Here is a 54,189-nt window from a genome sequence, read left to right as displayed (position 1 = left end):
CGCGCCCAATGCGCCCTCGGCGGCGCAGCGCGGCCCATGGGTTTCGGGCGTGTCGATGTCGGCGATCCGATATTTTGCGCCCTTGAACCAAAATGTGTCGCCATCAACGACGCAATCGACCCCGCCGCCGCCATGACAAAAGCCGAACTGCGCCGAAAGCGTGTCGGGGGTCTGGCTTTGCCCGGCTACCGGGGTGGTCGGTAACGCTGTCCGGTCGATCCACTGCGGTCCGTACCAACCCAGCAGCAGCCCCAAGCATATGATATAGATGAAAGATGGCCCGCTGATGGCGCTGCTGCGCCGTTTGCTGCGTCCATATGCTTGTCTTGCCATCGGGCGAGCGTAGGTGGCCAACAGCAAATGACAGGTTAAAGCGCGACCATCTTCGCGCCGATCTGGCGCGATTTGACCGGGATCAAGGACAGGGCGCGCGCCAACGTCATGCTGGAAGGGTTATCCGAAATGGAGCCATTTCCCATGAACGCCGCTGCGCCGCCCAGTCCCTATGCCCGTATCGGCGGCGAACCGGCAGTTCGCGCCATCGTCACGCACTTCTACGACCTGTTGGAACAGGAGCCGCGTTATGCGGACCTGCGCACCGTTCACGCGGCGGACCTCGGTCCGGTGCGGCACGGCCTGACCCGCTTCCTGACTGGCTGGCTCGGTGGCCCGCGCGACTGGTTCGAGCGCGGGCCGTGCATCATGTCGTTGCATCGCGCCTTTCCGATCACGCCCACGCTGGCCGATCAATGGGCGATGGCGATGACCTGCGCCATCGCAGCGCAGGAGGATATAGATCCCGCCATTGCCGATTCGATGAGCCAAGCGCTGGGCCACATGGCGCGGGGCATGATCAATTTCGGGCTGGACGACAGCGCCGCCGCCTGACGACTTACTCGTCGTCTTCGGTCACCCCGAACGCATCATCCTCATCATCCATTTGCGGCTCCCCAGCAAAGGCATCCATGTCGATCCGGCCCGACCGGTTCATCTCGTTCATTCGCTCCACCAAGTCGGGCACATCGTCAGGGATGATCTGCGCCGGATTGGCGTGGCCGCCCCGCTCGCTATCCTCCGACGGCTCGGTCGCGCGCGCTTGCGCATCGGCGGCAACATCCTGCGCCTGCGTACCCGCATCGGCCTGTTCGCTATTATCTTCCGTGTCGGGGGTAGGGCGGTCCATGGCCGGTCTCCTTATAGGGATTGATCGCTCCTCAACGGTCGGCATCGCGGCGCGTTCCCCGGAAAGCACTGGACAGCGCCGGACCAAAAGGCCAAAGGCCCAAGCGATCCTTTTCGCACTGCAACAGGAATCCTCATGCCTCGCCAGCTCATTTCATCCGGCTCGCCCTTCGAGGCGCAGGTCGGCTATTCGCGTGCCGTTGTCCAGGGCGACTGGTGTTTCGTGGCCGGAACCACCGGCACGGACCCCGAAACCAAGAGGATGCCCGACAGCGTGGTCGATCAGGCCGCCAATGCGCTCAAGGTCATTGGCAAGGCGCTGGACGACGCGGGCTTTTCGTTCGCTGACGTCGTGCGCGTCACTTATTATATCACCGACCCGGCTTATTGGGACGATCTGGGCCAGGCAACCGCGCCGGTCTTCGGCACCATCCGTCCCGCCGCCAGTTGCATAGTCACCGGCCTCATAAAGCCGGAGATGAAGATCGAAATCGAAGTCACCGCCTTCAAAGGATAAGTCGCCATGATCACCATGTACGGCATCAAAAATTGCGACACCATTAAGAAGGCCCGTAACTGGCTGGACAATGAGCGCGTCCCCTACAGCTTCCACGACTATAAGGTTTCGGGCGTGGATAAGGCCAAACTGGAGGAATGGGTCATGGAACATGGCTGGGAAACCGTCTTCAACCGTTCCGGCACCAGCTTCCGCGCGCTCGATGCAGGCGACAAGGCGCATATCGATGCGGACAAGGCGATCCTATTGATGATCACCAACCCCTCGCTGATCAAGCGGCCGATCCTCGACACCGGCAAGGGCACGATCATCGGCTTCAAGGCCACGACATACGAAAACGCGCTGCAAGGCGTTTCGGCTTGAGGGGCGGGGATGTGGTGCGGATCGGCTTGTTGCTGCTGATGAGCCTCATCCCCCTTTCCGCAGCGCGGGCCGATCCGCTGATCATCGCCCATCGCGGTGCCAGCGGGGAACGCCCCGAACATACGCTCGCCAGCTATGAGCGGGCGATCGACCAGGGCGCGGATTATATCGAGCCGGACCTGGTGCTGACCAAGGACGGCGTTCTGGTCGCCCGGCACGAAAATGAGATTGGCGGCACCACCGATGTCGCCGACCATCCCGAATTTGCCGATCGCAAGACCAGCAAGACGATCGACGGCATCGAAATGTCGGGCTGGTTCACCGAGGATTTCACCCTCGCCGAACTGCGCACGTTGCGCGCCCGCGAGCGGTTGCCGGACCTGCGCACTGCCAACAAGCGATTCGACGGCCTTTATCCGGTCCCGACCTTCGAAGAGATAGTGCAACTGGTGCGCGCCAAGGAGGCCGAGAGCAGCCGCCGTATCGGCCTGTATCCCGAAACCAAGCATCCGAGTTACTTCGCCGGGCTGGGCCTGCCGCACCAGGCGCCGTTGCTCGATCTGCTGAGCCGCTATGGCTATCAGACCGAGGCCGATCCCGTCTTCATCCAGTCGTTCGAGGTCGGTAATCTCAAAGCGATCCGCGCCACCTCGCGCCTGCGCCTCATCCAGTTGGTCGATGCGGAGGGCGGCCCTGCCGACCTGCTCGGCACCAGCTATGCCGATATGCTCACCGTTCAGGGGCTGACCGATATTGCGGCCTACGCCGATGGGATCGGGCCGTCCGCGGCGCTCGTCATCGCGCCCGAAGGGGCGACGGCGCTGGTCGGCCGCGCGCACGATGCGGGCTTGCAGGTCCATGTCTGGACGATGCGGATGGAAAACAGCTTTCTGCCGCCGCAATATCAGCGGCTCGACGATCCGCAGGGGCTGGGCGATTTCGCCGGCTATGTTCGCGCCATCGCCGCTACCGGGGTAGACGGCCTGTTCAGCGACTTTCCGGGTCAGGCGCGGGCAGCACTGACGCCCGCGCGTTGAGCGGGTTGTAAAATCGGTCGAGGGGGCGAATAACGACACTATGTTGTCCCAGAAGACCCGTTACGCCATCCGCGCGCTGCAACATCTTGCCGATCGCTACCGCCAAGGCCCGGTGCCGCTTAGCGAGATTTCGACGCGCCAGAATATTCCGGCAAAATTCCTGACCGTCATCCTCTCCGAATTGTCGCGCGAGGGGCTGGTCGCGACCCAGCGCGGGCGCGACGGGGGCTATTGGCTGGCGCTGGCACCTGTCGACATCAGCTATGGTGACATCGTACGGATAACGCGCGGATCGTTGGCGCTCACCCCCTGCGCCAGCCGATTTGCACATGAAAGCTGCACCAACTGCCTGCCCGAATCGGAATGCCGCCTGCACCGTGTCATGCTGCGCGTTCGCGATGAAACCGCCAAGGTGCTCGACAGCATCAGCCTGGCCGAGCCATTCGCAGCGCTGGACGAGGCGGTCTAGCCTTGCGCCCGCCGCGTCGCTTCGCCACATCGGGGGCATGACGACACCTCCGCTCAAAGCCATGCTGATCCCGGTCACCCCGCTTCAGCAAAATTGTACCCTCTTCTGGTGTACCCAGACCATGCGGGGGGCCTTCGTCGATCCGGGCGGCGACCTGCCGGTGCTGAAACGGGCGGCGGCGGAGCAGGGGGTCGCGATCGAAAAACTGCTCGTCACCCATGGTCATATCGACCATTGCGGGCAGGCGGGGGTTTTGGCCCGCGACCTTGGCGTGCCGATCGAAGGGCCGCATGAGGAGGACCGCTTCTGGATCGAGCGCTTGGCCGAAGACGGCAAACGCTGGGGCGTACCGGGCGAGAGCTTCGAGCCTGATCGCTGGCTGCAGGATGAGGACCAGGTGACCGTCGGCAACCTGACCTTCGACGTCATCCATTGCCCCGGTCATACACCGGGCCATGTCGTGTTCCATCATGCGCCGAGCAAACTCGCCATCGTCGGTGACGTGCTGTTCCAGGGATCGATCGGCCGCACCGACTTCCCCCGTGGCAATCATCAGGATCTGATCGATGCGATCACTGGCAAGCTCTGGCCACTGGGTGGCGACACGGCCTTCGTCCCCGGCCACGGCGCGATGAGCAATTTCGCCCATGAGCGCCGCACCAACCCCTTTGTCGCCGATTCGGTACTGGCGGGCTAGCGTCTACACCTGTGCCGCCAGTGCGGGCGGCACAGGCAGTTCGCGCGTGGCGGTGTAGGCGATCGTCAACGCCGTGATCGCGAGGCTCACCATCACCAGCCAAGTGATCAGAGCGCCGGCGGCCCGCCAGATGGTTGGCTTGTCCGCATCCATGCCAAAGCCATGCGACACGCGAGCCAGTACATAAACCAGCGCCGCGATGGATAGCCACAAGGAGCCACCCACGGCCAACTCTACGAGCGCGAACAGGATCAGCACGATCGGCGTATATTCGATGAAATTGGCCTGCGCCCGCATCCGCCGCGCCAGCAGCCCGCTGCCGCCATCGCCATGCAGCACCTTGTCCTTGGCGCGCAGCCGGACGCAGCGAATCGCCAGCCACAGGTTGAGCAGCGCGCAGGCCGCGGCAAAGGTCAGCGTGATCGGCAAAGCCATGAAAATTCCCCCGTTGCGGTAGGGCTTCAGTCTAAGGCGCGGGGCGCGATCGGCAAGGAAGGACTTGCACCCCGAACAAAAACCGCTATAGGCGCAGGGCTTCGCGATCACCCGGGCCGCATGGGTCTGCGGCGCCTTGTGGCGTCCGCGTCTCCATCGGAAACCGGCCAGTCGCACAACCAGATAATTTACGGAACAAGGTGCCGACATGGCTGTCCCCAAAAGGAAAACGTCCCCCTCCAAGCGCGGTATGCGCCGTAGCCACGATTCGCTGCGCGTCGAAGCATTTCAGGAATGCTCCAACTGTGGCGAACTCAAGCGCCCGCACAATCTGTGCGGTGCCTGTGGCCACTATAACGGTCGCGAAATCGTCGCCGTCGGGGCGTAAGCCAGTCTCGATCTCCGCAAAGGGGTGATCAGCGTGTCCAGGCAACCGCGAATCGCAATTGACGCGATGGGCGGGGATGAGGGCGTGTCTGTGATGATGGCGGGCGTTGCGCTTGCCCGTCACCGGCACGACGGACTCCTTTTCACCCTGTTCGGTGACGAAGCGCGGATCAAATCCGCGCTCGACAAGCACCCCAATTTGCGGGCTGCGTCGGATGTCGTCCACGCTCCTTCGGTGGTCGATGGGGCAGACAAGCCCGGCGTTGCCATCCGCAAGAAGGACAGCTCGATGAGCATGGCCATTGCGGCCGTGAAATCGGGTCAGGCCGGTGCTGCGGTATCGGCGGGCAATACCGGCGCGCTGATGGCGATGGCGAAAGTGGCGCTGCGGACCATGCCCGGCGTCGATCGCCCTGCGCTGGCCGCGATGCTGCCGACGCTGGGCGACAATGACGTCATCATGCTCGACTTGGGCGCCAACACCGAATGCGACGCCCGCAATCTCGTCCAGTTCGCCGTGATGGGCGCGGCCTATTCGCGTATTGCCTTCGACCTTGAACGGCCGCGCGTGCGTCTGCTCAATATCGGAACCGAGGATCTCAAGGGCACGGACGAAATTCGCGACGCGGCCGCCATATTGCGCGCCGCCGACACCTTGCCGCTTCAGTTCGATGGCTTTACCGAGGGCGACAAGATCAGCCGCGGTGATACCGACGTGATCGTGTGCGACGGCTTTTCGGGCAATGTCGCGCTCAAGACCGCGGAGGGCACCGCCCGTTTCGTCACCGACGTTCTGCGCAAGGCGTTCACCAGTTCGATCCGCTCGAAGATCGGCTTCCTGATCTCCAAGCCTGCCATGCATCTGCTCAAACATCATCTCGACCCCAATAACCATAATGGCGCGGTCTTTCTGGGCCTCAACGGCGTTGTCGTGAAAAGCCATGGTAGCGCCGATGCCAAGGGCGTGGCCAACGCGGTCCATGTCGCCGCGCGCTTGCTGGAAGAAGACATCACCCGTCGCATCGCTGCCGATATGGCGGGCATTGCGGACCTGTCGGCCGCCGCCGCCAAGCTGGAGCTGCCCGTCAAGTGATCCGTCGGTCAATATTGCTGGGCACCGGCTCGGCCCTGCCTGTTCGCGCGGTCAGCAATGCCGAACTGGCGCAGACTGTCGATACTAGCGACGAATGGATCGTCGAGCGCACCGGCATCCGCAATCGCCATATTGCCGGAGAGGGCGAAACGACATCGACGCTGGCGACCGACGCTGCCCGTGCCGCACTCGATGCAGCCGGTGTCGCGGCGCGGGATATCGACCTCATCATCCTGGCGACGGCGACCCCCGACCAGACTTTTCCTGCCAGCGCGACCACAGTCCAGGCCGCGCTCGGCATCGACGATTGCGTTGCTTTTGACGTTGCCGCCGTCTGTTCGGGCTTTCTCTATGCCATGACCGTGGCGGACAGCATGATCCGCTCTGGTGCCGCGAACCGCGCGCTGGTGATCGGCGCGGAAACCTTCAGCCGCATCCTCGACTGGGAGGATCGCGCCACCTGCGTTCTGTTCGGCGATGGCGCGGGTGCGGTGGTGCTGGGCGCGGAGGAAAGCGCCGATGGCGCGCGCGGTATCCTGGCGTCGAAACTCCATGCCGATGGCCGCCACAATCAGCTTCTCTATGTCGACGGCGGCCCGTCAACGACGCAGACCGTGGGCAAGCTGCGGATGCGTGGGCAGGAGGTGTTCCGCCATGCTGTCGTCAACCTCGCCTCGGTCCTCAATGAAGTCATGGCGATGGCGGGCCTGACCAATGCCGACATCGACTGGCTGGTCCCGCACCAGGCAAATGCCCGCATCCTCGACGCCACGGCGCGCAAATTGAAGCTGTCGCCTGACCGGGTGGTGGTGACCGTCGACCGCCACGCCAATACTTCCGCCGCGTCGGTTCCGCTGGCGCTCGACCTCGCGGTGCGCGACGGGCGGATAAAGCCGGGCGAACTCATCGTCCTGGAAGCGATGGGCGGCGGCTTCACCTGGGGTGCCTGCGTCATTCGCCTGTGACGTAACGGCAGGCAAAGCTTGCACATTTGCCGAAAATCGGTCAATTTGACGCTCTGTCATCGGGGAGCGACGGGTTATGAGCGGCACGGGTACATTGACGCGCGCGGATCTGGCGGAAAGCCTCAACCGCCATGTCGGCTTGTCGCGGGCGGAAGCCGCTGCGCTGGTCGAATCGATCCTCGACCATATGTCGGTCGCGCTGGAGCGCGGCGAGAATGTGAAAATCTCCAGCTTCGGTACTTTCGTCCTGCGCGACAAGACGCAGCGCATGGGTCGCAACCCCAAGACCGGGGTCGAGGTGCCGATCCAGCCGCGCCGGGTACTGACGTTCCGCGCCAGCCAGACGATGCGCGACCGGGTCGCCTGATCCCCATCCTGGCCCACTGGCTTTTTCTTCTTTCTCCGACATTTACCATGGTTGACGCGCGCCCGGCTGTGGGTGCAACATCGCTGTCATGAAAAAGGTGGAGGGGGCATTTCTGACCATCGGCGAACTGGCCGGTGAACTGGGTTTGGCCCAGCATATTTTGCGCTATTGGGAAACGCGGTTTCCGCAGTTGCGACCACTGCAGCGCTCCGGCAATCGGCGCTATTATCGCCCCGCCGACGTCGATCTCGCCCGCCGCATCCACCATCTGCTGAATGTGGAGGGCTTCACCGTTAAGGGTGCGCAAAAGGCACTGGAAGACGGCAATGGGGCTGCTCCTCCGGTTTCGCCGCAGCAGGCCGAAGAACACCTGCTCACGCGCCTGGAAACTATCCGTGCCACGCTGGCACGCGCGATCGCTCTATAGCGTCCGCGCATAGATGAGGTCGCGGAACGGCACGTCCCCGACCATGAAGGTCAATTCGCCGATCTCGCCAAAGCCATGCCGCGCATAAAAGCGTCGCGCGCGGTCATTTTGCGGATAGACGGCGAGCAGCAACCTGCGCGCGCCGCGCCGCCGCGCTTCTTCGACCACCAGCGCCATGATCCTATCGCCATGTCCGCCACCCTGCCAGCCATGCAGCAGGTAGATGCGCTTCAATTCCACGTCACGCGCCGGGTCGGTCGCGATCGGCAGATCGGGCGGGGTGATCATCGCATAGCCCACCACCGCGCCCAGCGGGGTTTCGCCGATCAGCACGGTTTGCGCCGGATCGGCGAGCGCTGATGCATAATAGGCCTCGCCATGCGCGGTGCGGATATGGGCGGTCAGCGCCGCACCCGGATGATCATGGGCAAAGCTGGTGAGGAAGGTCGCCCCGCCTAATATGGAGAGGGCAGGGGCGTCGCGTGCCTCCGTCCGGCGCCACGTGATCGGCGTCACCGCGAACTTGGCCCCAATGCGGGGTCGAGGTCGCGCGGTCGGGTGAAGCTGGCTAGTGTTGCGACACCTTCTTTTGCCTGCGACCAGCGGTCGATGGCGAGGTCAAGCACTGCTATGCTGGCGGTCGGGAACTTCGCCTCCACATTCTCGCGCAAGTCATTGTTGCCATCATCAGGAACCAGATCGAGGATCAACTCCTCCAGCCCCGGATTATGCCCGGCGATCAACACGCTGTCGGCCTTGTCAGGCAAATCGCGCACGACGTCGAACAGGATGGGGGAGGAAGCGAGGTAGATGCGCCGGTCCCAATGCGCGTCGAGTATCTGGCCATAGCCTGTGAAGAAGACGTCCAGCGTCTCCACCACCCGCACGGCGGGCGAGGCCACCAGCATGTCGAACTGCATGGCGCGGCGCGCGGCGAACTGGCCCATCAATATGGCAGCCTTCTCGCCCCGGCGGTTCAACGGCCGGTCGAAATCGCGAGCCACCGGATCGTCCCAGTCCGACTTGGCGTGGCGCAACAGGGTCAGCCGTTTCATTCTGTCTCCTGGGGGGGCATGCCGGATTCGGCCCCCTGATGCCCCAAAGCGGCGGCTTCGCCAAGCGTTTGCGCGCGCGCACTGGCGTTGACTGCCAGGATCGCTTCGTCCAGCATCAGGCGACGGATCGGCGTTCCCGGCGGGAAGGCGCTCAATAACCGGCTCGGCATAGCGGCCGACAGGATCACGAAACTGCCCCTGTCCTCGGCCCGGCGGATCAGCCGCCCGAACGCCTGCGCCAGCCGCGCGCGGATCAGCCGGTCGTCATAGGCATTGCCGCCCCCTGCCAGTCGCCGCGCCGCGTGCAGCACTGTAGGCTTGGACCAGGGCACCCCCTCCATCACCACCAGCCGCAGCGAATGGCCCGGTACGTCCACGCCGTCGCGCAAGGCATCGGTGCCGAGCAGCGAGGCGCGCGGATCGTCGCGGAAGATATCGACCAGGGTGCCGGTGTCGATCGGATCGACATGCTGCGCATAAAGCGGCAGGCCTGCGCGTGCCAGCCGGTCGGCAATGCGCGCATGGACACCGCGCAGCCGCCGGATCGCAGTGAACAGCCCCAGCGTGCCGCCGCCCGCCGCCTCGATCAACCGGCCATAGGCACCGGACAAGGCGGCGATGTCGCCACGCTTGATGTCGGTGACGATCAGGACTTCGGCTCGCCCCGGATAGTCGAAGGGGCTGGGTGCCTCGAACCGTTCGGCGCCATGGGGCAGGTGGACCGCGCCGCTGCGTCCCTCCGCATTGCTCCATTCGCCGCCGCCTTTCAGCGTCGCGCTGGTGACGATCACGCCCTGCGCGGGTTTGAGCACGGCTTCGGCAAGCGGACGGCTGGGGTCGAGCCAGTGGCGATGGATGCCGATGTCGAATTCGCGCCCCTCGATCCGGTCGACCGCCAGCCAGTCGACATAGTCGGGGTCCGCCGGGCCGCCGATCCGCGTCAAAAGCGCCAGCCAGGCTGCGATCAGGTCGCGCCGCCAGCCGAGCGACGCCACCGCGCCCTCGATCCGCGCCCGCGCCGCGCTGTCCAGCCAGTCGGGCGCATCCTCTATCACCGCTTCCAGCCGTCGCCCCAGCCGCACCAATGGCTTGATGAGCGCGTCGAGCGCCAGCGCCGCTTCCTGTGCCGCCTCGACCAATGCGCCATCCGGTTCGGCCAGTTCGGTTTCCATGCCATAGCCCGCGTCGGCCTCGCCCGTATCGGCGGCGCGGGCGTAGACGGTGGCGCGCACCGCGGTCAGCAAGGCTTCCAGCGCCCCGAACGGTTCGCCTGCGACAACGCGCTTGAGCCATTCATCGGCGGGCAGCGCCTGCGCCGCATCGATCGACGCGCGGATCGCTTGTCCGCCTTCCTCGTCATAGCTGGCAAGATCGGACAGGCGCGCCGCCAGCCCGCGCCGCCGCCCGCGTGATCCACCTTCCGGTCCCATGATCCAGCGGCGCAGCTCGATCGCTTCCTGCCCCGACAGCGCGACCGAAAAGGTCGAATCGGCGGCATCGAACAGATGATGGCCTTCGTCGAAGATGATCCGCTGTGGTCGCTGGCCGGTTTCCCGCCCGCGTGCGGCGTTGATCATGACCAGTGCATGATTGGCGATGACGATGTCGGCGTCCGCGCTGGCCCGCGACGACCGCTCGATGAAGCATTTGCGATAATGGGGGCAGCCGGCATAGATGCACTCGCCCCGTCGGTCGGTCAGCGCGGTGGATCCATTGCGCCGGAACAGCGTCGGCAACCAGCCGGGCAAGTCGCCGCCCACCATGTCGCCATCCTTGCTGAACGCGGCCCAGCGCGCGACCAGTTGCGCCAATATGGCCGCGCGCCCCGTAAAGCCGCCCTGCAACGCATCCTCCAGATTGAGCAGGCAGAGATAATTTTCCCGCCCCTTGCGCACCACCACGCGCTTGGCGGCTACGGCCGGGTCGGGAAAGAGCCGCAGCGATTCGCGATCGAGCTGGCGTTGTAGCGCTTTGGTATAGGTCGACACCCACACTGTCCCCTGCGCCTGTCCCGCCCAGAGCGAGGCGGGGGCGAGATAGCCCAGCGTCTTGCCGATGCCGGTGCCCGCTTCGGCCAGCAGCATATTGGGCTGGTCGCGATGGCGGCGCGGCAGGAAGGCGGCGCTGGCGGCGGCGGCATAGGCGCGCTGGCCGGGACGCGGCTCGGCCCCTTCGCCGGTTAGCGCATCGAGCCGGGCCAGCACCTGCCCTTCATCCAGCGCGATCGTGCGCGGGGCGGGGCGGGGCTGCGCCTCCTCCCATTCGGGCAATTTGGAAAAGAGCCAGCGTTCGGCTTCCTTGGGTTTGGCGATGCGCGGGGCGACCAGCGGCGCCCAGGTCCAGCGCAGCCGGTGCAGCGATTGCGCCGCGGTCCAGCCGCCCTCGCGCTCGGTCCACTCGGCCGATCCCAGCCGGTCGAGCATCACCTGTGCCGCGTGTTGCAGCAGGCCGGGAATGTCGCCTTCGCTTGCCGGAACCGACAGATTGAGCGCGGCCGCCAGCCCTTTGGGCGTGGGCACCAGAAATCGGGCGGGGTGGAGAAAAGCCCATAATTCCAGTAGGTCGAGGCCGTTCAATTCGGGATAGCCGAGCCGCTGGCCGGTCAGGGAGGCGTTGAGGAGCAGCACCGGGGTCTCAGCCGCGCGGGCGATCGCCCGTCCCTTGGCAAGCCCTTGCGTGTGGCCGCCATCGCGCAACCAGATGCCGCCATGGCTGGCGTGAAGGGCGGGAAGGTCGGCGGGGTCGATCACCTGCCCGGCTTAGGCGAACAGGAACAAAAGGAAAACCTGTTTTGGTCGGCTTTCAGCCGGTGCGGCGGCCAAATCCGCCACCGCTCATCGCCATGGGTTGCATTCGGGGTTGGAAGGTGACGGGCGCGCGGCGTGCGGCCTTGGCAATGGCCAGTTTCTCGAACAGCGGCCCTTCGGTCAATTCATAGAGAAAGCGAATGCCCATACGATCCTCTTCAGACCAGCGCACGGTCCCAAAGACACTATAGCCATCCAGGTCGATCTGGCATTGCGACTTGGGCGGCAGCGTACAGCCTGTGACTTGGGCGCCACCTTCGCTCAGGTCGACAATCACACCTTGCAGGCTATCCAGCACCGTCGTCACGACGATGGGAATCTCGACAGAGATGCGCTCCCGGCTGCGCTGAATCTGCATTTCGCCTCCAATCACGCAGAACAGTATCGCTATTCAAGGTTAATGAAAGCCAAAGACGACCCAAAGCTAACAGTCCTTGTCAGCAAAAGCCGTTCCCTTTCGCGAGGTGGGACGGTAGAGGCTCGGATATGACCGTATCCGACACGCTCCGTACCGCCGCGCAGGCGGCCAAGGCCTGGCCCTATGAAGAAGCGCGCAAGCTGCTGAAACGCTATCCGCCCCACGGACCCGACGGCGGCGTCCCGGTGAAGGGGCATATTCTGTTCGAAACCGGCTATGGTCCATCGGGTCTGCCGCATATCGGCACGTTCAACGAGGTGCTGCGCACGACCATGGTGCGCAACGCCTGGCATGCGCTGTCGGATGTACCGACCCGGCTGATTGCGTTCAGTGACGACATGGACGGCTTGCGCAAGGTGCCCGACAATGTCCCCAACCAGGCGATGCTGACGGAACATCTGGGCAAGCCGCTGACGCAGGTGCCCGATCCATTCGAGAAATTCGAAAGTTTCGCGCATCACAACAATGCGATGCTGCGCGAATTTCTGGACCGTTTCGGATTCGATTATGAGTTTGTGTCCGCCACCGACCGCTATCAGGCGGGCGCGTTTGACGACGCGCTCAAAAATGTCCTGCACCATTATCAGGACATCATGGACATCATGCTGCCGACCCTACGCAAGGAACGGCAGGCGACTTATTCGCCTGTTTTGCCGATCAGCCCCAAAAGCGGTATCGTCCTGCAAGTGCCGGTAGAGGTCATTGACGCCGATGCAGGCCTTATCCGTTTCGAGGATGAGGGCGAGATGATCGAGCAGTCCATTCTGTCAGGCGCGGCCAAGCTGCAATGGAAGGTCGATTGGGCCATGCGCTGGGTCGCACTGGGTGTCGATTATGAGATGGCGGGCAAGGATCTGATCGACTCGGTCACGCAATCCTCCAAAATCTGCCGCGCGCTGGGTGCCCGTCCGCCCGAAGGGTTTAACTATGAGATGTTTCTCGATGAAAAAGGCGAGAAAATCTCCAAGTCGAAGGGCAATGGTCTCAGCCTTGAACAATGGCTGACCTATGGTCCGCAGGAAAGTCTGGCCTTTTACGCCTATCGTGAGCCCAAGAAGGCGAAGCAACTGCACATGGGCGTTATCCCCAGAGCCGTTGATGAATATTGGCAGTTCCGCAGCAATTATGCGAATCAACCAATTGAACAACGATTGGGCAATCCGGTTCACCATGTCCATGATGGCAAGCTGCCGGACGGCACGCTGCCGGTAACCTTTGGCCTGTTGCTCAATCTGGTCGGTGTGATGGGGGATGCCAGCCGCGATCAGGTCTGGGCTTATCTTAAAAATTACGTGGCCGACGCTAATGCGGAAGCCTACCCCGAACTCGATGCGCTGATCGGGCACGCCCTCGCCTATCATCGCGATTTCGTGGCTCCGACGCTGCATCGCCGGGCACCTGATGCCAATGAGGCCGGGGCGCTGCGACGGCTGGATGCCGAACTTGCCGCCCTGCCCGAAAGTGCGTCGGCGGAGGACATTCAAAATATTGTCTATGCCATTGGGAAGGATGAGACTTTTGGCTTTGCCGAACTGCGCGATTGGTTCAGGGCGCTCTATCAGACATTGCTTGGCGCGGATCAGGGGCCGCGTATGGGCAGCTTTATCGCACTCTATGGCATCGCCAATAGCCGAGCGTTAATTGCCGAAGCGCTTGCAGCCTGACAGTGCGGGCAGGCGGGAACATTTGCCTGAATTGGTCGTTTGCCGGTCAGTCCACCCCCCTTTCGGACTGATGGAACGCTTTGCGGACCATCGGCCGCGCCTACCCGGCAACGGGTGGCGCGGCCAAGGGGATGCTGACGAGAAAGACCCCCGACGGCTGGCGTCGAGGGTCTTCTTCATTCGGTCAGTGTCTTACCAGAAGAAGCCGCGATGCACCTGGATCACGCGACCAGTGCGCACGTTCACGAGCAGCACATCGTTATAGTGCCGTACCCAACGCTGGTTCATGCCCGGACGGGGCAGGCGATAGCGATAGGGATCGCTGATATAATAGCGAGAACTGTAATAAGTGGGGCGAAGCTGCGCGCCCACATTCCATTGATTGTAGCGGAACGGTGCTTGCCAATTGCCCGCGCGATAAACATTGCGGTTGTTGCGGCGGTAGTCGCGCCAATCCTCGCGCACTTCGCGCCGGGCTTCGCGCACGTCGCGTCGTTCGGCCCGTACATCACGCGGACTGCCATAGCGTTGCGCCTGGCGCAGGTCACGCTGTTCTTGACGCAAGTCGCGCTGGCTTTGGCGGACTTCGCGGGCGGACTGCGCCGATGCAACGCTCGGCGCAACCGTTGCAGCCAATAGGCCAAGAATGATCAGTTTACGCATATCTCGTCTCCAATTTGTCTGGCGGCTCAACCGGATGGGGAAGGTTCGGTTCCGCTGCCAACACACAGAGATATGCCGCTGCGCGGCTGAACGATGCGAGAATAGACCTGTCAGTTTTCAGTCATTTATGTCGCAAAATGTAATGTCGGATCATCTTTGCCAGCGATGCTCGCGAAACCATTTCGTGACCACATATTTGGTGCCCGACTCGACTGGGCGTGCGGCATGGAGGCTCATCACATTGGGTGCTCCCGTGCGGTCCATATTGTCCCACGCCAGCAACATGCCTTCGACGGGCGGGACCATGAATTCACAATGTGGAAAATGCGTCTCGCCCCCAATATCGACTTCCGACAGATAGATCATCGCAGTCCAACTGCGCTGGCCGCCGCTCTTGCGCATACGCTGCCAATAATCGGCGTTGACCGGGAAATAGTCGCAATGGACCTTATATTCCTGTCCAACGGTATAGCGCTGGCCTTGCAGGGTTTCGCCATGATCGGCAGGCAGGCCCGTCAATCCGCAGATCCGATCGGTCACTGTGCGCACTAGATCGTCCAACGGATCAAGGTTGCAGCTATGGCTCGTGCGATAATCCGCATTTGCGCTGCCTGAAAATAATGTCGATGGTTTTGCGCCAGCATCAATCATGGCGCGAAGGGCGGCACATTCCTCGCGGCTCAAGAACGCCTGTCGTCCGAAAATGTCGATCCGGTCGCTGTCGATCCGGCTGACCATCGGGTTGCGCTCCAATCTGGCGCGCACATCAGCGCCGATTTGCGCGCGCGCAGGGGAAGCAACGCCGCCATCATTCAATATATCCGTCATACCTGACTCCTGCCACAGAGTGAAGGCGCATGAAAAGACCCCGGCGCGTCACCGCACCGGGGTCAGTCGTTCCTGAAGGCCACTCCAGGAAGTCCGCTTACGTCACCAGAAGAAACCGTTGATCACATCCACAACATATCCGTCGCGAATATCTACCAGCAAGGCGTCATCATAATAGCGTATCCAGCGCAGCGTGCCATAAGCAGGGGGCAGGCGATAAGCATAGGGATCGTTCAGCCAGAAATTATTGGCATAGAGCAGGCTGGACAGGGTTATTCCCACTGAAAAGCGCCGATAGCCATAATCCCATCCGCGCGGCGCATAGTAACGGCCCATACGGAACTGGTTGGCGTTGCGGTTGCGATAGCTGTTCCAGTCATAGCGCCGATCCTGTCGCCAGCCATTGTCCCAGCGCCGCTGGTCGTTCCAGCGGGTGCGATCGTCGTAACGGCGGCCGTTATTCCAGTTGCTATTGCCAACGCCGCCGACCCAGCCGCGATTATTGTTCCAACGCTGATCGTTGCGCGGATCGCCCCGCCCGTCCTGACGGTCATCGCGCCGCTGGTCACGCCGATCATTCCGCCAGTCCTGTTGTCCGTCGCGGCGGTCATTCCGGGCATCCCGCGGCGCATAGCGCCTATCCTGCCAGCCTCCACGCTGCTCCGGCGTAGATATGACCCGGTCATTGAGATTCCGATCAGGCGCGGTGCGCATCCGGGGATCGGGACGCGGCTGATCGCGCCGTTGTTGGTCCCTCTGCGCCGGATCGGGGCGGATGATGTCGCGGCTTGGCTGTTGAACCCGCGGTCCGGCGTCGGGCCGTGCCGGGCGCATCGCGTTGCCACGCATATCGCCACCGGCACGATCAGGTCGTTGCATCCGCTCGCTGCGGTTGCCGCGCTCGCGCGGTTCGCTTTGGGCGTAAGCAGGCGCGATGCCGCTCAACAATGTCGCACTCATCAACCCTGCCAGCATCATCTTCCTGAACATCGTTCTGACTTTCGTTCTACGGGCGTAGAGTACGCCCTGATGTTCTCTGATTAGGATATTCTCCGTGTCACAAGTCTGAACCCGTTCGTCAGCCATTTGAAAGAATCGATCATCGGCAAATGTTTACGATCATTCATCTTGTAATCACGATATTCATCTTGCGCCTTCCCGGCGATAAACAGGGTATCGCCTCAAAAGCTGATCCAGATCAGTGCATGGGATTTCAACTCCCTCTAGGACCGCTGCGTGAAGAAATCCCCCCATGTCGGCCGAATCCGTCAGGCCTTGCGCGACGCAACGACGGAAGACCATCAACAGGTAGATATGTTGTTCGCTGGTCACGCGCTGGGTTCGCCGGAAAGTTACCACATTTTTTTATCGGCTCATGCCCGCGCTTTGGGCGCGCTGGAGCCGGTTGCGCGGCCTGCTACGCCGCGTTTGCCGCTTCTGGCCCATGATCTTGCCGCATTGGGGTGCCACATGCCTGCGCCGCTGCCGCTGGATGTGCGTTCTGGCGAAGGCTATCGCTGGGGATTGCTGTATGCGCTTGAAGGATCGCGCCTAGGTGGTGCGATGCTGGCGCGAAAAGTCGCGCCGGGCCTGCCTACCGCCTATCTCTCTGCTATCCACGAGAAGGGTGAATGGACTGCCTTCCAGCATAGACTCGACAGCGCAGCGGCACAGGGGGATGAGATGTGGCTGGACGATGCCGTGCTAGGAGCGAAGGCAGCCTTTGCCCTTTTTGCGCAGGCGGGTGCCGACGAAACGGCGACGATGTATGGCTGATGTGGACAATCCTGCTGGCTTTGCCGTTGATCTGACCAATTGTGACCGCGAGCCCATCCATGTGTTGGGCACGATCCAGCCGTTCGGCTTTCTCATTGCCCTGACCGCCGATTGGCTGGTGTCGCGTGTCTCGGCCAACAGTGCTGCCTTTATCGGCCACGAACCCGACGCTTTATTGGGCCAGCCGATCAGTACGGTGTTTTCAGCCGACGCGATCCATGCGCTGCGCAATCGTATCACGTTGTTGCGAGGGCCTGATTCGGTCGAGCGCATCTTCTCCCTGTCCCTGATCGACGGCGGTCTGTTGTTCGACATCGCCGTGCATTTTTCCGGCCAACTGGTGGTGATCGAAGGTGAGCCTGCCGCGCATGACGAGATGGAAGCGAGTAGCATCGTTCGCTCAATGGTCTCGCGGCTGGCGCAGGTGGAAGGCATGGCGGCGTTTCTTCGCGATGGTGCCCGTCAGGTGCGGGCGCTCACCGGATTCGACCGGGTCATGGTCTATCGCTTTGCCGAAGGCGGTGATGGCGAGGTGGTTGCCGAAGCGCTGCGTTCGGGCGTCGATAGTTTCTACGGGCTTCATTATCCAGCGTCGGACATTCCGGTACAGGCGCGCGCCCTCTATCTGCGTAACATCTTCCGCGTAATCGCTGATGTTAAGGCGGTGCCGGTGCCGGTCGTGCCGATGCTGGATCCCAATGGGGCAGCGTTTGACATGTCACTTTGCCTGACGCGCGCGGTGTCGCCCATCCATATCGAATATCTCTGCAATATGGGCGTGGGGGCCTCGCTTTCCATTTCGATCATCGTCGAAGGCAAATTATGGGGGCTGTTTGCCTGCCACCATTATGCCCCACGCCTGCCGACCTTTGCCCAGCGCAGTGCCGCCGAATTATTTGGCCAGATCTTCTCGATGATGCTCGAAAGCCGCGAACGCGCAGAAACCGCCACTTATGAGGGCAAGGCGCGGCAGGTTGCCGATCGATTGATCGCGGCGGTCGCACAGGATCACGATCTGTTGTCCAATGCGCGTTGGCTGGGCGATATCATCTTTGATACCATCCCCGCCGATGGCGTGGGCGTGTTCATCGACGGGCAGATGACCTTTTCCGGCCTGACGCCGGACCCTGCGGATTTTTCGGCCATCATTGCGATGATGAACCGGGTTGCCGCCAGTCAGGTGTACACTACCGACAATTTGTCGTCGCTGCTACCGGACGCGGCTGCCTATGCCGATCGTGCCGCTGGATTGCTTGCCATTCCACTCTCGCGTCGCCCGCGCGATTATGTCGTACTGTTTCGCGCCGAACAATTGCGGGCGGTGCGCTGGGCGGGGCAGCAGGACAAGCATATCGAATATGGCCCTAATGGCCCGCGTTTGACCCCGCGCAAGAGCTTTGAAAGCTGGTCGCAACTGGTCAAGGGTGTGGCGTTGCCCTTCGCCCCCGCTGAATTGCGTGTAGCCGAAGCGCTCCGAACCGCCTTGCTGGAAGTGGTGCTGCGTCTTTCTGATTCTGCTGATCAGGAACGGCAGCGCGCGAACGAGAAACAGGAATTGCTGATCGCGGAACTCAACCATCGCGTTCGCAACATTCTTTCCCTCATCCGCGGCTTGCTGTCGCAGACGCGCGATAGCGCCGGGTCTGTTGACGAGTTTATCGGCACACTCGAAAGCCGCATCCATGCGCTGGCACGGGCGCATGATCAGATCACCGCCGATCGCTGGAGTCCTGCGCGCCTCTACGATCTTATCGAGGTGGAGGCGGGGGCCTATCTGGGCGAACGACGCGATCGGGTGCAATTGTCCGGTCCCAATGTGTTGCTCACTCCCGGTTGCTTTACGGTTATGGCGCTGGTGATCCACGAAATGCTGACCAACGCCGCCAAATATGGTGCGCTGTCGGACAATGGCACGGTCAAGATAAATTGGCGGGTGGACGCGGACGGTAGCCTGCTGCTCGACTGGACGGAGAGCGGCGGACCGGCGGTATCGGCACCGACGCGCCGGGGTTTCGGTTCGACGGTCATCGAACGGTCCATCCCTTATGATCTGGAGGGGGATGCTGAAATCCATTATCGGCTGGCCGGGATCGAAGCGCACTTTTGTATTCCATCGCGCCATATCGTCTCGGTGCTGCCTGAAGCTGCGCCGCGTGACCGGACAAAGCCCGCGACACCCGCAACGCCCAGTCTGCTGCGCGATCGCAATGTCCTGCTTGTCGAGGACAATATGATCATTGCCATGGATGGCGAGGATGCGTTGCGCGAGTTGGGAGCAGAGGTGCTGACCGTGGCCAGTGTCGGACGCGCCCATGAAGCAATCATGGTTCAGGCGATTGACCTGGCCGTGCTGGACTTCAATCTGGGTCATGAAACCAGCTTGCCGGTAGCCGACCTGCTGACACAGAAAGGCATCCCCTTTCTTTTCGCTACGGGCTACGGCGATGGGCTGGAACTGCCCGAACGCTTTGCTGATATCGTGCTGGTCAAGAAACCCTATTCAGGTACCACGCTTGCCCAAGCTTTCGGACCAATGATCGCTCCGCCGACCTGAGACCTAATATAGCTGCTGGGAAGGGCTTCAAGGTTTACCCAAGGCAGGTACGCTTTTTGCAGCACTGTCAGGAGTAATGCCGGGTGGTGGTGCCGCAGCAATCTGCTCTTCGCCGCGCATGATCCGCCCTGCCCTTTTGATTGCGCTACGGAGCCGGGGATAGACGCCGCATCGGCAGATATTGGTAATCGCGGCGTCGATGTCCTCATCGCTAGGGTCATTGCTCCGGCGCAACAGCACCGACGCCGCCATGATGATGCCGGGGATGCAATAGCCGCATTGCGACACATTGTCGGCGGCAAAAGCCTGTTGCAGCGGATGGCCGCGATCGGGCGACAAGGCCTCGATCGTCGTAACGAACCGCCCCTCGGTCTTGCCGATCGTTACCTGGCAGGATCGCGCTGCCTCTCCATCGATATCCACCGTACAGGCACCGCAGTCGCCGGTGCCGCAGCCATATTTGGTGCCAGTCAGGTTCGACGCATCGCGCAATGCCCATAGCAGCGGCGTGTCCGGGTCCATGCGATATTGTACGGGCCGGTCATTGACAGTGAAGCGGGTCATAACCCGCTATCCTCCTCCGCCTTATGATAAAGCACTTCGTTGCGGATATGGATGGTGCGGGCAGCCAGGCGGATTTCCTGAATGAACGTGCCAAAGGCAGCCGCTTGCAACAACATTGCCAAAATGAACAATATGGCGATCGCGGTGCCAAGATGCGCATTGACCAACTCTGACGCAAACAACAGGATAACGACGAGGCAGATGGCGCAACCTGACGCTACGCTTAGAAAGATCGCGCCATTCACGACACTCATCCGCCGATCGAGAACACGTATTTCCCCTACCAGCCGATCATGTTCTTCGCCGCGCGATATCATCACTGACTTTTCCACGACGCGCGCCCTGTCGATGACACGGGCCAAGCGCGCGGCGCAGACGTTTAGGAACGCACCAATCCCGGCCAGCAGGAACACGGGCGCGACCGCCAACTGGATCGTCTGGGCGACCTGTGACACCTGGGGCAGGGAAATAAAGTCGCTCATGGCGTTTTCATCCGCCTGCTGATCAGGCCGCGCCCTTCGCCGGGGTGTTGATGCCCATCGACTGGAGATATTTCTTCACATTGCGCGCTGCCTGCCGCAACCGCTGTTCATTTTCTACCATGGCGATGCGGACATAGCCTTCACCATCCTCGCCATAGCCCACGCCCGGCGCGACCGCGACCTTGGCATGGGTGAGCAATTGCTTGGAAAATTCGAGACTTCCCATTTCTTTCAACGCAGGCGGCAGCGGTGCCCAGGCGAACATCGAGGCGGGCGGGGCAGGGATGTCCCAGCCGGCGCGGCCGAAACTCTCCACCAGTACGTCCCGGCGCTTATGGTATAGTTCGCGGTTCTTTTGGACGATATCCTGCGGACCGTTAAGTGCCGCGCACGCCGCTGCCTGGATCGGGGTGAACGCGCCATAATCCAGATAGCTTTTTACACGGGTCATTGCGGCAATAAGTTGCTTGTTGCCAACCGCAAAACCGATCCGCCAACCGGCCATCGAATAGGTTTTGCTGAGCGACGTGAACTCGATCGCTATCTCTTTCGCGCCCGGCACCTGCAGGATGGAGGGGGTGGGCTTGCCGTCATAATAGAGTTCGGAATAGGCAAGGTCGGACAAGACCCAGACCTTGTTTTCCTTCGCCCAGGCAACGAGTCGCTCGTAAAAGGCCAGGTCCACCGTCTCGGCGGTCGGGTTGGACGGATAATTGACCACCAGGATCGACGGACGCGGCACGGTGAAGGCCATGGCCCGATCAAGCGATCGAAAATAATTTTCGTCCGGCGTCGTCGGCACCGATCGGATCGTGGCACCGGCGAGAATGAAGCCGAACATATGGATCGGATAGCTGGGGTTGGGGGCCAGCACGACATCGCCCGGCGCGGTGATCGCGGTGGCAAGGCTTGCCAACCCTTCCTTCGACCCCATGGTCACGACGACCTCGGTTTCGGGGTCGACATCCACGCCGAAGCGGCGACCGTAATAATTGGCCTGCGCCTTGCGCAGGCCGGGAATGCCCTTCGACTGGGAATAGCCATGGGCGTCGGGCTTGCGCACCACTTCGATCAGCTTGTCGATGACATGGGGCGGGGGCGGCAGGTCGGGATTGCCCATGCCCAGGTCGATAATGTCCTCGCCCGCCGCGCGCGCCGCCGCCCGCATCGCATTGACTTCGGCGATGACATAGGGTGGCAGGCGCTTCATGCGGTAAAATTCTTCGGACATTATAGGGGCTTTCCTGAAAGCTCTCGGTAGGGAATAGTATAGTGAACGCCGTTGTCGCGTCACAAACTGGCTATAACCGGCCAACCTGCGGCGCGCCAGAGAAAGCGGCGCGACGATATGATACCAGGAACAGGAGAGTGGCTATGGAAAAGAGTGATGTCGCAGAGCCGCACCTGCCCACTTTGGAACAGATGCAGCAATGGACCCATGCGATCGGTCGCGCCCAGCAATTGATGTTGGAGCAGGCGGCAGGCGCATCAGGCATGACGCTGCCTTTCGATCCGCAGGCTGTAGCGCGCATACAGTCGAGTTTCGCCGACGAAGGGCTGGCGATGTGGCAGCGTTTTCTCGATTCGGGGGGCATGTTGCGCGATGAGCCCCTGCCCGTCCCGGCCGATAGTCCGGCCGCGTGCAAGGACCGCCGCTTCGCCGATCCGGCCTGGACGCAAAATCCCTTTTACGACATCATCCGCCAAAGTTACCTGCTGGTTTCCGACTATATGACTGGGTTGGCCGATGCGGTGGATGGGGTGGACCCCAAGCAGAAGGCCAAGCTGCGCTTTGCGACAAGCGGTATGCTGGATGCGCTGTCGCCGTCCAACTTTCCGCTAACCAACCCGGCCGTCGTGCAAAAGACGATCGAGAGCGGCGGCGAGAATCTGGTCAAGGGCCTCCAGCATATGCTGGCCGATCTGGAAAAGGGGCAATTGACGCACACCGACGGTACGCAGTTCGAACTCGGCCGTAATATCGCCGCGACGCCGGGCAAGATCATTCATGAAACGCCGCTCTATCAATTGATCCATTACGCCCCGTCCACGGACATGGTGCTGGAAACCCCGCTCATCATCTTCCCGCCTTGGATCAATCGCTTCTATATTCTCGACCTGTCCCCACAAAAAAGTTTCGTCAAATGGGCGGTGGATCAAGGGATCAGCGTCTTTCTGGTGTCGTGGAAATCCGCCGATGCGTCGATGAAGGATCTCATCTGGGACGATTATATCCTGCGTGGACAGGTCGATGCGATCGACACGGTGCGCGACCTGCTCAAGGTCAAGAGCGTCCACACCATCGGCTATTGCGTGGCAGGCACGACGCTGGCAGCGACACTGGCGCTGCTGGCTGCGCGCGGCGAAGCGGACAAGGTGGCGAGCGCGACCTTCTTCACCGCCCAGGTCGATTTCAGCAAGGCAGGCGATCTCACCCTGTTCGTGGACGATGAACAGATGAAGCTGGTGGACAAATTATCGACCGGCGGTTTTCTTGACGGGCGCTACATGGCGCTGACCTTCAACCTGCTGCGCGGTCGCGACCTGATCTGGAACTATGTCGTCAACAATTATCTGTTGGGGCAGGATTATCCGCCGTTCGATCTGCTCTACTGGAATGGCGACACCACCAACCTGCCCGCGCGCTGGCATCGCGACTATCTGACCCAGTTGTATCGCGACAATCTGCTGGTGACCCCCGGCGCGATCAGTGTCGACGGCACGCCGATCGACCTCAAGACGGTTCAAACACCCGCTTATGTTCAGGCAGGCAAGGAGGATCATATCGCGCCGCTGGAAAGCGTCTGGAAGCTGACCGAAAATCTGTCCGGGCCAATCCGTTTCGTGCTGGCGGGATCGGGGCATATCGCGGGCGTCATCAATCCGCCCGCTGCCAATAAATATCAATATTGGGTCTGCGACGAGGCCCAGCCGACGCTTGACGCCTTCGTCGCGCAGGCCAAGGAAACCAAGGGAAGCTGGTGGCCGGACTGGCGCGGCTGGCTCGAAACGATCGATTCGCGCACCGTCGCGGTCAAGGGCGCGCGCCAGCCCGGCAAGGGGCGCCTCAAGGCGATCGAGGACGCTCCAGGGCGCTATGTGAAGGGCGAATAAGTTCACTCTCCGCCATGCTGCGGTGAGCCGTTCGGGACATGCGACAGGGCGCTGATGGCACTTTTGTTGCACTGCACAATAATTCTTGCAATTCTCCCTTTGTAGGCTTATTGTGCAGTGCAACAAACGGAGGATGGTCATGGCTGTTACCCCAAAGACCGGACGCGCTGCCCAGCCCGGTAAAAGCGAATCGGCGACATTATCGGCAAGCGAAGCGCTGAAAGCGGCTGAGGCGGCGATCGAGCCAGCACCAGCCGTTCGGAAACCTGCCCCGCGCAAGACGGCATCGAGCGTTCCGGCGATGGACGCCAATCCGTCCGCGAAGTCCGTGCCTGCGATGGATGCCAATCCATCCGCCAAGTCGGTGAAGGCAACAGACGCCAGTCCCGCAGCCATCGTTGCTGCCACGACGGCCGTCGATGCCATGCCCGAACCAGATACGGATGCGGCCGCTGATGTGGCCCCCGAAGCTGATACACCAAAGAGCCTCGACAAAAAGGCCACGACGACCGCAACCATGCCGCTGCCGGCTGTAGAAGGAACGAAGATCATGAACGATGTGATGGAAACCGGAAAGAAGTTTGCCGAAGACACCAAGGCCAAGTTCGAAACCGCCTATGCCGACATGAACGAGAAGGCCAAGGCCAGCGTCGAAAAGTCGACCAAGGCGATCGAAGAAATGAGCGACATCGCCAAGGGCAATGTCGAAGCCATGGTCGAATCGAGCAAGATCGCTGCCAAGGCGATGGAGACGATGAGCCAGGAAGCCGTCGATTACAGCCGCAAGAACTTTGAGAAGGCCACCGCCGCCCTCAAGAGCTTCGCGACAGTCAAGACGCCGACCGAATTCTTCCAGCTCCAGAGCCAGATGCTGTCGAGCAGCTTCGATGAGTTCACCAAGGAAGCCGCGAAGAATAGCGAAGCCATGATGAAGCTGGCCGGTGAAGTGGCGCAGCCGTTGACCGCGCGCGTAACGGTCGTCACGGATAAGGTGAAGTCGCTGGCCGCGTAAGCGACCGCGCTTTTACATACAGCTTTGAAAGGGCGTTCTCCCTCATGGGACGGGCGCCCTTTTCGCATTTTTGGCGCAATTTACGCCGGGTCTGCCTCCTGTCCCTTCGGCCCCTTGCCATGGGCGAGCAAATCGCCATATTCTCGATCATCATGAACAGCATCAATCCAGCCTATACGGAGCCTGCGACGATGGCGGGCCATGACGAAGATAATCAAGGCGAGGGCCCTGGTGGTCCCAGCGTCGGCATCGCGACCCGCACCCGTACGCGCACCAAAAAGCCCTCGCTTTACAAGGTTCTGATGCTCAACGACGATTATACGCCGATGGAATTCGTCGTCCATGTGCTTCAGCATTTCTTTCGCATGGACATGGAACAGGCGACACGGGTCATGTTGCATGTTCACCAGCGCGGCGTTGGCGTCTGCGGCATTTTCAGTTATGAGGTGGCTGAAACAAAGGTCAACCAAGTGATGGATTTCGCCCGGCAGAACCAGCATCCTTTGCAATGCACGCTGGAGAAGGCCTGAATATTCCGTAACGGGGCTAATAGACGGCTCGTCCCTATTGATTGACAAAATCGATCATTCAGCGCGGTATATACCATTTTGTCGAAGCGCCATTCGCGCCTATCCTCTCCTCATCAAAGACGAGGAGAATGTTGATGGCTGACAAGCCGACCATGACCACCAGCGCCGGTGCGCCGATTGCTGACAATCAAAATAGCCTGTCTGCAGGGCCGCGCGGTCCCTTGCTGCTGCAGGACTATCAACTGATCGAGAAGCTGGCCCACCAGAATCGCGAACGGGTGCCGGAGCGAGTCGTGCATGCCAAGGGGTGGGGTGGGCATGGTGTGCTGACCATCACCGGGGACATCTCCCAATATACCAAGGCCAAGGTGCTGCAGCCCGGCACCCAGACGCCGATGATCCTGCGCTGTTCCACCGTAGCGGGCGAAGCGGGAGCTGCCGACGCTGAACGCGACGTGCGCGGTTTTGCGCTGAAATTTTACACGCCCGAAGGCAATTGGGATCTGGTCGGCAACAATACGCCGGTCTTCTTCGTGCGCGACCCGTTGAAATTCCCCGACTTCATCCACACGCAAAAGCGCCATCCCCGCACAAATTTGCGGTCGCCCACCGCGATGTGGGATTTCTGGTCGCTGTCGCCCGAATCGCTGCACCAGGTCACGATCCTGATGTCCGATCGTGGCCTGCCCACCGACATTCGGCACATTAACGGCTATGGCAGCCACACCTTTGCGCTGATCAACGATGCGGGCGAGCGCTTCTGGGTGAAATTCCACTTCAAGACGATGCAGGGACACCGCCATTGGACCAATGAGGAAGCGGCGCAGGTCGTCGGTCGTACCCGCGAATCCACGCAGGAGGATCTGTTCGAGGCGATCGAAACCGGCAATTTCCCCAAATGGAAGATGCAGGTTCAGATCATGCCGGAAGCGGATGCTGACAAGACGCCCTACAATCCGTTCGACCTGACGAAAGTGTGGCCTCATGCCGACTATCCGCCGATTGACATCGGTGTGATGGAGTTGAACCGCAATGCGGACAATTATTTCGCGGAAATCGAACAGGCGGCGTTCAGCCCGTCCAACATCGTGCCCGGCATCGGCTTTTCGCCCGACAAGATGCTCCAGGCGCGCATCTTCGCCTATGCCGACGCGCATCGCCATCGCATCGGCACCCATTATGAAGCGTTGCCGATCAACGCGCCGAAATGCCCTGTGAATCACTACCACAAGGATGGGGCGATGCGTTTCTTCGCCAATAATCCCAATCCCGCTGTCTATTATGAACCGAACAGCTTTGGCGGGCCGGTAGAGGACCATCGGTTCGATGAGCCACCGCTCAAAATTTCCGGCGACGCGGATCGATGGAATCATCGTGAGGGCAATGATGATTTCGTTCAGCCACGTGCGCTGTTCACCCTGTTCGACGACGGGCAGAAGGCGCGGCTGTTCGCCAATATTGCTGTCGCCATGGGCGACATCCCCGACTTCATCGAGGAACGTCAGTGCAAATTGTTCGATCAGGTTCATCCCGATTACGGAGCAGGCGTGCGATCGGCGCGCATAGCTTTCAAGGGGCGCAACCCTTCCATCTCCGCACCAACGGATAAGACGATGGCTGACGCATCAGCCTGACAAGGTCGATGCATTCGAACAAGTCTGCTCCCTCCACTCTTCCAGTGGGGGGAGCAGACTTCATCATTCTTTGTCAGCCGGGTAGCTGTGAGCAAATTTTAACGTTATGGCTCTATCGAAGGTTGGAACATGCAACGTTCCAACTCTCACCTTTCTTTTACCTTATTTTCTCTGGTATTCACTGGAGGAATCTATTTTGTCGCGGCAACTTGCGCCTTGCTGTTGTCGCGCTTTGAAGGTGGCCTAGCTTTCATTTGGGGTGCCAACGCCTATGTGATGGCAAAACTGTTGACCACCCGTGCTCGACGCTGGCCCACCATCATCGTGGCTTGTGGTTTGGCCAGTGCGCTCTCTACCAGCCTGTTCGGCATGGGGCCGGTCGCGGCTATTCCGATGGCGGTCATCAACATGGCCGAAGCGTTGATCGTAGCGCTGATCTGCCGCCATTATCTGACCGACCGGCCAGTGATCGGCGCTACCCGGTCGCTACTAGTCTTCATCATAGCCATATGTGCTGTCGCGGATGTGGTCACCGCCATTCCGGCGGCGATGGTGGCATCATTGTTGACGCCGGTGTCGTTCGGCGCGTCTTGGGTACAATGGTATACAGGGCACGCGCTGGGTGGACTGATCTGTGCCCCAATATTGGTTATGTTGATGCAGGGCGAGTTCCGCCGCTGGCGGCGTGACACATCCAGGGCGGGCAAGATTGAGGCGATCATTCTGCTGGCATTATTCACGTCGATGATCATGTATATCTTCTACTGGGCGCAGCATCCTATGCTGTTTGCGCCGCTATTGCCGCTGGTTCTGATTGCTTTTCGCGTCGGACATATGGGGACCGCGGCCTCGATCATCATTCTCGCGCTCTTCGGCGGTATCGCAACCCTGTCAGACGTAGGGCCACTTACGCTGGTGTTCGAGGACATGGGGGAGCGCATACAAGCATTCCAATTTTACCTGGCAAATTGTTTTCTACTGTCGATGCCGGTTGCGGCCGAATTGAACGGGCGGCGGCGGCTATTTCAATTGCTACGCGAAAGTGAGGCCCGCTATCGGGCTATCGCTGAACACAGCGGCGATGTGGTCCTTAATATCAGCGTAACAGGCGTGATCGAATATGCTTCGCCTTCCGCTGTCGAACAGGTTGGGTGTGCGCCGGAATTGCTGGTAGGGCAAGCTGCCGCCAATCTGGTCGACCCACAGGATCGGCATCAGGTAATTGCGGCGCATCGTCGTGCCCTGATGCGGCCGGGATCGATCCACACGGTCGAATTTCGGCCACTCGTGTCGATCGCTGCGATGGAATGGTGCGAAATGGTGATGCGTGCGGCGGTTGATGAGCGGGGCCATGCGAACGGTGTCATCAGCACGATTCGTGACATGTCGCGCCACAAAGCACGACAGCGCGCGTTGCAACAGGTCGCTGCGCGCGATTCATTGACCGGCGCGGACAGCCGCCGCGCCTTCCTCGAAAAGCTGGAAGCCGAGATATTGCGCACGCGGCACGGCGTTCGGTCCAGCCTACTGCTGATCGACATTGATCATTTCAAGGCGGTCAACGATCATCATGGTCACGGTGTCGGGGATGAAGTTCTGACCGCTTTCGTCGATAGGCTGAGGCCAGGGCTTTCCGTCCTGGAAAGTATCGGGCGGCTAGGCGGCGAGGAATTTGCGATATTGCTGCCCGACTGCGACATTGATCGCGCAAGCTTGTTGTGCGAAAATTTGCGCGCGCGATTGAGTGATCCTATTCCAGTGTCTGGTGGGAAAAAAATAGGTATAACCTTCAGCGCCGGGCTTGTGGAACTGGATGACACCTCGACCCGGTCGGCGATGCTCGAAGCCGCAGACAAGGCTTTGTATCGCGCCAAGCATAGTGGTCGCAACTGCCTGCGTCTTGCCGCCTGAATGGGCTGCGCTATGGGTTGCAAAAAAGGCGAATGTAATGTTGTAACCTAAGATGAGTTGGCCTATGTGGTGTTCATGACTTCCAACTTGCGCCAAGCCTTACTCAATGGTCGTGTCGATCGCATCGCGATGGCGTTATCGGGTCTGTGCGTTGCGCATTGCTTTGTTACTGCCGTGGTGCTTGGCGTATTGGCCAGCGCGGGGGGCATTTTCGAAAGTCCGCTTTTCCACGAAGTCGGCCTGACGCTGGCGATCCTGTTGGGCGCGATTGCGCTCGGCCATGGCGCGATGGTTCACCGTTTCATGATGCCTGCCGCGATCGGGTCGCTTGGCTTGGGTGTAATGGCAGGTGCGATGACCATGGACCATGGTTGGCAGGAAAGCGTCTATACGCTGATTGGCGTTGCCATCCTTGCCTTGGGTCACGACCTCAATCACCGCGCCGGGCGCTAGGCCCGGCCATTCTCGTGCCGCCGCTTTTCAAAGCGGGTTCTGGCTATTACGATGTTCTCCCTTTACCCAACGCACCGTGCCGGTGCTGGCGCGCATAACGACGCTCTCGGTTGTCAGCTTGCCGCCGGGCAGGCGTTTGACCCCGTCAAGCAGTGATCCGTCGGTGACGCCCGTAGCGGCAAAGATGCAATCACCCTTGGCCAGTTCCTTGAGGTCATAAATCTTGTCGAGGTCGGTGATACCCCATTTACGCGCGCGTTGCTTTTCATCCTCGTTGCGGAATAGCAGCCGTCCTTTGAACTGACCACCGACACAGCGCAGCGCCGCGCAGGCCAGCACGCCTTCAGGTGCGCCACCTGATCCCATATACAGGTCGATCGTCGTTTCCGGGTCAGTGGTGGCGATCACCCCCGCCACGTCACCATCGGGGATCAGCATGATGCCGCACCCGATTGCGCGTAACTCCGTGATCAGTCGCTCGTGGCGCGGTCGATCCAGAACGCACACGATGATGTCGCTCGGCTCCACGCCCTTGGCGGCGGCCACGGCCTCGACATTCTCTTTGGCCGATCGGTTGAGGTCGATCACGCCATCAGGATAGCCGGGGCCGACGGCCAGCTTGTCCATATAGACGTCGGGCGCATTCAGCAGTCCGCCTTCCTCGGAAATAGCGAGCACGGCCAAAGCGTTGGGGCCAGCCTTGGCGGTGATGGTTGTCCCCTCCAGCGGATCGAGCGCGATGTCGATTCGCGGGCCGGTGCCGATCGCATTGCCGACCTTCTCGCCGATGTAGAGCATCGGCGCTTCGTCACGCTCACCCTCACCGATGACGACGGTGCCGTCCATATACAGGTCGTTGAAGGCCAGGCGCATAGCTTCGACGGCGGCGGCATCGGCGGCCTTCTCGTCACCCCGGCCGATCAGCTTCGACGCGGCGATCGCGGCCGCTTCGGTGACGCGGACCATTTCCAGCACCAATACCCGATCAAGGGGTGAATTTGCCTGTACCATCGTCATTCCTCTGCCTGTTCTTATGGCGCAGGCGATAGGCGTTTGCCCCAAATTTGTCGAGCAGCATGGGCCATGATGCCGCCATGATTGCCTGCTCTTCTATGGTCATGCCCCGCCTGTCTCTCTCCGTAACATTGCTTGTCGCCTTTCATCCAGAGGTGGTCTTGGCGCGCGACGCCGAGTCCCTGATGGCGGCTTATCGCAACAAGACGCAGGTAATCCGGCGATGCGATCGAAGCGGTGATGCGATCGTCGTCTGCGGTGAGAGCCAAGCGGACCGCAATGCGCGCGAGCGGCTGCCGCTCCCCCGTAAAGAGCCGGACAGCGGCGCACCGATGCGGGGCGACACGCCACGTGCCTCGGCCGCGCCGGTGAAACAAGGCAGTTGTGGCGTATCCGGCGGGCAGGGGGCGGGCTGCGTCGGTGGCCTGTCCGTCTTCAAGGCTGTCGGCGTGATCGGAAAGAGCATCACGGCGATCGTCGATCCCGATGCCGACCTGGCCCCGCCGCCGCCACTGCCCGATCGCTTCAAGGGCAGCGGGCAGCATTGAGTGGCAATCAGTCGAGAATGTGCATCACCATCGGCGTGCCAAGCAGGCTGTCCGACCCGGCGAGCCGTTCGAGCGTGTCGCGGATACAGCGTTCCTCGCCAGCATGGGTGACGATTGCCACCAGCACGCCGTCATCCTCATGCGTGCCGCGCTGGATCATGCTTTCGATCGATACGCCGGCGTCGCGCGTGGCGGCGGCGATCTCCGCCAGTACGCCGGGACGATCCTTGACCATGAAGCGGAGATAGGTGCGACCGATGCGCGCGCCGGCGTCGGCCGTGTTCTGCGGTGTCAGGGCGGCGACCGGCATGGCGAAGGCATCGCCATATTCGTCGCGCGCCACGTCGATCAGGTCGGCTACCACCGCCGACGCGGTCGGACCATCGCCCGCACCACGCCCCTGGAAAAAGAGGCGGCCGACGAAATTTCCCTCGGCCACGACGGCGTTCAGCGACCCGTCCACATGGGCGAGCGGGTGGTCGAGCGGGACCAACATCGGGTGAACACGCTGGAACAGGCCATCCGCGCCATTTTGCGCCATGCCAACCAGGCGGATGCGGAAGCCCAACGCAGCGGCCTCGGCAATGTCGGCGGCGATGACGTCGCGGATGCCTGTAATGGCAACCGCATCGAAATCCAGTTCGGTGCCGAATGCCAGGCTTGCGAGGATTGTCAGCTTGTGCGCCGCATCCACCCCATCAATGTCGAAGCTGGGATCGGCTTCGGCATAGCCCAACTCCTGCGCTTCCTTCAGAACCTCGTCAAAGCTCCGGCCTTCCTTCTCCATCGTCGTCAGGATATAATTGCAGGTGCCGTTGAGGATGCCATATACGCGCGAAATCTCGTTGGCGGCGGCCCCTTCGCGCATCCCTTTGATGACCGGGATGCCACCCGCGACCGCCGCTTCATATTTCAGCGCGATGCCGCCCTTTTCCGCAAGGCGGGCGAGGTCGAGGCCATGATGCGCCAGCATCGCCTTGTTCGCCGTGACGAACGGCTTGCCAGCGATCAGGCACTGGCGCGCCAAGGTAAGGGCGGGGCCGTCCGATCCGCCGATCAGTTCCACCACCACGTCGACATCGTCGCGGGTAGCGAAGCTGTTCATATCGTCCACCCATTCATAAGGTGACAGGTCTACCCCGCGATCCTTGTTCCGATCGCGTGCGGATATAGCGACGATCTGAATCGGGCAGCCCGCGCGCCGGGCAATCAGGTCGCCATTGGTGTTGAGCAGCCGAATGACCCCGCCGCCCACCGTACCGAGACCGACGAGCGCAACGCGCAACGGGGCATGGCGGTGCAGATTGGTCATGGCGGCGTCACTTTCTTGGCGAAGATGATGAAAGCCGGGCTGATAGCCGCCCGCGCCCACGGGTCCAAGCAAAAGCTGCCCTCCTCGATCATTGCGCTATGCGGGTCCGTCCGCATGGCCCCAGCGCCTCGATCACCAAGCGATAGTCGGCGCGCGCTGCCTCCGCGTCAGCCACGGCCAGCGTGCGGACCGCGCGGGCGGGCAGGACAGGGGGCAGGCTGCACGCCAGCCGATACCAGAGCAGCGTTCCGGGCTCTGGGGCCCGCGCAGCTTCGTCGACGATTTCGCCCAACGCTACGGCCCAGCGCGGCGGCTGGCCCGGACGACGCAACACCGACAGCGATACCGGGTCGCCATTTTCGGTTCGCAGGAAAATCTGCGTTTCTCCCTCGCCCGCGATCGTACCGGCTACATGGAAGGCGTCACCCAAGCCCAATATGCGGGGCGGCGCGTCAGGAGCCACCAGCGCGGAAAGGGCGGACTTTACCCTGTCTATGTCGACGGGCGTCGCTGGGATCTGGGCGTCAGGTGCGATGAGCTGGATTTCACCTGGGCGCGTGCCGGGGCGAGCGAAGACCAGGAACGATGCCTTTTTAAGTTTGGGTATCTTGCCGCGCGCGTCCAGCGGGGCATCGTAGAGATAGGTTACAAGGGGGCTGATTCCCGCCTCGCCGCGAATCAGGCTCGTTACATCTGCCTCGATAAAGAGCCGTTTATGGCCCGGCGGCACCCCCTGCGCCTGATCGGGCTTCAAAGCGATGATGTTGCGAATTCGCACATGGGCGACCATCGGCGCTTGGTCCGCGAAGTCGATGAGATCAGCATAAGAGAGCCGTGCTGGTTGCGCTATCACTGATCGCGGCTGCGCCAAAGCCGGAGAAATGGCGCTATTTGCGGCTAAAATGAGGCATGGCGCGAGCAGGTGGCGGATCAGCATAGCGGGTTTCATAATCAGCTTCGTCCTGTGTTATTGGCCAGTGGCAAGGATGTCACAGGCAAGTCATTCCTATATGAAGTGGTAACCGCAAATGAACATAACGATAAAGTGTTTGCGTGCCGCGATGCACCGCGATAGGAGTTTGCGCGGTAGCAAATAGAAGGACAGGGGCCAAAGCTGACCGGGAGGACCCGGACGGTTAGGGTCGTTTTTGGCTGATTTGTAGAACCCATTGGTAAGATGAGTTAAGGAGTGTCGTTGCTGAATGGCCTATGCTGACCACTCGGAAGGATCGAGTCGCACGATATCGATCATCATCGTCGCCCTGATTCACGCTGTTCTTGGCTATGCCCTCGTCTCCGGTCTTGGCATGAAATATGTCAAACAAGCGGCAGAACAGCTGAACGTGATCGACGTTAAGGAGGAACCGCCACCACCGGACGAAGAGCCGCCACCACCGCCGCCAGATCGACCGATCGAGCCGCCGCCGGTTGTCGCGCCGCCACCGATCGTGCAGACTCCGACCCCTGCGCCGCCGATTCAGACGGTCCGGACGCCCCCGCCGGTGTTCAATCCCGTTCCGGTCGCAGCGCCACCGCCGCCGCCGCCTGCTCCGCCCCCGCCGCCTCAGGCTGCAACGCGGGCTTCGCCGCGCAGCAACCCTGGCAGTTGGTTGGGTGACGCCGACTATCCGACCCGCGCGCAGCGCGAAGAGCGTTCGGGTACGGCTGGGTTTCGCTTGGATATTGGTGCCGACGGTCGCGTGACCAACTGCACCATCACTTCGTCGACCGGTCATTCCGATCTCGATGAGGCGACCTGCCGCCTGCTGCCGCGTCGCGCACGCTTCAAGCCGGCCAAGGGTTCCGATGGTAACGAAATGCCCGACACGTATAACGGTCGTATCACTTGGCGTTTGCCGGAATAATTCAGAACGGGAAAGCGGGCGCGCCGCGCCGCTTTCTCCTCGCTTGATCTCATTGAGAGGGAAGTCTTGATCATGTTGAACTCCATCATTGCGGCCGCTGCCGCACCCGCTGCGGAAGCCGCGAACCCTTACGGCCTTATGGAAGCCCTCGATCAGGGCGGCGTCATCGCCTGGGCAACCTTCATCATTCTCGTCAGCATGTCGGTCGGCACCTTCTACGTGCTGTTCACCAAGCTGATCGAACAGCAGAAGGTCATCAACCAATATAAGAAAGTCCGTGCGACCTTCTGGCGCGCGAACAGCCTCAAGGAAGGTTCGGCCAAGCTGGAGAAGAACTCGGCCTACAAGCAGATTGTCGATGACGGCATTGCCGCTCAGGAACAGCATGCCAAGCTGACCGATCCCGTCGAAGCCCATGACTGGCTGCACGGTTCGCTGGCCCGTTCGGAAAACGCCGTCAACTGGAAGCTGGGTGGTGGTCTCGCCTTCCTCGCCACCGTGGGTTCGACCTCGCCGTTCGTTGGTCTGTTCGGTACGGTTGTTGGTATCTACCGCGCGCTCATCAAGATCGGTGCATCGGGTCAGGCGTCGATCGACGCGGTTGCCGGTCCCGTTGGTGAAGCGCTGATCATGACCGCTCTGGGTCTGGTCGTCGCGGTTCCCGCCGTGCTTGCCTACAACTTCCTGCAGCGCCGTAACAAGGCGATCGCCGAGAACCTGTCTTCCTTCTCGACCGATCTGCTGGGTTACATGGTTTCGAACGGTGCCGTTAAGCCGGTCGTTGGTACGCCTGCCCCCGCCCAGGTTGGCAAGCCGGTTCCTGCGGCTGCCACCAAGGCCTGATCAAGGATGGGAGCCGGAGCGCGCATGTGGCGCGTCTCCGGTTCCCAAGACCGCCGCTCATCGCTCGCGGTCTAAAATGACAGACATGTTAGGATACTGATCAATGGCAATGAGCGTTGGTGGCTCCGGCGAAGAAAAGCCGATCACAGATATCAACACGACGCCGCTCGTCGACGTCATGCTGGTGCTTCTCATCATCTTCCTGATCGCCGTCCCTGTCGTTCTGCAGACGGTCGAACTGGAGCTTCCCAAGGTCGCGTTCGAACCGACCACGACCAAGCCTGAGAACGTCTCTCTGTCCATCATGGCGGACGACGCTGGCAATTGTGAAGTCTATTGGAACATGACGAAGGTCAATTCCACGGATCTGCTCAATCGCGCCGTCGCAAAGCTTGAAGCGGACATCAAGCGGGTCGGTGGGATCGAGAATATGACACCGGAGGATCTGCCTGAAGTGCATATCCGCGGCGACATCAATACCCCTTATCGTTGCATCGGTGGTACGATCTACACGATGCAGCGCGCCGGTTTCCCGAAGGTGGGCTTCATTTCCGAGCCTGAACCTGGCCAGGGCACCGTTCGTCTGTAAACCGTCGCCCAAACCGTCGGTAGTAAGTGATTTCTAGGAGTATCGCCCCATGGCAATGAGCGCCGGTAACGACGATGGCGAGCCGATGATGGAAATGAACACGACGCCGTTGATCGACGTCATGCTCGTGCTCCTCATCATGTTCATCATCACCATCCCGATCCAAACCCATGCGGTGAAGATCGATCTGCCGCAGTCCTCGACAAACGATGCCCCCATGGTTGACCCGGTGAAGAACAAGGTTGCGATCGACGCGGCCGGGATCATCACATGGAACGGGTCGCCGATCGACCTGCTGACTCTGCGCCAATATCTGCAGCAGTCTCTGCGCCTGCCCGTCGAGCCGGAACTCCAGTTCCAGCCCAACGCGCAGACCCGTTATGTGACTGTTGATGAAGTGTTGGCCGAGATCAAGCGGGCTGGCGTGACCAAGCTGGGCTTTGTCGGCAATGAACAATATGGTAATTTCTAAGGCTTCATTCTCCCTTCCAGACTGCATCGGGGCTTTCCTGATCGGCGGGGTGGAAGGAAGACAGAGTCGAGGAATAGCTGGACTATCCAGGGGTCGCCATTGGCGGCCCCTTTTTTCTTGCCCAAGGCTCATGCCCACGACTAGCCTTGCTGGACGGCGATGCCTTTAACCTTTTCGTCACCTCGATCCCCGACAATGGCATTGGGTGGAATGACATATAAGCCATGGGTGCCGACCGACCAAATCAAGCAAGCCACAAGGCCCGTGCCGCTGAACGTCGCCATGTGCGGATCAGCGTGAAAGTCCGGCGTTCCGGCGAAACCTGGGTCAAAAGTGTCATCGCCGATCTGTCGGTGACTGGCTTTCGGTTGCAAAGCTTCATGAAGCTTTTGCCGGGCGGCGAATTATGGATCATGCTGCCTGGCTTCGAAGGGCGTCGTGCGCGTGTTCTCTGGACGCGAGGCCATGAAGCGGGTTGCGCCTTTGAACAGCCGTTGCACCCGGCAATCCTCGATCATGTCGTGAAACTGCATGAGGCCGGCATTCGCGCCTGACGCGATAGCCCTGTCTCCGCCATCAGGAGATCGTGACATCCTGAAATTGCAAGCTGGCGAGACGGGCATAAAGGCCACCCTGCGCCACAAGCGCTCCATGATCGCCTTGTTCGACGATCCGCCCTTCATCCATGACGATGATCCGGTCAGCGGCGCGCACGGTTGCCAGACGATGGGCAATGACGATCGTGGTTCGCCCCAGGATCAACCGCCCCAAAGCATCCTGTACCAACCGTTCGGACTCCGCATCGAGCGCGGACGTCGCTTCATCCAGCAGCAGGATAGGGGCATCGCGCAGCAAGGCCCGCGCAATCGAAAGCCGTTGACGCTGGCCACCCGACAGACGCGCACCGTCCTCGCCCATGAACGTGTCCAGTCCCTCCGGCAGGGCACGCAGAAAGCTTTCCGCATTGGCGGCGCGGGCTGCCGCCCAAATCTCGTCATCGCTGGCGTCCCAGCGGCCATAGCGCAGATTATCGCGCGCTGAGGCGGCGAAGATGATGCTGTCCTGCGGCACCATTGCCATCATGGCGCGCGCTGCGGCTGGATCGGCGTCGGGCAAGGCCACGCCATTTAACCGCACTGAACCCCGGTCTGGATCATAGAAGCGCTGCGCCAATTGGATCAACGTCGTCTTGCCCGCACCCGACGGCCCCACGACCGCCACTGTCTCGCCTGGTGCGATGTCGAGCGTCACCCCATTCAGCGCTGCCTGATCGGGACGGGTGGGATAATGGAAATAGACATTGTCGAATGTCAGGCGTGCGCCATTGGCTGTGACCGGGATCGGCGTTGGGACCACAGGGGGCAATATGTCGGGCGTAGCGCTCATCAATTCATGCAGACGGCTCGCTGCGCCCGCGCCGCGCAACAGGTCACCCCAGCTTTCGGACAGCGAACCGAACGCTCCTGCGACCAGTCCGCCGGTCAAGACGAATGCGGCGATGCTGCCGCCCGATAGTCGGCCGGCCGCAACATCGAGCGCACCCTGCCACATGACAGCGGTGATTGATCCGAACACCAAAGCGATCACTACCGCCGTCATGATCGCGCGCAGGGCGATCCGGCGGCGGGCGGTCGCGAAACCGGCTTCAACCGTTGCGTTGAACCGCATTGCCTCCCGCGCCTCCTGACCGAAGGCTTGTACGATCTTCATCGCGCCCAGCACCTCGCTGGTGACGCTGCCGACATCGGCCAGCCGGTCCTGGCTGGCGCGCGACAGGCCGCGCACCTTGCGACCCAAGCTGATCAACACCAGCAGGATGATGGGAATGCCGAGCAGAAGTAGCGCGGCTAGTTTCGGGGCCAGCGCGAACAGGTAGATCAGCCCGCCCGCACCCGTTACGAGGTTGCGCAGTGCGACCGATACGGTCGATCCCACCACCTGTTCGACGATGGCGGTGTCGGCGGTCATGCGTGACGCGATTTCCGACGGACGATTTTCTTCGAAGAAGCGCGGTGCCTGTCGCAGCAGATTTGCCTGGGTCGCGCTGCGGATGTCTGCAACAACTCGTTCGCCCAGCCAGGACACGAAATAGAAGCGCAGCGCACTGGCGAGCGCCAGAATGATGACGATCAGCAGCAGATATTCGAACCAGCGGCTGATGTCGCCCCCACCCATAAACCCCTTGTCGATCACCAGCCGGAAGCCGCTGGGAATGCCGAGCGTCGCTGCGGACGAGACGATCAGCGCGGCCAACGCCCCGCTAATCCGCCCCGGATAATGACGCGCAAAGCTCCACAGCATCGCCAGGCTGCCAAGGGCGGGGCGCGCGTCGGCGCGGGGGGTGGTGTTTGGGGCATCCTCCATGTGCGGCGCTTAGCAGGCTGCCCCTAAAGCCTCAATGGGGCGTCCTGCCCATGGGTGCGATGGTCCCGGCGAGGTGGAACAAGCGGTCCGTGTCGCCTTGGCCCGTCAACGCATAGGCCATGGTGCCCACCTCCCAATAGGCCACGACTTCACCCGCGCGTCGGGTGACCAGCGGCGTTGCCTCGGCAGGTGTTTCGGCACGGTCAGCGAATAGGGACAGGTTTTCCTCTCGCGGTGTCACGATCGTCATGGCGATGGCGGGACTATCGGTTGTGGGGAAGACTTGCACGTCCGTCACGCGCCAGTCGTCGGGCAATGAAGGCATGACGATTCCGGTCGACCGTTCGATTTCCTGCGGATCGAAGATGGCGCTCTCAATCTGCGACGCCATGTCCTGCCGCAACAGTCCGGCTCGACGCGAGGCGGCGGCTTCGTCGAGAAAGCTGCTTGCCTGCGCGCTTTGGGAAAATTCGCTCAACTCGCCGCGCGTGATCCAGCCAGTGGCGAGCAAAGCGGCAATCGCGGCCGCCCGGCGCACACGCCGCCACGTCCGCTCATCCTCATTGTCGTTGGCAACAGGTGCCGTCAGGTCGCGGCGGCGGCCGACCAACGTTCCTTTCGTCCCATCGCGCATCAGGCGAAAGTCAATATGCGGCCATCGCACGCGCCACCGCCGCGCGACGATCCGTTCGCCGGGCCGCGCCGCATCGTCCAGCAGGACGACGCCATTGGGGGACAATCGCGCAAACAGGCTGTCCGCCGCGCCCCGTACCAGTGGATGCACGCTCCAGGGCGGGCCATCGATGATGATCATGTCAATCTGTTCGGGCACGCGCTCCAGGGCATACCAGCGACCGGGCCAGTCTGCGCTCTCATGCGTCAGTGGCGCATGAGAGATGTCGGCATCGATCGCGTGATCGGCCAGCCACTGGCGCGTCGCATCAACAAAACCGCCATGCTGGTCGAAACTATGGAGCCGCCCACCGCCATGTAACTGCAATGCGCGCGCTGCGATCAGCGAGGACGCGCCCGCGCCCAGTTCCACCACATGGGCCGGACGCACCCGCGCAATCTCCCGTACGATATGGCGCAGGAAGCCGACATCGGCTTTCCAGCTTCCCAGATGGGGCAGCGCGTCATGCGGCAGGCCCAATTCATCGAGCAGAGCCCGCTTGTCTGCTGGCCGTCCGCCCGACAGGCTGGCGAGCAGCCATGGCCAGCCGATGGCACCGAAGCCGATACGCCACGCCATGTCCGCCAGGCGGCGCGACCGGCTGCCCATTGCGGTGGTGGCTTCATGAAGGGACAGGAAGCCGGTCAGATCGCGAGATGTCACGGGAAAATATGCTCCTTATAGGATCGCGGGACTATGCCGGACCTTGTGTTTCGCTCATATGACGCTCTGCTATGCGGGAAACCCCATTACGCAGGAAAGCAAGATGATCCGTATGATGTCCGCGACCGTCGAACGTTGGCCGGTGGCGGGGGCGTTTGTCATAAGCCGGGGAGCCAAGACTTATGTCGATGTCGTGGTCTGTACGGTCGAAGATGGCACGCATGTCGGCCGGGGCGAAGGCACGCCCATATATTATGAGGGTGAGAGTGCGCAAAGCTGCGTCGCGGCCCTGCAAGCCTATACAGGGCCACTCGACCGTAAAGCCCTGCTGACCATGATGCCGCGCGGCGCGGCGCGCAACGCGCTCGACTGCGCTTTATGGGATATTGAAGCGAAGCGGGCAGGCGCGCCGGTCTGGCAATTGGCGGGTTTAGCACAGCCCATGCCGCTACCGACGGCCTATACCATTAGCCTGGGCGACCCAGATCGGATGGAGGCGGATGCACGTATGGCGGCAGCGCGTGGTTTCGTCCTCCTTAAATGTAAGCTGATGGGCGAGGGCGATCAAGACCGCATTGCTGCCGTCCGGCGGGGCGCGCCCACCATACGGCTGATCGTTGATGCCAATGAAAGCTGGCACGACCGCGATATCAGCAAAGAAACGGCTGACCTGGCATCGCTGGGGGTGGAGATGGTCGAGCAGCCCGTTATTCGTGGACAGGAGGCGCGGCTTGTCGGCGTTCAGGCGTCGCTGCCGTTCTGCGCGGATGAAAGCTGCCACACGCGCGCCGATCTTGATCGATTGGCAGATTTCGATGCCGTCAATATCAAGCTCGACAAAGCGGGTGGGCTGACCGAGGCATTGGCGCTGGCACAGGAAGCGCGCGAACGTGGTTTCCGGCTGATGGTGGGGTGTATGCTTGGCACGTCGCTGGGCATTGCACCGGCTGCGCTGGTCGCGCAGAGTGCGGACTGGGTCGACCTGGACGGTGCGCTGTTGCTGGCCAAGGATCGCGTTGATGGACTGGTCATGCAGGATGGCCTGCTTAAGCCCGGAACCCTCTGGGGCATGGGCCAATAGGCCCGCGGCTCAATAGCCCAATGTCAGCCCGACCGCATAATATTTCGGTCCGGCATTGGCCTTCGCCCGAACCTTGGGCAGGATCGGTAGCGCCAGCGTGGCGTAGGGGCGCACATTCTCACCGCTGAACCGCGCGCCTGCACCGATCGTCGCGGAAAGGGGGATGCTGTAGCTCGCTTCCACCCGACCGTAGAGTTTGGTTTCGCCATCGCGCAGATAGACGCCCGCGCCAGGGGTCAGGCTGAAGCCCGCAAAGCCCATGGCATAGCCCGCGCCCAGTTCCGTCCCCCAATGGCCGTCCGCGCGCGCGTAATTGCCCTCAATCCCCAAGCCTTCGGCATGGGCCACGCCGGGCAGCAAAAATGCAAGGAAGGGCAGGAGGGCGAAGCGATAAAGGGTCATGGGCCCGCCGCTATGGCGCGTTCCCGCGACGGGCAAGCCGCGCGGGATGAGCCGAGTCGAGATTACGACAAGCCGTGCTGTCCAACTCAGCTATCCACCTGGCGCACGGGTTGCACATCGGGATAAGGCATTACCATCCGTCCGTCCGGGGCCGCGGTAAAGCTGGTCTGGGTCGGATAGGCGAACTCGATGCCACGTTCATTGAACTGGCGCAGGATCGCAAGGCCGATCTTGTGGCGGATGACGTAGATAGAATCCCAGTCGGGCAAATAGACGTCGAACTCCACTTCAAAGTCCAGGCTGGACGCACCGAAGCCGACAAATCCCGATCGCACGAAACTCGCGCCCAGATCGCTAATGATCGCCTTCAATATGTCGGGAATCTGCTCCGCGACATCTGGCGGCGTCTGATAGATGACGCCGATCGCGAACTTGATGCGGCGATGGTCCAGCGTGAAATAGCTGGTGATTTCCTTTTGCATCAGATTGGCGTTGGAAATAACCTTCTTCTCACCCGTAATGGCGCGCAGGCGCGTGGATTTGAGGCCGATTTTCTCCACTGTCGCGGTCGTCTGGTCGTAGTTGATGGTTTCGCCTCGGCGAAACGGCTTGTCGAAGATGATCGAGAGGGCGGCAAACAGATCGGAAAATATGCCCTGTGCTGCAAGGCCGATGGCGATACCGCCAATACCCAGGCCGGCAACAAGGCCGGTGACATTGACCCCCAGATTGTCGAGTACGACGATCGTCGCCACCGCGAACAGAGCGAAGCTGACCAGAATACGGATAAGCCCCATCGCATTGGCAAGCGTTTCACCGCCCCCATCCTGCGCCAGGGTTTTACGTTCGATCAGCCCTAGGATGATCTCTCTCGCCCAGAGCGCTGCTTGCCATACGGCGGCGATGGTGAAGAGAAAGGCGACGGTTCTGTACAACGCCGCAGGTGCATCGGCATAGCCAACCACCAGCCGCGCCGACACCATGATCATGAAAAAATGCGTCGTGCGGGCGGCGGCGCGGCCCAGGACATTGGTGTAGCCTAATGGGTCGCCGCGCGTTCCCTTATGCCGCTTGCCGATACCTCGCAGCGCAGTGAGCGTCAGGTAGATTACGATACCTGCACCCATCGCGATCAATATCTGAACATAGTGCATCGCCAGCCAGTCGCTGGTGGATCGCCACATTTCGCCCAAATCGGGTGGGCGCACCGTGATGACGGGGTCAGCGGAGGGTTTTGTATCGGCCATGCTATCCTGTAATCTGGTGGTTGACGTCAGGCCGCCGCTGCCCGCGGGGCGCAATCCGCCAATGTGTCGAGAAACGCGATCAGTCCGCGCTCTTCACGGGACAGATAGCGTGTTCGGCGCGGCAAGCGAAGCCCCTCGCGCCATTCATCCTGACCGTCCTTGCATAGGGCGATCAGCGCAGGGTGAATATAGGATTTGCGGCTGATCGCGGGTGTATTGCCCAAGGCCAGGGCCACCGGCTCTATCATCTCCTTCAGCGAGACATGCCCGGCAGCGAGGGTTTCGAACGCGATCGTAGACGCCCCCCCCAGGTACGGAAATGCTTGGCGGTGAACGGCCCGCCCATGGCATCGGCGATATAGGCATTGACGTCGCTCGACGTGATCGGCCGTGCCTCGCCATCCTCGTCCAGATATTGAAACAGATGCTGGCCCGGCAGATCCTGCACCTGCCGCACGAAGCGCAGCAGGCGGCTGTCGGTGACGGTCAGTTGCAGTTCCTTGCCCGACTTGGCGCGATAGCGCAGCGTCAACGACCGGCCGTTGAGGTCGAGGTGGCGGCGGCGCAGCGTCGTCGCGCCGAAACTCTTGTTCGTCGTGGCATACTGTTCGTTGCCGACACGCAATTTGGCGAGGTCGAGCAAGCGGATGACGGCGGCAATGGTGCGATCCTTGCGCAGGCCCCGCTTGGACAGGTCCGCTTCCAGCCTCGCGCGCAACTTGGGCAGGGCGCGCCCGAAATTAGGACATCCGGCATATTTCTCCGCCTCGCGCGCGGCACGAAAGTCGGCATGATAGCGATATTGCTTGCGCCGCTTGTCGTCATAGCCGGTCGCCTGGATGTGGCCATAAGGCGAGGGACAGAACCAGCAGTCGCGATAGGCGGGCGGCAGGGCGATCGCGTTCAGCCGGTCGATCTCATCCCGGTCGGTGATCCGTGCGCCATTGGCATCACGATAGGCCCAGCCCCGTTTCAGCGCGCGGCGCGTGATGCCGGGCACGCTGTCATTGGCATGAATTATGGCGGTTTGGGGCATGGCGTCCTTCTCGTCTCCCCAAACCCGCCTTTCGTCGCTTCGTTCCGCAACCATGGCGGCTGCAGCCCGTTAAGCGGCCATTCCCCCATGTAGGAGACACCCATGTCCGCCATCGAAAACAGCCATATTCTCATCATCGCCACCGACGGGTTCGAACAATCCGAACTGTTCGATCCGCGCAACATGTTGATGAAAGCTGGGGCCAAGGTGAGGCTGGCCTCGCCCGAAAGCGACCCGATCCAGGGCATGAAGCATGATGAGAAGGGTGATACCATCACGCCGGACATCACACTCGATGCCGTTTCCATGGACGATTATGACGGGCTGATCCTGCCCGGCGGCGTCGCCAATCCCGATACGCTGCGCGTGAATGAAAAGGCGATCGCGCTCATCCGTGCTTTTGCCGACGCCGGCAAGCCCGTCGCCGCCATCTGCCATGGTCCCTGGCTGCTGATCGAGGCGGGCGTAGTGAACGGCCGCACCGTCACGTCCTGGCCTTCGGTGCGTACCGACCTCACCAACGCCGGTGGAAAGTTTGTCGATCGGGCCGTTGCGATCGATGGCAATATCATCACCAGCCGTAACCCCGACGACATCCCTGCTTTTGTCGAAGCCTTTACGAAGGCCGTGACCGAAGGGGCCAGCGTAGCCGCCTGAACGATGTGCCGCCGCCCGGATGCCACGGCACCGGGCGGCGGCGCAACACCGACAGATGCGCAAGCGCCAGCGTGGCGCATAATGTGCCACCGGCCAGCATGAGTGCCCGAACTTCCGGCGCTAAGACGGCGATCATAGCGGCCGCGCACGATCCCGCAATCGCCCATCCCAGTGCCCGGCCATCGCCGTCCGGCCCGCGCAGCCAGAACACGCATCCCCCCACGCCGACCAGATAGGCGCTGGCATACCGCAGCACCGCGACATCGGCCCCCCATAGCGGCAGCATCAACAAAAGCATCAGCACGATCCCGCCGCGCGTCAGCCGTCCCATGGCTGGCGCAAGCAGCGGATAGAGCAGCATCTCGCACGCCAGCACCGCCATCAGGATCGCCAGCGCGTCCGTTGGTCGCCCCGCGATGACGGCCACGGTGGCCGTCGCGCCCCAGGGGAGCAACCGATGTGGGGCCATGCGGATATGGCTGACCCAATCGCCCAGGCCATCGCGCCTCTCCCAGCGCCGATCGGCGAGGCGCAGTTGGAAGCCGCCCATTACGAACAGCGCGCCGATACCCGCCGAAAAAAGCTCCGGTGCGATCATCGGCGAAGCCAGCAGCAACCCCAGCAACAACCCATGCGCCAGACCCAGCGCCCGCAATTCTCCGTTCATGCAGGAACGCCCTGCCGCGCGACGAGCGCTGCGGCGAGATCCTGCCGCGCCGCCGCCTTGCGTTTGCGGGTCAGATAGGTGTCGAGGCCGATTTGCAGCGCCAACATCATGAAGATGAACGGCTGATAGGCGATACCCACGAACAGCGATCCGATCATATAGATGATATGCCCCTGTTGCAGCGCCAGCGCGAAGGGCGAAATCCAGGCTTCCTGCGGCCCGTCGCGCTTGCGGTAGAAGCGGCGGATCGATTCGGTGCGGATGAAGCAGATCAGATGGATGAGCGCCCAGACTGCAAAGCCGAAATAGCCCTGTTCGCCCAGCAGCTCGAAATAGGCGCTATGATAGGCGCGGCCCTTGTCAGTGACGATGCGGGTTTCCAGGCGACTGCCGCCGCTGTCGGTCACGACGCTGCGGGCGACATAGGTAAAACTGTTCTGCAGATAATTGTCGAACCCGCCGCCGCCCGGATGGTCCTTCACATAATCGAGCGTCCACATCCACACCGCGACACGGGTAGAGGCGCTTTCGTCGCCCTGATGATTTTCGATCGTCTGCATCCGCTGCGTGAAGCTGGTAGGCAGGAAGGGGATCGACACCAAGGCTGCGAACAGCATCAGCGGCCCGTAGACGAAGCGACGCGGCGAACGGATGAGCATCAGCCCGGCCAGAACGACGATGCAGATCAGTCCAGTGCGGGCCTCCGTGCCGATCGGCATCAACAGGCAGGCAAAGCACAGGCAATAGCAGAAGGCCTTCACCTTCCAGTCGGGCGGAAAGATGGTGCCATGTTTGGCCAGCCACAGGATCAGCGGGATCAGCGAGATCGCGACGCAACTGATGATGGAGCCTTCATATAGCCCGCTATTATTGTCGACCATAAGGTTGAGCACGCCATAGCCGCCGCCGGACAAGGCGGTCTTGAGACCGCCATTGATGATGATCGTACTGGCGCACAGGATCATGAAGACGGTCATCGCCTCGATTCGCAAGCGCGTGCGCAGCACCAGCGGCAGGAACACGCCGGCGATGATCGCCTTCCACACCCAATTCCATTTGGTCAATGCCTCGACCGGGAAATCGGCGGTCATGGTGGTATAGCCGCACCAGGCAAGCAGCACGAGCATCAGCCCCTGTCGCGCCGAGAATCGGCAATCCTTCTTGTCGTCCATCACCAGCCAGGCCCCCACCATCGCGCCAAAGGCGATGAAGGAGATCGGGATCGAATTGAGCAGGAAATAGGACAGGCGCTGGGGCGAGACGATGTCGATATAGGCATAGACCGCGACCAGCAGGAACGGCCGCTTGAACCCCATCAGAAAGAACACGCCCAGAAAGGCGAGGAAGAACAGGTCACGCATCGCCCGTCTCGCCCTCCGGCTCTGGATCGCGATCCAGGTCGGCGCGCGACAGCAAGCGCCAGGCCGTCAGCAGGATCACGCCATGGCTGACCAGCAAGGATAAGGTGTCGATCATTATGCGTTCTTGTTCCCGGTAGCCGCCTCATCTTCCTAGCGAGACAGAGTTGACGGGGCGTTAAACCTTTTTCGGCAGACAGGGCTGGCTATGACTCGCATCCTTCATGTGCTGGACCACAGCCTCCCGCTCCACAGCGGCTACACCTTTCGGACCCGTGCGATCCTGCGCGCGCAGATGGCGAAGGGCTGGGCGGTGCGTGGCATCACTGGCCATCGCCATGTCGCGCCGAAATCCCAGGAAGATCCGCCGCTGCTCGAAGAGGCGGTCGATGGCCTCCATTTCCATCGCACGCCGGGACAACCCGCGACCGGCAATCCGCTGATTCGCGAATGGCGCGACATAGCGGCGCATGCCGACGCGATCGAATCGCTGGTGCGCGACTGGCGGCCCGACATCATCCACGCTCATTCGCCCGTCCTCAACGCCATCGCGGCGCAGCGGGTCGCCAAGCGGCATGGCATCCCGATGATCTACGAAATCCGCGCTTTCTGGGAAGATGCGGCGGTCGGCAACGGCACGGGGACGCAGGGCAGCCCGCGCTATTGGCTGACCCGCCAGCTTGAAACCCATGCGGTGCGCGCGGCCGATGCGGTCGCGGTGATCTGCGAAGGGCTGCGCGGCGATCTGATCGCGCGCGGCATTGATCGGAACAAGATCATCGTGTCGCCCAATGGCGTCGACATGGAACAGTTTGGCGACCCCGTCCCGCGCGACCCTGCGTTGACAGCCGAGCTGGGGCTGGAGGGGGCCGATGTCGTCGGCTTCATTGGTAGCTTTTACGACTATGAAGGGCTGGACGATTTGATCGCGGCGATGCCGCGTCTCGTCCGTGCCCGGCCCAAAGCGAAGCTGTTGATGGTGGGCGGCGGCCCGCGCGAACAGGCGTTGCGCGAACAGGCGATGGCGTCGCCCTTTGCCGATCATATCATCTTCGTCGGCCGCGTACCGCACGACCAGGTCGAACATTATTATGCGCAGGTCGATATCCTTGCCTACCCACGCAAGGCGATGCGACTGACCGATCTGGTGACCCCGCTCAAGCCGTTGGAAGCCATGGCGCAGGGGCGGCTCGTCGCTGCGTCGAGCGTCGGCGGCCATCGCGAACTGATCGAGGATGGCGTTACCGGCACGCTCTTCGCGCCCGACGATCCGGCGAGCATTGCTGCCGCGCTTGCCGGGCTGTTCGCCGATCGCGCGCCCTGGGATGAACGCCGCGCCGTCGCACGCGCCTTTGTCGAGCGCGAGCGCAACTGGTCGGCCAATATCCTGCGCTACGAACCGGTCTACCAGCACTTGCTGGCCCAGGCCGACGGCGCGCGGGCGGCGGCCTGACGGCATATGGCGCCACGAGGATCAAGACCGGACCGGGCCATGGTGATGGCATCGCTGGGCGGCCTCGTCGCTGCGCTGGCGGTGTTGTTGACCCCGGTGGGGCTGATCGAAATGCTGGTGGCGTCCAGTGGGCTGAGCGAAGCGCTGCCCGCCGCCGCGCCGCCACTTGGCCTTAAGGCCCGAATACTGATCGCTCTTTTCGCCGCTATAATGGTGATGGGGATCATTTTGACGATGCGGCGCGACGCAACTGTGGCGACGGAACCAAGTGAAAAGAAGCAGCGCGTCGAACGCGCCAAGGGAGCACGAAAAATGGGTTTCGCATTTTCCAAATGGGCCGCGCTGGCGCGGGGCCGTTCCATCGAATCGATCGAGGGCGCACCGCCAACGCTGCGCCGCGCTGACGCCCATCCCGATGCGCCGGCGCGCGCACCGATCTTCGCCAGCCGCGACCTGAACGGTGTCGATATTTTCGCGCGCCCCGAATCAGGACGGCGCGGGCTGGTGGCGCAGGCCGTGGTGGACGCGCCTGCCATCCGGTCCACGCCGGATTTCCGTATGCCCGCCGCGCCCCTGCCGGTTGCCGAGGCGGACTTGCCCCAGCCCGCCTTCCTGCGCCCGGCCGCGCCCCTGATCGAGCCGGAGGCGGCAGAAGAGGCTGTACCGGCCATCGAAGCCAAGGCACCCCCGGCGCCCCTGCCAACCCCAGCGCCGCGCCCCTCGACCCAGGGGCTTACGATCGGCCAGTTGACCGAGCGGCTGGAACGTGGCCTGTCCCAGCGTCGCCGCACGGCATCTGACGATGGCATCCGGGTGCTGGCCGACATGCCGCCCGCCATGCCGGTGCCGGTGCGCGACACGCCCGATACCGACACCGACGCCGCATTGCGCGCCGCGCTGGGCACGTTGCGCAGCATGACCGGCCGGGCGCGCTAACTCTCCTACCATTCCTCGATCGTCAGCGCCGACAGCTCCACCCATAGGCCGTCGGCGCTGTCGCCCTCTCCATCGACGCAGATGTCGGCGACGAAATGGCGCGGCAGCACCCATTGCGCTTCGCTGAGGCCATCGAGCAGGCGCGCCTTTGCCGCCAGCGCCTCTGCCCCGCTGATCGACAGCCGCACGACATGGCGTCGCCCCTCGAACAGGGCGCTGGCCCAGGGGCGGCTCGCTGCCCGTTCGACGCGGGCATTGTCGCCCGCCCGCGCGAGCAATTGCGCCAGCAGGCGGGGCAGGGGGTCGGCCGTGCCTTTTCCTATTGCTTGATTTCGGATCAGGTTGCACGCGCGCAAACGCGGATCGATGCTTGTCATTGGCCTCTGCTCCTGCGATATGTGTTCATGAAATGTTCTACACGTCTCTTTATCCGTTCGCCCGGCTCGCGCCCGCCGCGCAGGTCGAAGACCAGCCGTGGATCGCGCACGCTGGCCCGCCCGAATGTGGTGGGCGGCATCTCGTGGCGGCGAAGGAATGTCTCGATCATGCGCAACAGCATCGGCCTCAATCTCCCCTGTCATGGCGACTCACCCCGCGCGAGCCGTTAGGTATATTCCTATCTCAAAGCCAATTTCCTACTTGTCTAGGAAAAATCTTATCAGTAATGGACGGATCATGGATGAATCGCAGGACGCTCGCACCGCGCTGGAACGGCTGATCGCCGACCGGGGGGAGAATTATGCCGATCTGTCCCGGCTGATCGGCCGCAACCCTGCCTATATCCAGCAGTTCATCAAGCGCGGGACGCCGCGCAAATTGGACGAGGATGACCGTCGCGTGCTGGCCCGCTATTTCGGCGTGCCCGAACAGATGCTGGGCGGGACAGCGGTGGCTCCCCTGACGGCAACGCCCGGTCGGATGCGCACCCTGCCCGCCGTGGTCGCCGTGCCTCGGCTGGCGCTGGGCGCGTCGGCGGGCGGCGGTACGCTGGACGAGGATGAGCGCGCGGCGGGCGTGATGGCGTTCGATGCGCACTGGCTGCGGCACTTGGGCGTGCGGCCCCAGCGCGTGTCGATCATCCGCGTCGATGGCGAATCGATGGCCCCGACGCTCAGCGATGGCGACGACATCATGGTCGATCATGATGATGACGCCCTGCGGCTGCGCGACGGCGTCTATGTGCTGCGGCTCGACGGCGTGCTGATGGTCAAGCGAATCGCCATGGGGCCGCTACGGGGCCGGTTCAGCGTGGTCAGCGACAATGTCCATTATCCCGACTGGGCCGATATCGACCCGGCCTTGGTCGATATCGTCGGCCGTGTCGTCTGGACCGGCAGGCGTCTGGTGTAGGTGGTGAGGCCACCCTATCTGTGCGCCAAAGGAGTATCGGTGTGAACGACAATGGCGCGGTGATCCGCAAGGGCTTGGAATGGCGCGGTGCGCGGCTGGCGCTGGCGACGGTGGTGTCGACCTGGGGATCGGCCCCGCGCCCGCGCGGCAGCCATATGATCGTCCATGAAGACGGCCGGTTCGAAGGCAGTATTTCGGGCGGCTGCGTCGAAACCGATGTCTTGCAGCGCGCCGCTGAAGTCATCGCCGGACGCGCGGCCCATGTCGAAACCTATGGCGTGGCCGATGGCGATGCGTGGGAGGTCGGCCTGCCCTGCGGCGGCGAGATCGCGGTGCTGGTCCAGCCGGTGGGGGAGGGTGGTTTCCCTTCCGACCTATTCGACCGGATCGACAAGGCGAACGCGCGCGGGCGCGCCGTCACGCTGGCGACCGACCTGGCGACCGGAACGACGCAGGAAGGGAGCGGGGAGGGACTGTTCCTCAACCGCTATGATCCGCCCCGCCGCCTGCTGATCGTCGGCGCGGTGCAGATCGCCCAGTCGCTCGTGCCGCTGGCGCAGGCGATCGGCGTGACCCCAGTCCTGATCGACCCGCGCGGCCGCTTCCTCACCGCCGAACGCTTCCCCGGCGTCGAACTGGACGACCGCTGGCCCGACGACGCCATCGCCGCGCGCTTCCCCGGCGAATCGACCGCCGTGGTCACGCTCAGTCACGACATCAAGATCGACGACCCCGCGCTGGCCGCCGCGTTGCGCGCACCGACCGGCTACATCGCGGCGCTCGGCTCGCGCAAAAGCCATGCGGCAAGGCTGGAGCGGCTCGCGGCCATGGGCTTTGGCGCGGACGATCTGGCACGGATCGACGGCCCGGCTGGTTTGGACATCGGCGCGATCGGTGCCGCCGAAATCGCGCTGTCGATCACGGCGGGCATGGTGGCGGGATTCAACCGGATGCGGTGAGGGGGAGACAGGGCAGGCAGATTGAAGAACGAAACAGCCCCCAAATCCCGTCACCCCGGACTTGATCCGAGGTCCATGAGCCTCACCTCCTCAATGACGCCGGACCCTTGAGCCAATAGATGCCGGGTCAAGCCCGCCATGACGGCAAGTGGTGGGAAACTGCTGTATTAAGGTAGTCCTTCGCGGCGTCGAAAATCGAGAAGCATTAAAAACTCGGTTGGCCACGAATTGCGAAGCTGTGATTCGATCAGCGATAGTTCCGCGTCTGTCGTGAGAGTTCTGCCTGAGCGCTTCATTTGGCTGTGCGTCATATTATTAGTTACGCACCGGCAGTCCATTCCAAGAGGAGGCTGCCAACGCATCCAAAAGGAATGATCCCACGGCAGAATGACTTTACCTAAAGGGAGATGCGTCGGATCGGTACGCGCATCACCTACCACGATGCCGTACTTAAATGGGAACGCTGCGCGGGCTTGCTGGTCCCGCTGAGCGCGCGCTGCCGCCCGCGCGAGCTTAAGCGAGACCCTGAAGAAGCGCTCGGCCAGCAAGCGTTCAACATCGGCTCCAAAGCCGATATTGTTGTGAGTGACCAAATCAAAGAAGTTAGATTCTGAGCCTCCTCGAATCATTGTTGTAAGCATCGCAGCGTGCAATTCCCCGGCGAGAGCTTCTGCGAAGGGTGCCTCCCAATTCAACGCCGCCATAACTTGCGGCGTCCAGGCAGCGATCAGTAGTCCATCGCGATCCGCGATCCAGTCAATCAGGTCGTTTGCTGCTACCGCCATAACGGCACTCATAGTCTTAAATTGGCCTGGCGACATTGCGTTTTGCATGGGGACAGATGAGTGCTTCCAGACACCCCCGCTAACAACACCGCCCGCCATTCTTCCCGCCATAGCGCGCCTCCTGCCGGTCGCGAAAAAAGGTAACGCGGTCCATCACTGGCTGCCCCGGATGATGGGCCTCGCAATGCCGCAGATACGCGTCATAGTCGGGCATCCCCACCATCAACCGCGCGGTCTGGCGCAGCGTGTGAAGCAGCCCACTCATGCCGTCGGCACCAGTTGCGCGGGGATTTCCTGCGCAGTCGGTTCCGTACTGCGGCGTGCGGCGAGGCAGGTGCGGATCGTGAAGACCAGCAGCGATAACACAACCGCCAGGAACAGCGCGACCAGCGCCGCGTCGATCCGGTCGTTGAAGATGATGCGTTCCATCTCCGCCATCGACTTGGCCGGGGCCAACACCTCGCCCTTGTCCGCCGCGGCGCTGAACTTCGCCGCATGGGCCAGGAAGCCGAGCTTGGGATCGGGCGAGAAGAGCTTGAGCCACCCCGCCGACAAAGTGCAGACCAGCAGCCAGCCGGTCGGGATCATCGTCACCCAGGCGAAGCGGTCCCGCTTCATGCGGAACAGCACCGCCGTCGCCAGCATCAGCGCGATCGCCGCCAGCATCTGGTTCGAGATACCGAAGACCGGCCACAGCGTATTCACCCCACCCAGCGGATCGGTGACCCCCTGATAGAGGAAGAAGCCCCAGGCCGCGACCGTCAGCGCGGTCGCGACGACTCCCGGCACATGGCTCTTGCTCTCCTTGAAGGACGGCACCGCCAGCGCGATCAGATCCTGCAGCATGAAGCGCCCGGCGCGCGTGCCCGCATCCACCGCGGTCAGGATGAACAGCGCCTCGAACAGGATGGCGAAATGATACCAGAAGGCCTTCATCGCCGGGCCGCCGACGACATGGCTGAAGATTTCGGCCATCGCCACCGCCAGCGTCGGCGCGCCCCCGGTGCGCGAAATGATGCTATGTTCGCCGACATCCTTGGCCGTCTGCGTGATGAGGTCGGCCGAAATTGGGAAGCCCATGGCGGTGACGGCGGCCGACGCGCTCGCCGCATCGGTGCCGATGATCGCGGCGGGGCTGTTCATCGTGAAATAGATGCCGGGGTCCAGAATCGACGCGCCGACCAGCGCCATGATCGCCACGAACGCCTCCATCAGCATCGCGCCATAGCCGATCACCGGGGCATGGGCTTCGCTGGCGATCAGCTTGGGCGTAGTGCCGCTGGAAATCAGCGCATGGAAACCCGACACTGCGCCGCAGGCGATGGTGATGAACAGGAAGGGGAAAAGGCCGCCCGCCCAGACCGGCCCGCCACCATCGACGAACTGGGTCAGCGCGGGCATTTTGAGCGGCGGCGCCATGATGACAATGCCGATCGCCAGCGCCGCGATCGCGCCGATCTTGAGGAAGGTGGAGAGATAATCGCGCGGCGCGAGCAACAGCCACACCGGCAGCACCGACGCCACCGCGCCATAGCCGATCAATATCCAGCACAGTTGCACCGGCGTAAAGGTGAAGATCGGCCCCCAGACCGGCGAGGCGGCAATCGCCTGGCCATAGACGATCGCGGCGAGCAGACCGACCAAACCCAGCAGCGAGACTTCGCCGATCCGACCCGGCCGGATCCATCGCGTATAGACGCCCATGAACATCGCCAGCGGAACGGTCGCAGCCACGGTGAACATGCCCCACGGACTTTCGGCCAGTGCCTTGACGACGATCAGCGCCAGCACCGCGAGGATGATGACCATGATCATGAACGCGCCGATCAGCGCAATCGTCCCGGCCCATTGCCCCATCTCCATGCGGATGAGTTCACCCAGCGACTTGCCGTCGCGGCGCATGGAGATGAACAAGACCATGAAATCCTGCACCGCGCCCGCCAGTACCACGCCCACGATGATCCACAGCGTACCGGGCAGATAGCCCATCTGCGCCGCCAGCACTGGCCCAACCAGCGGCCCCGCGCCCGCGATCGCCGCGAAATGATGGCCGAACAAGACGGTCCGCTCGGTCGCGACATAGTCCAGCCCGTCGGCGCGGCGCACGGCCGGCGTCGGTCGCGACGGGTCGAGCCGCATCACATGGCGCGCGATGAACAGCGCATAATAGCGATAAGCGACCAGGAAGCTGCTGACCGCCGCGACGACGATCCACAGCGCATTGACCGCTTCGCCCCGCGACACCGCTACGACGCTGAGCGCCACCGCGCCGACAATCGCCAATGCTATCCAGGGAAGATGCCGGGTCATCGCTCTCTCTTGTGATCGTCGGTCAGAGGTGGGCACAGTAAGCCGCTCTCGTCAAAAGACAATCACACGATGGTCCGATCAGCGCCGTCGCGCGAACGGCCAGTCGATCACACCACTCGCCCATACCCAAGTTGGACAGCGCTGGCGGAACGCGCAGTGAACACGAGATCGTAAGTACTTGATTTTGCTAGGGTCGAGTTT

Annotated in this window: 60 protein-coding genes and 1 pseudogene (1 of these 61 only partly in view); 32 read left to right on the top strand and 29 right to left on the bottom strand. The window is 62.0% G+C overall.

Going from position 1 to position 54,189, the window contains the following annotated elements; all coding sequences use genetic code 11:
* A protein-coding gene (locus tag V2I08_RS13185) for a thermonuclease family protein (protein WP_349635520.1) crosses the window boundary here: on the bottom strand, positions 1-333 show its 5' portion. Its footprint begins 189 nt before the window's first position; 333 of the gene's 522 nt are visible here — the first part of the coding sequence; it begins with the start codon at positions 331-333; its stop codon lies off the left edge, out of view.
* A gap of 144 nt (positions 334-477) precedes the next feature.
* On the opposite strand from V2I08_RS13185, the gene V2I08_RS13180 reads away from it, so the two are divergent.
* Positions 478-888, top strand: coding sequence for a group II truncated hemoglobin (locus V2I08_RS13180; protein WP_349635519.1), 411 nt, complete (start codon positions 478-480; stop codon positions 886-888).
* Positions 889-892: 4 nt separating this feature from the next.
* Here the strand turns inward: V2I08_RS13180 and V2I08_RS13175 are convergent, their stop codons facing one another.
* Positions 893-1,183: a hypothetical protein gene (locus V2I08_RS13175; RefSeq protein ID WP_349635518.1), complete on the bottom strand. Its 291-nt coding sequence runs from the start codon at positions 1,181-1,183 to the stop codon at positions 893-895.
* 135 nt (positions 1,184-1,318) lie between these two features.
* Here V2I08_RS13175 and V2I08_RS13170 point away from each other — a divergent pair, with 135 nt between their 5' ends.
* The 5 genes from V2I08_RS13170 to V2I08_RS13150 are packed head-to-tail and all read left to right on the top strand — an operon-like array spanning position 1,319 to position 4,265.
* Positions 1,319-1,699: a RidA family protein gene (locus tag V2I08_RS13170; protein WP_349635517.1), complete on the top strand. Its 381-nt coding sequence runs from the start codon at positions 1,319-1,321 to the stop codon at positions 1,697-1,699.
* A gap of 6 nt (positions 1,700-1,705) precedes the next feature.
* The gene (locus V2I08_RS13165) at positions 1,706-2,062 is read left to right on the top strand and encodes an ArsC family reductase (RefSeq protein WP_349635516.1); all 357 of its coding nucleotides are present in this window, start codon (positions 1,706-1,708) and stop codon (positions 2,060-2,062) included.
* Between the two features lie 38 nt (positions 2,063-2,100).
* Positions 2,101-3,099 carry a glycerophosphodiester phosphodiesterase gene (locus V2I08_RS13160; protein ID WP_405053650.1) on the top strand — a complete coding sequence of 333 codons (999 nt, stop codon included), beginning with the start codon at positions 2,101-2,103 and terminating at the stop codon, positions 3,097-3,099.
* Positions 3,100-3,139: 40 nt separating this feature from the next.
* A complete protein-coding gene (locus V2I08_RS13155; protein WP_349635514.1) occupies positions 3,140-3,568 on the top strand; it encodes an Rrf2 family transcriptional regulator in 429 nt (142 codons plus the stop codon).
* 37 nt (positions 3,569-3,605) lie between these two features.
* Entirely contained in the window at positions 3,606-4,265 is a 660-nt protein-coding gene (locus V2I08_RS13150) for an MBL fold metallo-hydrolase (RefSeq protein ID WP_349635513.1), read from the top strand.
* A gap of 3 nt (positions 4,266-4,268) precedes the next feature.
* Here the strand turns inward: V2I08_RS13150 and V2I08_RS13145 are convergent, their stop codons facing one another.
* Positions 4,269-4,700 carry an MAPEG family protein gene (locus tag V2I08_RS13145; protein ID WP_349635512.1) on the bottom strand — a complete coding sequence of 144 codons (432 nt, stop codon included), beginning with the start codon at positions 4,698-4,700 and terminating at the stop codon, positions 4,269-4,271.
* A 208-nt stretch (positions 4,701-4,908) separates the two neighbouring features.
* On the opposite strand from V2I08_RS13145, the gene rpmF reads away from it, so the two are divergent.
* The 5 genes from rpmF to V2I08_RS13120 all read left to right on the top strand — a co-directional run bounded on the left by rpmF (position 4,909) and on the right by V2I08_RS13120 (position 7,939).
* The gene (gene rpmF / locus V2I08_RS13140) at positions 4,909-5,088 is read left to right on the top strand and encodes a 50S ribosomal protein L32 (protein WP_006957677.1); all 180 of its coding nucleotides are present in this window, start codon (positions 4,909-4,911) and stop codon (positions 5,086-5,088) included.
* A 66-nt stretch (positions 5,089-5,154) separates the two neighbouring features.
* Positions 5,155-6,180 carry a phosphate acyltransferase PlsX gene (gene plsX, locus V2I08_RS13135; RefSeq protein WP_310221464.1) on the top strand — a complete coding sequence of 342 codons (1,026 nt, stop codon included), beginning with the start codon at positions 5,155-5,157 and terminating at the stop codon, positions 6,178-6,180.
* Positions 6,177-7,145, top strand: a complete 969-nt coding sequence (locus V2I08_RS13130) for a beta-ketoacyl-ACP synthase III (protein ID WP_349635511.1) — start codon at positions 6,177-6,179, stop codon at positions 7,143-7,145. The genes plsX and V2I08_RS13130 overlap by 4 nt, the downstream gene beginning before the upstream one ends.
* 76 nt (positions 7,146-7,221) lie before the next feature.
* Entirely contained in the window at positions 7,222-7,512 is a 291-nt protein-coding gene (gene ihfA / locus V2I08_RS13125) for an integration host factor subunit alpha (RefSeq protein WP_037472241.1), read from the top strand.
* Between the two features lie 88 nt (positions 7,513-7,600).
* Complete coding sequence (locus tag V2I08_RS13120; RefSeq protein ID WP_349635510.1) at positions 7,601-7,939, top strand: MerR family transcriptional regulator; 339 nt, start codon at positions 7,601-7,603, stop codon at positions 7,937-7,939.
* Here V2I08_RS13120 and V2I08_RS13115 read toward each other — a convergent pair.
* From V2I08_RS13115 to V2I08_RS13100, 4 genes are read right to left on the bottom strand one after another with little or no spacing between them, the layout of a single operon-like run.
* The gene (locus V2I08_RS13115; protein WP_349635509.1) at positions 7,934-8,455 is read right to left on the bottom strand and encodes a GNAT family N-acetyltransferase; all 522 of its coding nucleotides are present in this window, start codon (positions 8,453-8,455) and stop codon (positions 7,934-7,936) included. The genes V2I08_RS13120 and V2I08_RS13115 overlap by 6 nt on opposite strands.
* Positions 8,452-8,994, bottom strand: coding sequence for a histidine phosphatase family protein (locus V2I08_RS13110; RefSeq protein ID WP_333971953.1), 543 nt, complete (start codon positions 8,992-8,994; stop codon positions 8,452-8,454). The genes V2I08_RS13115 and V2I08_RS13110 overlap by 4 nt, the downstream gene beginning before the upstream one ends.
* Positions 8,991-11,744: an ATP-dependent DNA helicase gene (locus V2I08_RS13105; protein WP_349635508.1), complete on the bottom strand. Its 2,754-nt coding sequence runs from the start codon at positions 11,742-11,744 to the stop codon at positions 8,991-8,993. Before V2I08_RS13105 ends, V2I08_RS13110 begins: the two co-directional genes overlap by 4 nt.
* Before the next feature lie 52 nt (positions 11,745-11,796).
* Positions 11,797-12,159, bottom strand: a complete 363-nt coding sequence (locus V2I08_RS13100; RefSeq protein WP_310221055.1) for a PilZ domain-containing protein — start codon at positions 12,157-12,159, stop codon at positions 11,797-11,799.
* A gap of 128 nt (positions 12,160-12,287) precedes the next feature.
* Between V2I08_RS13100 and V2I08_RS13095 the strand changes: the two genes are divergently transcribed.
* Positions 12,288-13,883: a lysine--tRNA ligase gene (locus tag V2I08_RS13095; RefSeq protein ID WP_349635507.1), complete on the top strand. Its 1,596-nt coding sequence runs from the start codon at positions 12,288-12,290 to the stop codon at positions 13,881-13,883.
* Positions 13,884-14,075: 192 nt separating this feature from the next.
* Here the strand turns inward: V2I08_RS13095 and V2I08_RS13090 are convergent, their stop codons facing one another.
* From V2I08_RS13090 to V2I08_RS13080, 3 genes are all read right to left on the bottom strand, one after another.
* A complete protein-coding gene (locus V2I08_RS13090; protein WP_310221058.1) occupies positions 14,076-14,546 on the bottom strand; it encodes an RcnB family protein in 471 nt (156 codons plus the stop codon).
* Between the two features lie 150 nt (positions 14,547-14,696).
* On the bottom strand, positions 14,697-15,374 hold the full coding sequence (locus V2I08_RS13085) for a 2OG-Fe(II) oxygenase (protein ID WP_349635506.1): 678 nt from the start codon (positions 15,372-15,374) through the stop codon (positions 14,697-14,699).
* Between the two features lie 102 nt (positions 15,375-15,476).
* Positions 15,477-16,364, bottom strand: coding sequence for an RcnB family protein (locus V2I08_RS13080; protein WP_349635505.1), 888 nt, complete (start codon positions 16,362-16,364; stop codon positions 15,477-15,479).
* A gap of 246 nt (positions 16,365-16,610) precedes the next feature.
* Between V2I08_RS13080 and V2I08_RS13075 the strand changes: the two genes are divergently transcribed.
* Together V2I08_RS13075 and V2I08_RS13070 are read left to right on the top strand one after the other, a co-directional pair.
* Entirely contained in the window at positions 16,611-17,150 is a 540-nt protein-coding gene (locus V2I08_RS13075) for a biliverdin-producing heme oxygenase (RefSeq protein WP_349635504.1), read from the top strand.
* Entirely contained in the window at positions 17,143-19,704 is a 2,562-nt protein-coding gene (locus tag V2I08_RS13070) for an HWE histidine kinase domain-containing protein (RefSeq protein WP_349635503.1), read from the top strand. The genes V2I08_RS13075 and V2I08_RS13070 overlap by 8 nt, the downstream gene beginning before the upstream one ends.
* A 27-nt stretch (positions 19,705-19,731) precedes the next feature.
* Here the strand turns inward: V2I08_RS13070 and V2I08_RS13065 are convergent, their stop codons facing one another.
* The 3 genes from V2I08_RS13065 to V2I08_RS13055 are packed head-to-tail and all read right to left on the bottom strand — an operon-like array spanning position 19,732 to position 21,981.
* On the bottom strand, positions 19,732-20,268 hold the full coding sequence (locus tag V2I08_RS13065; RefSeq protein ID WP_349635502.1) for a (2Fe-2S)-binding protein: 537 nt from the start codon (positions 20,266-20,268) through the stop codon (positions 19,732-19,734).
* Positions 20,265-20,750, bottom strand: a complete 486-nt coding sequence (locus tag V2I08_RS13060) for a DUF2721 domain-containing protein (RefSeq protein ID WP_349635501.1) — start codon at positions 20,748-20,750, stop codon at positions 20,265-20,267. Before V2I08_RS13060 ends, V2I08_RS13065 begins: the two co-directional genes overlap by 4 nt.
* A gap of 22 nt (positions 20,751-20,772) precedes the next feature.
* Complete coding sequence (locus V2I08_RS13055; protein ID WP_310221070.1) at positions 20,773-21,981, bottom strand: LL-diaminopimelate aminotransferase; 1,209 nt, start codon at positions 21,979-21,981, stop codon at positions 20,773-20,775.
* A gap of 143 nt (positions 21,982-22,124) precedes the next feature.
* Here V2I08_RS13055 and V2I08_RS13050 point away from each other — a divergent pair, with 143 nt between their 5' ends.
* The 6 genes from V2I08_RS13050 to V2I08_RS13025 all read left to right on the top strand — a co-directional run bounded on the left by V2I08_RS13050 (position 22,125) and on the right by V2I08_RS13025 (position 29,404).
* Positions 22,125-23,864: a class I poly(R)-hydroxyalkanoic acid synthase gene (locus tag V2I08_RS13050; RefSeq protein ID WP_349635500.1), complete on the top strand. Its 1,740-nt coding sequence runs from the start codon at positions 22,125-22,127 to the stop codon at positions 23,862-23,864.
* A 139-nt stretch (positions 23,865-24,003) separates the two neighbouring features.
* Positions 24,004-24,876, top strand: a complete 873-nt coding sequence (locus V2I08_RS13045) for a phasin family protein (RefSeq protein WP_349635499.1) — start codon at positions 24,004-24,006, stop codon at positions 24,874-24,876.
* Between the two features lie 119 nt (positions 24,877-24,995).
* Positions 24,996-25,406 (top strand): ATP-dependent Clp protease adapter ClpS, encoded by a 411-nt coding sequence (gene clpS, locus V2I08_RS13040; RefSeq protein WP_405053649.1) that lies wholly within the window; start codon positions 24,996-24,998, stop codon positions 25,404-25,406.
* A gap of 134 nt (positions 25,407-25,540) precedes the next feature.
* Positions 25,541-27,040 (top strand): catalase, encoded by a 1,500-nt coding sequence (locus V2I08_RS13035; RefSeq protein ID WP_349635497.1) that lies wholly within the window; start codon positions 25,541-25,543, stop codon positions 27,038-27,040.
* A gap of 129 nt (positions 27,041-27,169) precedes the next feature.
* A complete protein-coding gene (locus V2I08_RS13030) occupies positions 27,170-28,951 on the top strand; it encodes a diguanylate cyclase domain-containing protein (protein ID WP_349635496.1) in 1,782 nt (593 codons plus the stop codon).
* Positions 28,952-29,026: 75 nt separating this feature from the next.
* Entirely contained in the window at positions 29,027-29,404 is a 378-nt protein-coding gene (locus tag V2I08_RS13025) for a MerC domain-containing protein (RefSeq protein ID WP_349635495.1), read from the top strand.
* A 27-nt stretch (positions 29,405-29,431) separates the two neighbouring features.
* Here V2I08_RS13025 and glpX read toward each other — a convergent pair whose 3' ends face one another.
* Positions 29,432-30,415, bottom strand: coding sequence for a class II fructose-bisphosphatase (gene glpX, locus V2I08_RS13020; protein ID WP_349635494.1), 984 nt, complete (start codon positions 30,413-30,415; stop codon positions 29,432-29,434).
* Positions 30,416-30,522: 107 nt separating this feature from the next.
* Here glpX and V2I08_RS13015 point away from each other — a divergent pair, with 107 nt between their 5' ends.
* Positions 30,523-30,966, top strand: coding sequence for a hypothetical protein (locus V2I08_RS13015; RefSeq protein WP_349635493.1), 444 nt, complete (start codon positions 30,523-30,525; stop codon positions 30,964-30,966).
* Positions 30,967-30,973: 7 nt separating this feature from the next.
* On the opposite strand, the gene V2I08_RS13010 is transcribed toward V2I08_RS13015, so the two are convergent.
* Positions 30,974-32,278: a homoserine dehydrogenase gene (locus V2I08_RS13010; RefSeq protein ID WP_349635527.1), complete on the bottom strand. Its 1,305-nt coding sequence runs from the start codon at positions 32,276-32,278 to the stop codon at positions 30,974-30,976.
* An 88-nt stretch (positions 32,279-32,366) separates the two neighbouring features.
* Positions 32,367-33,227, bottom strand: coding sequence for a hypothetical protein (locus V2I08_RS13005; protein WP_349635492.1), 861 nt, complete (start codon positions 33,225-33,227; stop codon positions 32,367-32,369).
* Between the two features lie 253 nt (positions 33,228-33,480).
* Between V2I08_RS13005 and V2I08_RS13000 the strand changes: the two genes are divergently transcribed.
* From V2I08_RS13000 to V2I08_RS12980, 5 genes are all read left to right on the top strand, one after another.
* Positions 33,481-34,143, top strand: a complete 663-nt coding sequence (locus V2I08_RS13000) for an energy transducer TonB (protein ID WP_349635491.1) — start codon at positions 33,481-33,483, stop codon at positions 34,141-34,143.
* 72 nt (positions 34,144-34,215) lie between these two features.
* Positions 34,216-34,986, top strand: coding sequence for a MotA/TolQ/ExbB proton channel family protein (locus tag V2I08_RS12995; protein ID WP_349635490.1), 771 nt, complete (start codon positions 34,216-34,218; stop codon positions 34,984-34,986).
* 103 nt (positions 34,987-35,089) lie between these two features.
* Entirely contained in the window at positions 35,090-35,575 is a 486-nt protein-coding gene (locus V2I08_RS12990) for a biopolymer transporter ExbD (protein WP_310221092.1), read from the top strand.
* A 49-nt stretch (positions 35,576-35,624) separates the two neighbouring features.
* Complete coding sequence (locus V2I08_RS12985) at positions 35,625-36,047, top strand: biopolymer transporter ExbD (RefSeq protein ID WP_310221094.1); 423 nt, start codon at positions 35,625-35,627, stop codon at positions 36,045-36,047.
* A gap of 224 nt (positions 36,048-36,271) precedes the next feature.
* Positions 36,272-36,601, top strand: a complete 330-nt coding sequence (locus V2I08_RS12980) for a PilZ domain-containing protein (protein ID WP_349635489.1) — start codon at positions 36,272-36,274, stop codon at positions 36,599-36,601.
* A 22-nt stretch (positions 36,602-36,623) separates the two neighbouring features.
* On the opposite strand, the gene V2I08_RS12975 is transcribed toward V2I08_RS12980, so the two are convergent.
* Positions 36,624-38,411 carry an ABC transporter transmembrane domain-containing protein gene (locus V2I08_RS12975; protein WP_349635488.1) on the bottom strand — a complete coding sequence of 596 codons (1,788 nt, stop codon included), beginning with the start codon at positions 38,409-38,411 and terminating at the stop codon, positions 36,624-36,626.
* A gap of 31 nt (positions 38,412-38,442) precedes the next feature.
* On the bottom strand, positions 38,443-39,747 hold the full coding sequence (locus V2I08_RS12970) for a class I SAM-dependent methyltransferase (protein WP_349635487.1): 1,305 nt from the start codon (positions 39,745-39,747) through the stop codon (positions 38,443-38,445).
* A gap of 103 nt (positions 39,748-39,850) precedes the next feature.
* Between V2I08_RS12970 and dgcA the strand changes: the two genes are divergently transcribed.
* Complete coding sequence (dgcA, locus tag V2I08_RS12965; RefSeq protein ID WP_349635486.1) at positions 39,851-40,828, top strand: N-acetyl-D-Glu racemase DgcA; 978 nt, start codon at positions 39,851-39,853, stop codon at positions 40,826-40,828.
* 9 nt (positions 40,829-40,837) lie between these two features.
* On the opposite strand, the gene V2I08_RS12960 is transcribed toward dgcA, so the two are convergent.
* The 3 genes and pseudogenes from V2I08_RS12960 to V2I08_RS12950 all read right to left on the bottom strand — a co-directional run bounded on the left by V2I08_RS12960 (position 40,838) and on the right by V2I08_RS12950 (position 43,513).
* A complete protein-coding gene (locus V2I08_RS12960) occupies positions 40,838-41,230 on the bottom strand; it encodes a hypothetical protein (RefSeq protein WP_349635485.1) in 393 nt (130 codons plus the stop codon).
* Between the two features lie 86 nt (positions 41,231-41,316).
* Positions 41,317-42,477: a mechanosensitive ion channel domain-containing protein gene (locus V2I08_RS12955; RefSeq protein WP_349635484.1), complete on the bottom strand. Its 1,161-nt coding sequence runs from the start codon at positions 42,475-42,477 to the stop codon at positions 41,317-41,319.
* A gap of 26 nt (positions 42,478-42,503) precedes the next feature.
* Positions 42,504-43,513: pseudogene (locus tag V2I08_RS12950) on the bottom strand (DNA topoisomerase IB).
* Positions 43,514-43,615: 102 nt separating this feature from the next.
* Here V2I08_RS12950 and V2I08_RS12945 point away from each other — a divergent pair.
* Positions 43,616-44,170, top strand: a complete 555-nt coding sequence (locus tag V2I08_RS12945) for a type 1 glutamine amidotransferase domain-containing protein (RefSeq protein WP_349635483.1) — start codon at positions 43,616-43,618, stop codon at positions 44,168-44,170.
* Here V2I08_RS12945 and V2I08_RS12940 read toward each other — a convergent pair.
* Genes V2I08_RS12940 through V2I08_RS12930 form a run of 3 tightly spaced genes read right to left on the bottom strand, consistent with a single transcriptional unit; the run spans position 44,130 to position 46,313 of the window.
* Positions 44,130-44,837: a hypothetical protein gene (locus V2I08_RS12940; RefSeq protein ID WP_349635482.1), complete on the bottom strand. Its 708-nt coding sequence runs from the start codon at positions 44,835-44,837 to the stop codon at positions 44,130-44,132. The two genes, V2I08_RS12945 and V2I08_RS12940, sit on opposite strands and share 41 nt — an antisense overlap.
* On the bottom strand, positions 44,834-46,198 hold the full coding sequence (locus V2I08_RS12935; protein ID WP_349635481.1) for a putative O-glycosylation ligase, exosortase A system-associated: 1,365 nt from the start codon (positions 46,196-46,198) through the stop codon (positions 44,834-44,836). Before V2I08_RS12935 ends, V2I08_RS12940 begins: the two co-directional genes overlap by 4 nt.
* Positions 46,191-46,313 carry a hypothetical protein gene (locus tag V2I08_RS12930; protein ID WP_349635480.1) on the bottom strand — a complete coding sequence of 41 codons (123 nt, stop codon included), beginning with the start codon at positions 46,311-46,313 and terminating at the stop codon, positions 46,191-46,193. The genes V2I08_RS12935 and V2I08_RS12930 overlap by 8 nt, the downstream gene beginning before the upstream one ends.
* 90 nt (positions 46,314-46,403) lie before the next feature.
* On the opposite strand from V2I08_RS12930, the gene V2I08_RS12925 reads away from it, so the two are divergent.
* On the top strand, positions 46,404-47,648 hold the full coding sequence (locus V2I08_RS12925; protein WP_349635479.1) for a TIGR04063 family PEP-CTERM/XrtA system glycosyltransferase: 1,245 nt from the start codon (positions 46,404-46,406) through the stop codon (positions 47,646-47,648).
* Between the two features lie 39 nt (positions 47,649-47,687).
* Positions 47,688-48,584, top strand: a complete 897-nt coding sequence (locus V2I08_RS12920) for a hypothetical protein (protein WP_349635478.1) — start codon at positions 47,688-47,690, stop codon at positions 48,582-48,584.
* 5 nt (positions 48,585-48,589) lie between these two features.
* Here V2I08_RS12920 and V2I08_RS12915 read toward each other — a convergent pair whose 3' ends face one another.
* Together V2I08_RS12915 and V2I08_RS12910 are read right to left on the bottom strand one after the other, a co-directional pair.
* A complete protein-coding gene (locus V2I08_RS12915) occupies positions 48,590-48,961 on the bottom strand; it encodes a hypothetical protein (RefSeq protein ID WP_349635477.1) in 372 nt (123 codons plus the stop codon).
* Positions 48,958-49,143, bottom strand: a complete 186-nt coding sequence (locus V2I08_RS12910; protein ID WP_349635476.1) for a hypothetical protein — start codon at positions 49,141-49,143, stop codon at positions 48,958-48,960. Before V2I08_RS12910 ends, V2I08_RS12915 begins: the two co-directional genes overlap by 4 nt.
* A gap of 116 nt (positions 49,144-49,259) precedes the next feature.
* Between V2I08_RS12910 and V2I08_RS12905 the strand changes: the two genes are divergently transcribed.
* Positions 49,260-49,934: a S24 family peptidase gene (locus tag V2I08_RS12905; RefSeq protein ID WP_349635475.1), complete on the top strand. Its 675-nt coding sequence runs from the start codon at positions 49,260-49,262 to the stop codon at positions 49,932-49,934.
* Between the two features lie 41 nt (positions 49,935-49,975).
* On the top strand, positions 49,976-50,893 hold the full coding sequence (locus V2I08_RS12900; protein WP_349635474.1) for an XdhC family protein: 918 nt from the start codon (positions 49,976-49,978) through the stop codon (positions 50,891-50,893).
* A gap of 167 nt (positions 50,894-51,060) precedes the next feature.
* Here the strand turns inward: V2I08_RS12900 and V2I08_RS12895 are convergent, their stop codons facing one another.
* The 3 genes from V2I08_RS12895 to V2I08_RS12885 all read right to left on the bottom strand — a co-directional run bounded on the left by V2I08_RS12895 (position 51,061) and on the right by V2I08_RS12885 (position 53,988).
* Entirely contained in the window at positions 51,061-51,690 is a 630-nt protein-coding gene (locus V2I08_RS12895; protein ID WP_349635473.1) for a hypothetical protein, read from the bottom strand.
* 67 nt (positions 51,691-51,757) lie between these two features.
* The gene (locus V2I08_RS12890) at positions 51,758-51,943 is read right to left on the bottom strand and encodes a YbdD/YjiX family protein (protein WP_349635472.1); all 186 of its coding nucleotides are present in this window, start codon (positions 51,941-51,943) and stop codon (positions 51,758-51,760) included.
* Entirely contained in the window at positions 51,940-53,988 is a 2,049-nt protein-coding gene (locus V2I08_RS12885; RefSeq protein ID WP_349635471.1) for a carbon starvation CstA family protein, read from the bottom strand. Before V2I08_RS12885 ends, V2I08_RS12890 begins: the two co-directional genes overlap by 4 nt.
* Positions 53,989-54,189: the final 201 nt, after the last annotated feature.

It is taken from the genome of Sphingobium sp. MK2 (assembly GCF_040170545.1).
GTDB lineage: Bacteria > Pseudomonadota > Alphaproteobacteria > Sphingomonadales > Sphingomonadaceae > Sphingobium.
This window is presented reverse-complemented; position numbering and strand designations above follow the sequence as displayed.

What these genes read in the sequence shown, in the direction of transcription:
- V2I08_RS13180 (WP_349635519.1), top strand. Translation starts at nt 478, where the DNA reads ATGAACGCCGCTGCGCCGCCCAGTCCCTATGCCCGTATCGGCGGCGAA.
- V2I08_RS13175 (WP_349635518.1), bottom strand. Translation starts at nt 1,183, where the DNA reads ATGGACCGCCCTACCCCCGACACGGAAGATAATAGCGAACAGGCCGAT.
- V2I08_RS13170 (WP_349635517.1), top strand. Translation starts at nt 1,319, where the DNA reads ATGCCTCGCCAGCTCATTTCATCCGGCTCGCCCTTCGAGGCGCAGGTC.
- V2I08_RS13165 (WP_349635516.1), top strand. Translation starts at nt 1,706, where the DNA reads ATGATCACCATGTACGGCATCAAAAATTGCGACACCATTAAGAAGGCC.
- V2I08_RS13160 (WP_405053650.1), top strand. Translation starts at nt 2,101, where the DNA reads ATGAGCCTCATCCCCCTTTCCGCAGCGCGGGCCGATCCGCTGATCATC.
- V2I08_RS13155 (WP_349635514.1), top strand. Translation starts at nt 3,140, where the DNA reads ATGTTGTCCCAGAAGACCCGTTACGCCATCCGCGCGCTGCAACATCTT.
- V2I08_RS13150 (WP_349635513.1), top strand. Translation starts at nt 3,606, where the DNA reads ATGACGACACCTCCGCTCAAAGCCATGCTGATCCCGGTCACCCCGCTT.
- V2I08_RS13145 (WP_349635512.1), bottom strand. Translation starts at nt 4,700, where the DNA reads ATGGCTTTGCCGATCACGCTGACCTTTGCCGCGGCCTGCGCGCTGCTC.
- rpmF (WP_006957677.1), top strand. Translation starts at nt 4,909, where the DNA reads ATGGCTGTCCCCAAAAGGAAAACGTCCCCCTCCAAGCGCGGTATGCGC.
- plsX (WP_310221464.1), top strand. Translation starts at nt 5,155, where the DNA reads ATGGGCGGGGATGAGGGCGTGTCTGTGATGATGGCGGGCGTTGCGCTT.
- ihfA (WP_037472241.1), top strand. Translation starts at nt 7,222, where the DNA reads ATGAGCGGCACGGGTACATTGACGCGCGCGGATCTGGCGGAAAGCCTC.
- V2I08_RS13120 (WP_349635510.1), top strand. Translation starts at nt 7,601, where the DNA reads ATGAAAAAGGTGGAGGGGGCATTTCTGACCATCGGCGAACTGGCCGGT.
- V2I08_RS13110 (WP_333971953.1), bottom strand. Translation starts at nt 8,994, where the DNA reads ATGAAACGGCTGACCCTGTTGCGCCACGCCAAGTCGGACTGGGACGAT.
- V2I08_RS13100 (WP_310221055.1), bottom strand. Translation starts at nt 12,159, where the DNA reads ATGCAGATTCAGCGCAGCCGGGAGCGCATCTCTGTCGAGATTCCCATC.
- V2I08_RS13095 (WP_349635507.1), top strand. Translation starts at nt 12,288, where the DNA reads ATGACCGTATCCGACACGCTCCGTACCGCCGCGCAGGCGGCCAAGGCC.
- V2I08_RS13090 (WP_310221058.1), bottom strand. Translation starts at nt 14,546, where the DNA reads ATGCGTAAACTGATCATTCTTGGCCTATTGGCTGCAACGGTTGCGCCG.
- V2I08_RS13085 (WP_349635506.1), bottom strand. Translation starts at nt 15,374, where the DNA reads ATGACGGATATATTGAATGATGGCGGCGTTGCTTCCCCTGCGCGCGCG.
- V2I08_RS13080 (WP_349635505.1), bottom strand. Translation starts at nt 16,364, where the DNA reads ATGTTCAGGAAGATGATGCTGGCAGGGTTGATGAGTGCGACATTGTTG.
- V2I08_RS13070 (WP_349635503.1), top strand. Translation starts at nt 17,143, where the DNA reads ATGGCTGATGTGGACAATCCTGCTGGCTTTGCCGTTGATCTGACCAAT.
- V2I08_RS13065 (WP_349635502.1), bottom strand. Translation starts at nt 20,268, where the DNA reads ATGACCCGCTTCACTGTCAATGACCGGCCCGTACAATATCGCATGGAC.
- V2I08_RS13060 (WP_349635501.1), bottom strand. Translation starts at nt 20,750, where the DNA reads ATGAGCGACTTTATTTCCCTGCCCCAGGTGTCACAGGTCGCCCAGACG.
- V2I08_RS13055 (WP_310221070.1), bottom strand. Translation starts at nt 21,981, where the DNA reads ATGTCCGAAGAATTTTACCGCATGAAGCGCCTGCCACCCTATGTCATC.
- V2I08_RS13050 (WP_349635500.1), top strand. Translation starts at nt 22,125, where the DNA reads ATGGAAAAGAGTGATGTCGCAGAGCCGCACCTGCCCACTTTGGAACAG.
- V2I08_RS13045 (WP_349635499.1), top strand. Translation starts at nt 24,004, where the DNA reads ATGGCTGTTACCCCAAAGACCGGACGCGCTGCCCAGCCCGGTAAAAGC.
- clpS (WP_405053649.1), top strand. Translation starts at nt 24,996, where the DNA reads ATGGGCGAGCAAATCGCCATATTCTCGATCATCATGAACAGCATCAAT.
- V2I08_RS13035 (WP_349635497.1), top strand. Translation starts at nt 25,541, where the DNA reads ATGGCTGACAAGCCGACCATGACCACCAGCGCCGGTGCGCCGATTGCT.
- V2I08_RS13030 (WP_349635496.1), top strand. Translation starts at nt 27,170, where the DNA reads ATGCAACGTTCCAACTCTCACCTTTCTTTTACCTTATTTTCTCTGGTA.
- V2I08_RS13025 (WP_349635495.1), top strand. Translation starts at nt 29,027, where the DNA reads ATGACTTCCAACTTGCGCCAAGCCTTACTCAATGGTCGTGTCGATCGC.
- glpX (WP_349635494.1), bottom strand. Translation starts at nt 30,415, where the DNA reads ATGGTACAGGCAAATTCACCCCTTGATCGGGTATTGGTGCTGGAAATG.
- V2I08_RS13015 (WP_349635493.1), top strand. Translation starts at nt 30,523, where the DNA reads ATGCCCCGCCTGTCTCTCTCCGTAACATTGCTTGTCGCCTTTCATCCA.
- V2I08_RS13010 (WP_349635527.1), bottom strand. Translation starts at nt 32,278, where the DNA reads ATGACCAATCTGCACCGCCATGCCCCGTTGCGCGTTGCGCTCGTCGGT.
- V2I08_RS13005 (WP_349635492.1), bottom strand. Translation starts at nt 33,227, where the DNA reads ATGAAACCCGCTATGCTGATCCGCCACCTGCTCGCGCCATGCCTCATT.
- V2I08_RS13000 (WP_349635491.1), top strand. Translation starts at nt 33,481, where the DNA reads ATGGCCTATGCTGACCACTCGGAAGGATCGAGTCGCACGATATCGATC.
- V2I08_RS12995 (WP_349635490.1), top strand. Translation starts at nt 34,216, where the DNA reads ATGTTGAACTCCATCATTGCGGCCGCTGCCGCACCCGCTGCGGAAGCC.
- V2I08_RS12990 (WP_310221092.1), top strand. Translation starts at nt 35,090, where the DNA reads ATGGCAATGAGCGTTGGTGGCTCCGGCGAAGAAAAGCCGATCACAGAT.
- V2I08_RS12985 (WP_310221094.1), top strand. Translation starts at nt 35,625, where the DNA reads ATGGCAATGAGCGCCGGTAACGACGATGGCGAGCCGATGATGGAAATG.
- V2I08_RS12980 (WP_349635489.1), top strand. Translation starts at nt 36,272, where the DNA reads ATGGGTGCCGACCGACCAAATCAAGCAAGCCACAAGGCCCGTGCCGCT.
- V2I08_RS12975 (WP_349635488.1), bottom strand. Translation starts at nt 38,411, where the DNA reads ATGGAGGATGCCCCAAACACCACCCCCCGCGCCGACGCGCGCCCCGCC.
- dgcA (WP_349635486.1), top strand. Translation starts at nt 39,851, where the DNA reads ATGATCCGTATGATGTCCGCGACCGTCGAACGTTGGCCGGTGGCGGGG.
- V2I08_RS12960 (WP_349635485.1), bottom strand. Translation starts at nt 41,230, where the DNA reads ATGACCCTTTATCGCTTCGCCCTCCTGCCCTTCCTTGCATTTTTGCTG.
- V2I08_RS12955 (WP_349635484.1), bottom strand. Translation starts at nt 42,477, where the DNA reads ATGGCCGATACAAAACCCTCCGCTGACCCCGTCATCACGGTGCGCCCA.
- V2I08_RS12945 (WP_349635483.1), top strand. Translation starts at nt 43,616, where the DNA reads ATGTCCGCCATCGAAAACAGCCATATTCTCATCATCGCCACCGACGGG.
- V2I08_RS12940 (WP_349635482.1), bottom strand. Translation starts at nt 44,837, where the DNA reads ATGAACGGAGAATTGCGGGCGCTGGGTCTGGCGCATGGGTTGTTGCTG.
- V2I08_RS12935 (WP_349635481.1), bottom strand. Translation starts at nt 46,198, where the DNA reads ATGCGTGACCTGTTCTTCCTCGCCTTTCTGGGCGTGTTCTTTCTGATG.
- V2I08_RS12930 (WP_349635480.1), bottom strand. Translation starts at nt 46,313, where the DNA reads ATGATCGACACCTTATCCTTGCTGGTCAGCCATGGCGTGATCCTGCTG.
- V2I08_RS12925 (WP_349635479.1), top strand. Translation starts at nt 46,404, where the DNA reads ATGACTCGCATCCTTCATGTGCTGGACCACAGCCTCCCGCTCCACAGC.
- V2I08_RS12920 (WP_349635478.1), top strand. Translation starts at nt 47,688, where the DNA reads ATGGTGATGGCATCGCTGGGCGGCCTCGTCGCTGCGCTGGCGGTGTTG.
- V2I08_RS12915 (WP_349635477.1), bottom strand. Translation starts at nt 48,961, where the DNA reads ATGACAAGCATCGATCCGCGTTTGCGCGCGTGCAACCTGATCCGAAAT.
- V2I08_RS12910 (WP_349635476.1), bottom strand. Translation starts at nt 49,143, where the DNA reads ATGCTGTTGCGCATGATCGAGACATTCCTTCGCCGCCACGAGATGCCG.
- V2I08_RS12905 (WP_349635475.1), top strand. Translation starts at nt 49,260, where the DNA reads ATGGATGAATCGCAGGACGCTCGCACCGCGCTGGAACGGCTGATCGCC.
- V2I08_RS12895 (WP_349635473.1), bottom strand. Translation starts at nt 51,690, where the DNA reads ATGAGTGCCGTTATGGCGGTAGCAGCAAACGACCTGATTGACTGGATC.
- V2I08_RS12890 (WP_349635472.1), bottom strand. Translation starts at nt 51,943, where the DNA reads ATGAGTGGGCTGCTTCACACGCTGCGCCAGACCGCGCGGTTGATGGTG.
- V2I08_RS12885 (WP_349635471.1), bottom strand. Translation starts at nt 53,988, where the DNA reads ATGACCCGGCATCTTCCCTGGATAGCATTGGCGATTGTCGGCGCGGTG.